Origin of the sequence: Thaumasiovibrio clandestinus (assembly GCF_047250365.1) — a bacterium.
Taxonomy (GTDB): Bacteria; Pseudomonadota; Gammaproteobacteria; order Enterobacterales; family Vibrionaceae; genus Thaumasiovibrio.
In genome coordinates this window covers 1-57,671 of record NZ_JBLBVL010000004.1, presented here as the reverse complement: position 1 = coordinate 57,671, position 57,671 = coordinate 1, and the positions used below count along the sequence as shown (strand labels likewise).

Annotated in this window: 35 protein-coding genes (1 of these 35 running past the window's edge); 6 read left to right on the top strand and 29 right to left on the bottom strand. The window is 44.0% G+C overall.

What is annotated here, in order from left to right; translation table 11 throughout:
* From ACKLNH_RS07835 to ACKLNH_RS07785, 11 genes are all read right to left on the bottom strand, one after another.
* Window positions 1-388: the beginning of a porin gene (locus ACKLNH_RS07835; protein WP_413111705.1), read on the bottom strand. The gene continues 617 nt to the left of window position 1, outside the view; the window shows 388 of its 1,005 coding nt (coding positions 1-388); its start codon is at window positions 386-388; the stop codon falls past the left edge of the window.
* 742 nt (window positions 389-1,130) lie between these two features.
* Window positions 1,131-1,379, bottom strand: coding sequence for a DUF3297 family protein (locus ACKLNH_RS07830; protein WP_413111704.1), 249 nt, complete (start codon window positions 1,377-1,379; stop codon window positions 1,131-1,133).
* 141 nt (window positions 1,380-1,520) lie between these two features.
* The gene (locus tag ACKLNH_RS07825) at window positions 1,521-3,167 is read right to left on the bottom strand and encodes a methyl-accepting chemotaxis protein (RefSeq protein WP_413111703.1); all 1,647 of its coding nucleotides are present in this window, start codon (window positions 3,165-3,167) and stop codon (window positions 1,521-1,523) included.
* 243 nt (window positions 3,168-3,410) lie between these two features.
* Window positions 3,411-3,770: a VOC family protein gene (locus ACKLNH_RS07820; protein ID WP_413111898.1), complete on the bottom strand. Its 360-nt coding sequence runs from the start codon at window positions 3,768-3,770 to the stop codon at window positions 3,411-3,413.
* Window positions 3,771-3,910: 140 nt separating this feature from the next.
* Window positions 3,911-4,201, bottom strand: a complete 291-nt coding sequence (locus ACKLNH_RS07815; protein WP_413111702.1) for a YkgJ family cysteine cluster protein — start codon at window positions 4,199-4,201, stop codon at window positions 3,911-3,913.
* Window positions 4,202-4,361: 160 nt separating this feature from the next.
* A complete protein-coding gene (locus ACKLNH_RS07810) occupies window positions 4,362-4,514 on the bottom strand; it encodes a hypothetical protein (protein WP_413111701.1) in 153 nt (50 codons plus the stop codon).
* Between the two features lie 53 nt (window positions 4,515-4,567).
* Window positions 4,568-5,359 carry a type IVB secretion system protein IcmH/DotU gene (gene icmH / locus ACKLNH_RS07805; protein WP_413111700.1) on the bottom strand — a complete coding sequence of 264 codons (792 nt, stop codon included), beginning with the start codon at window positions 5,357-5,359 and terminating at the stop codon, window positions 4,568-4,570.
* The gene (tssK, locus tag ACKLNH_RS07800) at window positions 5,356-6,681 is read right to left on the bottom strand and encodes a type VI secretion system baseplate subunit TssK (protein WP_413111699.1); all 1,326 of its coding nucleotides are present in this window, start codon (window positions 6,679-6,681) and stop codon (window positions 5,356-5,358) included. The genes icmH and tssK overlap by 4 nt, the downstream gene beginning before the upstream one ends.
* A 9-nt stretch (window positions 6,682-6,690) precedes the next feature.
* Window positions 6,691-7,194 (bottom strand): type VI secretion system lipoprotein TssJ, encoded by a 504-nt coding sequence (tssJ, locus tag ACKLNH_RS07795; protein ID WP_413111698.1) that lies wholly within the window; start codon window positions 7,192-7,194, stop codon window positions 6,691-6,693.
* Window positions 7,194-8,537 (bottom strand): type VI secretion system-associated FHA domain protein, encoded by a 1,344-nt coding sequence (locus tag ACKLNH_RS07790; protein WP_413111697.1) that lies wholly within the window; start codon window positions 8,535-8,537, stop codon window positions 7,194-7,196. The genes tssJ and ACKLNH_RS07790 overlap by 1 nt, the downstream gene beginning before the upstream one ends.
* Window positions 8,538-8,543: 6 nt before the next feature.
* Entirely contained in the window at window positions 8,544-9,146 is a 603-nt protein-coding gene (locus ACKLNH_RS07785; RefSeq protein WP_413111696.1) for an outer membrane beta-barrel protein, read from the bottom strand.
* A 265-nt stretch (window positions 9,147-9,411) separates the two neighbouring features.
* On the opposite strand from ACKLNH_RS07785, the gene ACKLNH_RS07780 reads away from it, so the two are divergent.
* The 3 genes from ACKLNH_RS07780 to ACKLNH_RS07770 all read left to right on the top strand — a co-directional run bounded on the left by ACKLNH_RS07780 (window position 9,412) and on the right by ACKLNH_RS07770 (window position 14,638).
* Window positions 9,412-10,689 carry a type VI secretion system ImpA family N-terminal domain-containing protein gene (locus tag ACKLNH_RS07780; protein WP_413111695.1) on the top strand — a complete coding sequence of 426 codons (1,278 nt, stop codon included), beginning with the start codon at window positions 9,412-9,414 and terminating at the stop codon, window positions 10,687-10,689.
* A 63-nt stretch (window positions 10,690-10,752) separates the two neighbouring features.
* A complete protein-coding gene (gene tssM, locus ACKLNH_RS07775; protein WP_413111694.1) occupies window positions 10,753-14,151 on the top strand; it encodes a type VI secretion system membrane subunit TssM in 3,399 nt (1,132 codons plus the stop codon).
* Window positions 14,152-14,179: 28 nt separating this feature from the next.
* Entirely contained in the window at window positions 14,180-14,638 is a 459-nt protein-coding gene (locus ACKLNH_RS07770; RefSeq protein WP_413111897.1) for an Lrp/AsnC family transcriptional regulator, read from the top strand.
* Window positions 14,639-14,675: 37 nt separating this feature from the next.
* Here the strand turns inward: ACKLNH_RS07770 and tssG are convergent, their stop codons facing one another.
* The 13 genes from tssG to ACKLNH_RS07705 form a co-directional block, all read right to left on the bottom strand.
* A complete protein-coding gene (gene tssG / locus ACKLNH_RS07765; protein ID WP_413111693.1) occupies window positions 14,676-15,674 on the bottom strand; it encodes a type VI secretion system baseplate subunit TssG in 999 nt (332 codons plus the stop codon).
* Window positions 15,671-17,410, bottom strand: coding sequence for a type VI secretion system baseplate subunit TssF (tssF, locus tag ACKLNH_RS07760; protein WP_413111692.1), 1,740 nt, complete (start codon window positions 17,408-17,410; stop codon window positions 15,671-15,673). Before tssF ends, tssG begins: the two co-directional genes overlap by 4 nt.
* Before the next feature lie 14 nt (window positions 17,411-17,424).
* Window positions 17,425-17,835 carry a type VI secretion system baseplate subunit TssE gene (gene tssE, locus ACKLNH_RS07755; protein WP_413111691.1) on the bottom strand — a complete coding sequence of 137 codons (411 nt, stop codon included), beginning with the start codon at window positions 17,833-17,835 and terminating at the stop codon, window positions 17,425-17,427.
* Window positions 17,836-17,875: 40 nt separating this feature from the next.
* Complete coding sequence (tssC, locus tag ACKLNH_RS07750; RefSeq protein WP_413111690.1) at window positions 17,876-19,354, bottom strand: type VI secretion system contractile sheath large subunit; 1,479 nt, start codon at window positions 19,352-19,354, stop codon at window positions 17,876-17,878.
* An 8-nt stretch (window positions 19,355-19,362) separates the two neighbouring features.
* A complete protein-coding gene (gene tssB, locus ACKLNH_RS07745; RefSeq protein WP_413111689.1) occupies window positions 19,363-19,869 on the bottom strand; it encodes a type VI secretion system contractile sheath small subunit in 507 nt (168 codons plus the stop codon).
* Between the two features lie 19 nt (window positions 19,870-19,888).
* A complete protein-coding gene (gene tssA / locus ACKLNH_RS07740) occupies window positions 19,889-21,445 on the bottom strand; it encodes a type VI secretion system protein TssA (RefSeq protein ID WP_413111688.1) in 1,557 nt (518 codons plus the stop codon).
* 5 nt (window positions 21,446-21,450) lie between these two features.
* Entirely contained in the window at window positions 21,451-23,439 is a 1,989-nt protein-coding gene (locus tag ACKLNH_RS07735) for a protein kinase domain-containing protein (protein ID WP_413111687.1), read from the bottom strand.
* A 164-nt stretch (window positions 23,440-23,603) separates the two neighbouring features.
* Complete coding sequence (locus tag ACKLNH_RS07730) at window positions 23,604-24,572, bottom strand: hypothetical protein (RefSeq protein WP_413111686.1); 969 nt, start codon at window positions 24,570-24,572, stop codon at window positions 23,604-23,606.
* 12 nt (window positions 24,573-24,584) lie between these two features.
* Complete coding sequence (locus tag ACKLNH_RS07725; RefSeq protein ID WP_413111685.1) at window positions 24,585-25,568, bottom strand: DUF2169 family type VI secretion system accessory protein; 984 nt, start codon at window positions 25,566-25,568, stop codon at window positions 24,585-24,587.
* Window positions 25,549-26,889, bottom strand: a complete 1,341-nt coding sequence (locus ACKLNH_RS07720; protein ID WP_413111684.1) for a hypothetical protein — start codon at window positions 26,887-26,889, stop codon at window positions 25,549-25,551. Before ACKLNH_RS07720 ends, ACKLNH_RS07725 begins: the two co-directional genes overlap by 20 nt.
* A gap of 7 nt (window positions 26,890-26,896) precedes the next feature.
* Entirely contained in the window at window positions 26,897-27,400 is a 504-nt protein-coding gene (locus ACKLNH_RS07715; RefSeq protein ID WP_413111683.1) for a hypothetical protein, read from the bottom strand.
* Window positions 27,400-29,481, bottom strand: coding sequence for a type VI secretion system tip protein TssI/VgrG (tssI, locus tag ACKLNH_RS07710; RefSeq protein WP_413111682.1), 2,082 nt, complete (start codon window positions 29,479-29,481; stop codon window positions 27,400-27,402). The genes ACKLNH_RS07715 and tssI overlap by 1 nt, the downstream gene beginning before the upstream one ends.
* Before the next feature lie 50 nt (window positions 29,482-29,531).
* The gene (locus ACKLNH_RS07705) at window positions 29,532-30,050 is read right to left on the bottom strand and encodes an Hcp family type VI secretion system effector (RefSeq protein WP_413111681.1); all 519 of its coding nucleotides are present in this window, start codon (window positions 30,048-30,050) and stop codon (window positions 29,532-29,534) included.
* A 479-nt stretch (window positions 30,051-30,529) separates the two neighbouring features.
* On the opposite strand from ACKLNH_RS07705, the gene tssH reads away from it, so the two are divergent.
* Both tssH and ACKLNH_RS07695 read left to right on the top strand, forming a co-directional pair.
* Complete coding sequence (gene tssH, locus ACKLNH_RS07700) at window positions 30,530-33,208, top strand: type VI secretion system ATPase TssH (protein ID WP_413111680.1); 2,679 nt, start codon at window positions 30,530-30,532, stop codon at window positions 33,206-33,208.
* The gene (locus ACKLNH_RS07695) at window positions 33,195-34,850 is read left to right on the top strand and encodes a sigma 54-interacting transcriptional regulator (RefSeq protein ID WP_413111679.1); all 1,656 of its coding nucleotides are present in this window, start codon (window positions 33,195-33,197) and stop codon (window positions 34,848-34,850) included. Before tssH ends, ACKLNH_RS07695 begins: the two co-directional genes overlap by 14 nt.
* A 138-nt stretch (window positions 34,851-34,988) precedes the next feature.
* Here ACKLNH_RS07695 and ACKLNH_RS07690 read toward each other — a convergent pair whose 3' ends face one another.
* The 5 genes from ACKLNH_RS07690 to ACKLNH_RS07670 all read right to left on the bottom strand — a co-directional run bounded on the left by ACKLNH_RS07690 (window position 34,989) and on the right by ACKLNH_RS07670 (window position 54,003).
* Complete coding sequence (locus tag ACKLNH_RS07690) at window positions 34,989-39,659, bottom strand: OmpA family protein (RefSeq protein WP_413111678.1); 4,671 nt, start codon at window positions 39,657-39,659, stop codon at window positions 34,989-34,991.
* The gene (locus ACKLNH_RS07685) at window positions 39,652-40,770 is read right to left on the bottom strand and encodes a TolB family protein (protein ID WP_413111677.1); all 1,119 of its coding nucleotides are present in this window, start codon (window positions 40,768-40,770) and stop codon (window positions 39,652-39,654) included. The genes ACKLNH_RS07690 and ACKLNH_RS07685 overlap by 8 nt, the downstream gene beginning before the upstream one ends.
* A 7-nt stretch (window positions 40,771-40,777) precedes the next feature.
* Entirely contained in the window at window positions 40,778-42,610 is a 1,833-nt protein-coding gene (locus ACKLNH_RS07680; protein ID WP_413111676.1) for a hypothetical protein, read from the bottom strand.
* A 363-nt stretch (window positions 42,611-42,973) separates the two neighbouring features.
* Complete coding sequence (locus ACKLNH_RS07675) at window positions 42,974-44,428, bottom strand: PAAR-like domain-containing protein (RefSeq protein WP_413111675.1); 1,455 nt, start codon at window positions 44,426-44,428, stop codon at window positions 42,974-42,976.
* 209 nt (window positions 44,429-44,637) lie between these two features.
* Entirely contained in the window at window positions 44,638-54,003 is a 9,366-nt protein-coding gene (locus ACKLNH_RS07670; protein ID WP_413111674.1) for a hypothetical protein, read from the bottom strand.
* A 476-nt stretch (window positions 54,004-54,479) separates the two neighbouring features.
* Here ACKLNH_RS07670 and ACKLNH_RS07665 point away from each other — a divergent pair.
* The coding region (locus ACKLNH_RS07665) for a toxin VasX (protein WP_413111673.1) at window positions 54,480-57,671 on the top strand (3,192 nt) is incomplete at its 3' end.

Below are 57,671 nucleotides of genomic sequence, written 5' to 3'. Positions count from 1 at the left end.
TCGCTCCACCGCCGTAAAAGTAAGACACATCAGCACTGCCAAAATCATCCGCTACCGTCCATTGGCGACCAAATGTTAGAGAACCAAAATCACCAACTACACCGGTGTAATGAAGGCGATTCTCTAGCTCTCCACCATTTCCAGAAAGCCCAAACTCCACATAACCAAGCGCGTCAATCGAATCTGTCAAACCGTATGTCGCACCAATAGAAACGCGAGAGGAACCAGCGTTTAGCTTAACATCGCTATCACCCACTTTTTGAAGCTGTGTACGTAGGTGTCCACCCAGTACAACAGCTCCCGCATCGCTACTATAAATTTCAGCAGCAAATACACTACCAGATGCCATTGCTGCAGTCATTGCCACTGCTAGAATTGTTTTTTTCATTTTTATTTCCCTAATATGAACATCAAATAAGTAATTCCATGTTTCACAATTAAATTATCAACAAGCAATAAATACCGCAATACAGCTTCTATTCAGGGAAATCGTGCTATGATAAAAAATAACTATATTGGCAAGATCTGATATTTGATGGCGAAATGATTGCTCCACAAAATTAAAAACAACATACGCTAGATTTCACAGATGATACAAACATTTACATGATATATTGTGGCAATTACCACACAGGCGTACAAATATTAAGCACTCATCTAGCACGGTAATTATTCTTAGATACAAATAACTAAATGATATATGTTATTCTTTCTTGTTATTAAAAACACAACCAAACCATTCAATTAACACCCAAAGCACATCGCAACATACTTCGTAACACCATGATTATAAAAGAAAACATATTTACAACGCATAACAAAAGCATTATTCATCAGGCCGCGTCTGACACAGTATGCATTCTCTTCACAATCCCCCCTTACTGAATAATAAGCCGGCATAATTAATAGCAACTAAATTATAACAAGCATATACTCGTCATATAATATACGGCACCAATTAGGCGCTTTTTTGTATCGCTTTATGGTTATGTTTATAGTAGAAAAATACGTCGAATTACGATGGCGGTGCGTATAGAGGATATAAATAGTTAAGGCGAGAAGAGGGTGAAAACCAACACATAGCACTCATATTACGCTATGTGTTGGGTATCAGTAATTGCTGTTACTAATTATTTATAAAAGGCTTCTACTTCGCCTTTCAATTTAATCAGCATTGGTTGTCCCCAGCGATCTTTGGCTTTAGGCGACGGAATTTTCACCCACCCTTCACTAATGCAATACTCTTCAACATCAGTGCGCTCTTTGCCATTTAACCGAATGCCAATATGGTGCTCAAAGCACTCTGCCACATGGTGTGGACTGCGCGGGTTACCTGCAAGATGGTCTGGTAACGCGGGTTTTGAGTTTGTATCGCTCATAGTTATAACCTGATATAGATAAGAAGTGCGCAATTGTAGTCAAAGCCAGAGCCATGCTCAAGTCTCTTGATGTCCGGCTCACAAAATAAGATGTTCGTGGCACCCGCCTCCCCATGAAGACGAGATATCGATAGTCTTCAACTAGAGCTTAAACTGAGAAACTAACTTGTCCAAGTCTCGACTTTGAATCGCTAAACTATCGCAAGCTTGTTGCGCCTGCTTAACATGGTCGAGTGTCGCGTTACAACTCATTACGATACTTTGAATGCTGTCGCTCAGTTCATCTGTCACTTGATTTTGCTGGTGAGAAGCCGTTGCCATATGCGCATTCATCTCATTGATCGTAATGATAGAGCCATTCATTGCCTCAAGTGCCTTGTGGGTGCTTTTTGAACGCTGAACAGTTTTCAGCCCAGATTGTGCGTTATTGGACATCGCGACAACCGATTGGCTGGCAGTTAACTGCAGTTTCTCAATCATTAATTGGATTTCTCCTGTGCTTGATTGAGTTTTGCTAGCAAGCGAACGTACTTCATCCGCTACGACGGCAAAACCTCTTCCCTGCTCGCCCGCCCTTGCCGCTTCAATCGCCGCATTAAGCGCGAGTAAATTTGTCTGCTCGGCGATGCCTCGGATAACATCCAGAATTGAAACAATGCCGCCAACATTTTTCTCAAGATCTTGAATTAACTCGCTAGAAGACTGAATGTCTACCGACAGTTGGCTAATCGATGCCGCTGAGTCATCCAAGCTATCTTGCACCGTATGCGACTGCTGACTAACATTTTGCGTTGCACTTGCCGCATCAAGAGCATGCTGGCTAACACTCTCGCTGGTGCTACTCAGTTCATCAATCGCGGTCGCAACTTGATCGCACTGAGTTTGTTGATCGTGACTAGCTTTAAGGATATTGGCTGAAAGCGTTGTTAGCTGATTCGCTTCTTCTTTAACTTGATGGGCAGCCATGACAACTTTATTTAGCGTAAATTGGATCTTATTAGCAAAGGTATTAAAAGCACTCGCCAACTGACCAATTTCGTCAGAACCGTTAACGTCAATACGAGTAGAGAGAGATCCATCCCCTTCTCCAGCCTCTTTCATTGCTTGCGTGAGAGCAATAATCGGTATTGCTACAAGGTGGTTGGTAATAAAAATCGCACCCGCAGCCAAAATGACAATAAATAATGAGCCGATTATCAACATACTATTTGTCTGTTCGGCATGAAAGAGAACGCCCTCTTCCATCACATGCTGTTCAGTGGTAATCGCGTCGCGAATGTCCTTTAATTGATTGCGTATTGATTCGAAATCCTCTTCAACAATGTTTTCATTCGCTCTGTAATAGTTAGCGGCTTGTTGTGGGCTGTTGATGATAGCGACATAGTGCTTTCTCCATTCACTATAGTTAGCAATAATCCGATTGATGCTCTCTCTATTGCTAATGGGCAAAAAACCAATATCAATAAGGCTATTAACAGAATTGAATCGTTCGATTATTTTTCCATCATTATCGTGAAAGTTATAAATATGAAAATCAAGTGAGCTTGTATTGTTTGGCTCTGCCAGCGCAACCCCCATACCAGCGTTCATAACTTGGTATAAATCAATATAGACTTTATCCAACTTACTAATAACGGGCTGAACATGTTGCCTTAACGTTACATTTGCATAATGTTGCTTGTTATATCCAGAGTAGACTTGAATAACAAGTAACGCAAAAGCAAAAACAACGATACCAATTGGCAATGCCAATTTATATCGCAAGCGTATATTATTAAGCCAAGACATAAGTCCCCTCACTTCTAAATTTAAATACTACATAGGCATGTTTTATGCGACGTTATTATTATTAACTTCACATCCATATTAATAATATCAAATTTAGGATGACCAAAGAGAACCAATAAGTAATTGGTCGAGTTATACCCCATTTTTACTTAACACCCATTGCCTTCGACTTGACTACCCATACATATCAGAGATCAGCGTTTGATATTAAGCGTCGTGCAGCTTGACTGTTAGCTTAAACGGTCATGCCCGTGTTTCTGACCAAACCGCAAATTCGTTACCACTCGGCTCAATAAAGTGGAAACGACAACCACCTGGAAACTCAAAAATTGGGCGAACGATCGAGCCACCACACGCTATAACTTTCTGCTCCGTTGCTACAATATCAGCACTGTAAAACACTAAAAGTGCACCACCATTGACTGTTTGGCTACAAACATCCGACTGGAAAAAGCCGCCATCTAAACCTTGGCCCGAAAACGCAGCATACTCAGGACCATAATCAACAAATTCCCAACCAAATGCAGCACTGAAAAATTGTTTCGTCCCGACCAGATCACGAGCGCCGAATTCAACATAATTTAGCTTTTCATGGGCATTCATCATTTTCTCCTTTAGTATTTGAAATCGGAATAACGTAGGGGGCTATTCACAACGCTCCTTCCTTAAGAAGTTACCGAGCAGCCCATCAAATCACAACGGTCAATCAAGCCACAACTGCCGAATATGGTTTAACCATTTCTCTATAGACACTTATCTCGCTCATCAATACATTCATACGAACCCATTTCGAACTCGCGACATATCCAAGGTCTGTTTTCATAGATGGTGCACATAAACGTTTCTCTGTCTAAAGCTGCGCACCATCCATCGCTTAATCGTCGCATCGTTTCGCCACCATATTGATCGCGCAAGATAAATTCTTCAGGTACGCCAGTGTCTGAGATAATCAGCACCTCGAGACGACAGCAACACGCTTTGCAGTTTGAACACAAGACTTGAGAAGAGGAAGCACTTTTAATCGGTATATTCATGAGTAATTACAATTTAGGCAATTGTGCATCATACCTTAATTTTTACGTCACTATCCGTAATTTCTAAGAGGCACTCACCTTATCGGCCATAACTATAGCTACGCTTGATCTCGGTAACTTCTACAACACATGATTGGTGCCACTTTTTCCTGCCCAATTTCTATGCAGCAGCATGCAGACTATCAGCGTAGCAATCACGCAAAATGCCCACTATTTCATTATATTGGGGATCTTGCTCTCCGATCCGCCCTTTAAATGTAAATAGAACTAACAGAGAACCGCTCATTACTGTTTTCGCGCTGTGCTTAGGCATTAAAAAAGCCACGCAAGGTGGCTTTTAGTTCCTGAGCATGCAATACATAAGTGCTAACCTAGCGTGGCCATTAGCTCATCGTACTTATACTCGACTAAAAAATAAGAGACAGTATACATGAGCCCAATCAATGCCGCTGATACCCCAACAATCAGCGATGGAGAAAGAATAAAGCGCAATGGTGTATATTTTGTTGCTGCTTTCGTATTCTTTAGATGTTCCTTTTTGCTCTCTGGCTCCTTCACCGCTTTTATAATCTGGTAAATTTCTTCAGCTATATCAGCAAGCTTGTCGTTTCCTCGTTCTTCCGCTCCATAGCGACCTTTAAATCCCAGCTGCAACAGCAAATACAGGAACTCGATTGAAGAATGATAACGACTTGTATCATATTTTAGTCTTTCCAGAATGGCATAAAATTTATCGCCGCCTGAGGTCTCATTATGAAATGTTGTTAATAAACTATTCTGGCTCCAACTACTTTTTTCTCCCCACTCCTGACGTAGTATGGCTTCGTCTAAGGCTAAACACATGCAGTAACGTAGCACTAATATCACTGCACGTTCCACTTCTAACTCATCAAGCTTTTTTTCACTTTTTGTCAGCTCTTTCTCTAAAGATTCTCGAATTGGTTCAATATCATCGACCCAAGGAATTGAATCTACACAAGATAAAAAATAAAACAGCTCAGAGAATGCGTCAACCAAGGGATTTATACCTAGTTTCTCAAGCTTTTTGTCTTCGAGTGTGATATTCGCAGCCAACTCTGACTTAGGCATCACCTCTAATGGCCCGCCCGATTCTGGCTGAAATAAGACAACTGTCACATCATCATCATAATGGCTCATGATTTAACAGCCCAAAGCTGCATAACTAAACCAGGAAAATCACCTGATACATGGATCGCAATACCTGCTGCATTGGATATTTCGGTGACGTCCTCTCCGGTAAGCTGCATCTCGAAATATGTATACCCAGCATGATAAGGCAACTGACGAGGAACCACGGGCATTGCTTTTAGGCCTATACCCGGTAACTGCAGGTTAATCAAATCACGTATAGAACTAACGCTACCAACCTTTGTTTGCATAACAAATTGCTTATGTAACATATCTACTGTGACATCCGCTTTTACCGCTAGAACAAGCACCGCGTCTTCCAGCACTGACTTCTCAGCAATATGTGCAAGCTTAATCCCATAACCCTGCTCTTTTAAGGCCAACGGCATCGCTCTACGTTCAGACATCATTCCCATGCTACACTTCACCGACGCTAAAACAGGAGAAAAGCTCGATGATAAATTAACATGACTGTAAACAACTGGCTTTTGTGCGCGTCTCTCCGTCGAACATAACGTCGCTAGCTCCCCTTCAACCTGAATTAACAAGCTAAATAAAGTTTCAGGGTGAACTCCCTGGGTAGCATTGATATGATTTAACAACGGCTCTAAACGATTTATCGTCTGTAGAAGCATAATATCTGCAACTGACGAAACTCCTTGCTGATCCACGACACCAAGACGTTTAATAATCGACTCGGCACGATGCTTCAACATAGAACAGAATTCATTAACAAATCGCGTTAATACCGATGAAGCATTAATGTCTATACATGTTGGTACAAACATTTCATCCAGAACCACCCGTCCGTCAGCACGTATTTCTGATACTTTTAAAATTGGTATTGACGTAAATGAACTCCGATCCTCACTTTCAAGCTTCAGGTAGAAATTCAACTTTCCTATCTTTACACTCGTCGAGTTGTGTTTTGCATAATCAAAATCTGATACCTCAAGCTCAGATGGGGAATAGCGGCTAACTGCTGCCCGTTCATCTATAACTTGTTCTCTTTCGGAGGGCAATGGGCTGCATAAATACACCACCGTATCAACAACAGCACTATCTACATCTATAATGCCAGGGATTTGAGACTCATCGGGCAGATTAAACGGAACTCTATCTTGAGTTATACCACTAACGCGCTTTAAGCCTATTTTTCCAATAGCAAGAAGCTCTGTATTAACCTCAAGGCTGTTAATTCCCCACCCCTGCGGGTTTAAATACTGCTGTTGCGTACTGGCGTGAAAACGGTGATAACGGTCCTGTTGTTGAAAGTGTTGGGCTTTCATGAACATACCGTCATACCAAACTACTGGGCTATATAAAGACATAATAATCCTTTAAAAGTAAATCTGCTCAACACCAACAGTGTTCTTAACATCAAGAATATTATCTTCTAATGTCACATCTAAGTAATAACTAGTTCGCGCATCGATATCATGAGAAACCCGCCAGACAGCGCTATTAACATTTCGAAACGCGACTGCAAATCCCACAGCTCGAGTACTCTCGTCAAGTATAAGCTTCTGCCTTAATTGCTCCTCTGGCTCTAATTGGAATTCATAGCGGCGAATGTACTCATCCCCCAACGCAGCCCTGTCATTTTCAAACAGAGAGAAGAAACCTAAACTTCGAAACAAGATAGGCGAAGATAGCTCATAAACGCGCAAAATAACTGGTGATGAACTTCCGTCTGGTCGCAAATTTAGAATATCTGCGGTGGATATATTAATTTCGACTTCTGCAGTAGCTGGAATTAAACCTACAGTGTCTTTAAACTGCCCCCAAATCGCACAACCATTTAACGCAAACAAAGTCGCCGATATTAGTAAAATTTTTCTCATCAACTCACATTCCCCGCGTACTGCTTTTTCATCGCCAAATCCCAATCGTGTTCTACACTATCTAATAATTTTCGATGTGTTTGCGCGTATCGATCCCAGCACGTCTTTTTTAAAAAGATCCGTTTCTCCTGCTTAATACTGTTAACAACCATGACTGGACTCAACTGGTTCAATAGCTCTTTCGCAACAGAAAAGCTCGAATCGAGCAACTTGTTCTGATGTCGTTCCACGTCTTCAACAACTTGATCAAGTAACTCATCCGGCAAAATACGATGCTCCTGATAGAGGCTAAGCATTGTATTCATAAGGTCGGTATCTTTAGGTGTCGTGCTAGGCTCAGAATCCATACTTCGTTCTGCGTCATTTAATTGTCTCGCTAAACTCGCCAAAGAGCACTTAATCCCTATCCCTAGTGATTCTAAAAACTCTTCGTTCAATGTTTGCTCAGACGCTGTGACGCCCATACCACGCATAAATGCTTGCAACAATCTTAACGAGTTATCATTCGCTCTAATAACAGTTTCAGATGCTGCATTCTCTAAAGTACTAGACGTTACACTGCGCTCACTTTCTTCTAATCGACAATTGGCCACTCCATACCTCGGCACGTCGACATCTGGTAACACCTCTTTCTCAACATCCACCCATTGGCTTTCTACTTCACTCTTTGATGGCTCAAATGACGAGCTGGATTGGTGCCAATTTTCTGGAATTAATGGCATCATCATCTCGGCATAAATATCATCACTATCATCAAGCGCTTGTTTGGTGATCGCTTCAGGTGCAGGCTCTATTACTACATCACCTTTTATGAGGAAGTCATCCGTTTTGCTCTGAACTAAATGGTCGAGAGGATCGTCACTCAGAATCTCATCGTCAGACGTCGTTTCTGTAAAAAAGTCACCTAGCGCCTTCACATCGCTAACTTCAGCACTGTCAATAATAGGATCGAACAGGGATAATGGATCACTTGGATCAATCGCAGGGAGTATATCTGCGGCGATATCCTGACGATTGAAGCTAACTTCAATAATAACTTCAAACTTATACCGCCCAATCAACAACGAATCCCCTGAACAGAGACACTGGGGTTGTTGCTTCGCAATTTTTACACCATTTACGAAAGTACCATTTGTACTCACATCATTAAGATAGAACTCATCGTTATACGAAGTAATTAGGCAGTGTGTCGATGATATATATTTATCACTATCTGGCAATGAGAAGGCCACTGCAGCACTGCGGCCAATACTGCCACCGTTATCGTCCATTTCTAGCTGACGTGTACCGTTGTATTCCTCGGGACAATCAACAACATTCAAAACCAAAGTTGTTTGTTTCATAAGCCCTCAAAACAGCACTGATACATTAAATTCAATACCACTCAACCCATCACCAACAGGCAGTAATACGAACATTTGAGGCACGATTTGAAGGTGCGCATTAGGATTACTTCCTAATTTAAATGCGGTGCCAACATTAAATGCCAAACTGAATTCAAACTGTTCATAGTCAGGCAGTTGATCGCCATATTTATATCCCTCATCATCGACTAACCAACGGTAACTAAATTGGCTATATCCTAATGTCACACCTGCACCAACAAAGGGAGTCATCCATGATGTGGCTGGGTATGCATATTGAGGTAAAAACCTGAGTTCTATGTTATCAACTTCTTGATAGACGCCTCCGGCTTTTGGAGCTGGCACATGGTCAGACAAATAATTAAGGCCAAGCCACCAACGCCACCTAGAATTATTTTTGTCTACCGGCCGTGTATGTACTAAACCAAAGCGGACTCCATTTTGCTCTCCAGTCATCCCTTCTTTTGCATAATCATCAAAACTAAACAAACTCGTTGACACACCATAGCGAGTACCTTTCACTTCAGCATGTACAGGTACTGAAAAAGCGATGAACACTAACAAAGTAATAATGGACAAATGCTTCATAAACAAAACCTAACTATAACAATGCGTGCAAGATAATATTAAAACATAGCCGAATCAATAGTTAGAAATGGACCACCATCTATTGAGTCAAAATAACATCAACAACAGACAGAATGACTAGATAAATAGTCATAAGCAAAGTACTCAAAAATCCATAACTGTGATATTAATTCAAATTACAAAAATAGCTGCCAGCTTTAAATGGCACGCATGTCAGATTTATATAACAATCCATGCGTTTAAACTCATATACAGATAATTGAAGATGCGAAATAGTCAGCTAGGAAAAAGACCTATTTGTGCGGAGAGTCCTGCCGGCTACTCTCCAACAGAGTTAGATATTTTCTCAGATTTAAAAAAACTTATTAACAAACTTAATACAAGCCAAAGCGAAAATGCATGGCTAGATATTGAAGACAAAGCCATTGAAATACTAAAAGAACATAGCAAAGACTTCCGTAGTGCTTGTTATTACTGTGTTTCATCGACTCATATAAATGGCATTAATGGCTTGCTGGACGGTATATCGATAATTTATGATATGTGCGTAATCTACTGGCATTCCGCCTATCCTGACGTAGGAAAAGGAAAAGCTAGGATTCAATCCTTTGACTGGATGACTGAAAAGCTAGACAGAATTTTAAAGAAAACGTCATACGACAATAAAGATAAAGCAATCATAGAAAAGTCTCTTTCTGTTGTTCTAGATTTAGAACAAGAGTTAAGAATACACTATGGAAATCATGCAACAAGCATGAGACCGGTGCGCGTACGCCTAAACGACATGCTTGACGATATACTTAAAAAAGAAAACAAAAAAAATAGCAAAATTATATCGGAGCGGAAAACAGAGCAAGAAGATATTAAAAATGTAACGACAGAAATCAAACCGCCCCCCCCTTCACTCCCATTAAAGGAAACCAGTTCAACACGATTACCTAAATGGATGAAGATAAGCGTTGTGATTTTCTCTATTCCGACAATCATTGTTATGGCTAATTACCTCCAATATGAATACCTCAAGTACAGAGTGGGAACAGCAGGAATAAAAGATCTTCCACACGTATTGAAAAAAGTTAAGAATCAAAACAGTTTCGTTGTAGACCGACTACAAGGTCACATACTGAACATAACGGAAGGAATGATATATGGATGGTCTAGTGATTATAGAAAACTACACAACTACCCTATATATAAAGAAGTCGTAGGACATTTAGATAACATATACCCAGACTCAATTAAAATAAAAGAGATAAGAAACCAAATTCATTTGGATGTCACACAGTTAGAACAAGACTTTATAACAGCGCAGCGGCAGTTTCGTTCCACTAGAACAGCAATTGCGAATATACAACAAGAATTCAACGGCCCTGACTATGATATTGCTTATCGATACAGCAACACCCTGATGCCGCTACTAGGGCGATTAGAGCATATAGCAAACAATCAAAATGATAACGAATCAGCGCTAAAGGCCCAGCAATTACTCAACAGCTATCAGTTTTATTTAGCAAGCGTGTTAGACAATAGCATAACGTACTAAACAATCAGCTTACATCGGTGCAACAAGTTGCATTAATATTTCACTAGCGATAATAGATTTAATATGAAGATTAAAAGATTACTTGGTAAGCCCGCCGTTTACTTGTTTGCACTGACTATAGGGTTGTTCGCTCTTCTCGAGCTGATTTATATTTACTTACTAGATATTCCATTCTACTCAACAGTAACGATGGCGACTGCAGCATGCCTATTCATTGTCTATCTCATCATGAATATATGGGGCATCAGAAAACGAAAGCGACAGCCGGAGCAAGACGCGATCGAAACTGAAGCAGAAGTACTTTCACATGCGCTGAGCAAACTACTTCACTCTCGTTCAAAAAAGCCGATATACCTCATGTTAGGAACCAAAAATTCCGGCAGAAGCGCTTTATTACGTAGTATTAATGCCATAAAACCTATTGATGAAAAAAACACCGTTCACACAGATTATTACTCTTGGTACCAGTCAGAAGAGGCATCCTTTCTAAAGCCAGCAGATCGCTTAATATTTCAGGAGCATTCAAGTGCTGACGCCTCGCTATGGCTAGCAATGCTCGACGCCTTAGTCAAAGTAAACCCTCGCAAGCCACTAGCAGGTGTATTGATATGTATTGATATTGAGTATCTTGTCTCTCAGACCGAAGAGCATAAGTGCTACTACCTAGACATCTTAAGTCAACGTCTGACCCAATACACACTAAAGACTAACAGCGCACTTCCAGCCTACTTGTTTGCTACTAAAATTGACAAGTTGCAAGGTTTCAGTGAGTTTGTACGCGCAAGTACACTAAAAAGCCAGGTTGAACATCTCTCAATCTCACTTCGTGATGCTAAACACAACATAAACGCGCAATTTAATCATAGCTTCGATACACTGATTAACAGCTTGGAAGCCAGTATTATTAACGCTGTTAACAATGAAAGAAATTGGCACGATAAACCAGCCATTATTAGCTTCCCAAAACAGATGGAGCTATGCCGCAGCGAAATTGAACGAATTGTTACAACCTTCAATATCATTCGCGATGGACTATTCACTATTGACTTGCGAGGCCTATATTTTACCTCAAGCTTGCAATCCGGACGAAAATACAACTTGCTCGCAAAAAACTGCAGCAATCGTTTTAATATTCCGGTTATCGCATCAGAGCAACGGCAATTAACAGAAGCCGCTTTTTTCACGCGTTTACTGTTTGATAGCCATGTTTTACCGGAGCTGCACTATGCAGGTGAAAATAAACGCCATTTAAAAAGGCTGCTTTTCAGAAGCCGCTTAACGTTTGCGGCCTGTTTTGTCGTAACGACAACCGTTGCGGTGGTACTTTATGAATCTCTGAATGCCAATATATCCATCATAAACGCATTACAGAAGGTAGCACACAACAGATCTACCATCAGCGATGATAAAGACATTCATGGCAGACTAATCAATGCAACTAACTATATCGAACCATTCTTTGAAACGTGGCAAAGTGCGGTAAGCACATCCAACGATTCATTTGTTCTGGTTGGCAACCAACGCTTAAACGACACCCAAAGCATTGCACTTCGCACCTTAGAAGCGGCAGTTGAAAGCCACTTGTTACCTATCGTCGTAGATACGTTCAGCAATGAGCTAACGAACTCACTCGGCAGTTATAACAGCTCGTTAAGCTTACTTAAAGCCTACTTAATGCTGTCAGAGTTAGATAAACGAGACAATCGCTACCTCGTTGCTGAAGCCACCCGACAGCTTAATAAACACGTAAGAAACGCGACAGCAGTCAACAAAGCACAACGCTACCTTGATAGTTATTTTGCGCACAACAACAACCCTGTCACCATCAATCATGATCTGGTTCGTTCTACCCGTCGCCAGTTGTTAACACAGTCAAAAATAGACATGGTTTATGAACAGTTACTTGCTCAAGCTTCACACTCAGATCTGGGTGAGCTCAATCTATCACGATTGATCGGCTTTCAGTTCACCAATGTCTTTGATCCTAGGATAAAAGAAGAAAACATTTCCATTCACCAGATGTATACAAGCACTGGTTTTAGCACGTTCTTCCGTCCTCGCGCTGAACTTATCTCTAAGCAGATCATCGCCGATGATTGGGTACTGGGTTTAACCAATAATCAAGTGCCAACCGAAGAAGAGCATCGCCAATTCAGAGACGACGTCATTAAAATGTACTCAGATGATTACATTACATATTGGCGGAATGCGATTAGCGAGCTTCGCCTAAAACGTTATAACGGAATCGTCGAACTGACGGATACACTTGACTTACTTTCTGGGCCTGCTTCACCATTATCAACAGTACTGGGGACATTGTATGCCAACACAAAGTTTAAGCCTGTCAATGAACTATCTGAAAGCATAATAGGACAAGAGGGTCTACTTGCCGATGCAACAAACGCTTTGTTAGAAAAAGCGCAGACAATCATTGAGCCTGACTATGCACTTCTCACTAGAATCGAAGACTCATTTCGTATTATTAATGGCTTAAGTGAATCACACACTCGTGGAGCCGCAACACCATGGGATGAAATCATTCTTGCGCTAAGTGATGTCCGAGCATATTTAAAAGGCATTACAGATGCTCCGAATGTACAACTCGCCGCTCTGAACGCCGCGAAATCCCGTATGCGCGAAACAGAAGCTGATCCACTGATCCGTTTACGCCAAGTTGCACAGAAAACGCCAGAACCCGTAAGAACTTGGCTTTTGGATATTGTCAGTCAAACATGGGGGATTTTACTTGTAGAGTCTCAGCAAGGTATCCAACAGCTTTGGCGCAGCGAAGTATGGAGTCGATTTGAAGCATTAGCCGTTGATAAATACCCATTTAATCTTCATTCCAGCAATGAGATATCCATTACTGACTTCGAAGAGTTCTTTGCTCGTTCTGGAACATTAGACACTTTTATTCAGTCTCACTTCGCTCCCTTCTACGACACCAACTTATGGACCGCTAAAGTTGTAGATGGAAAGTCATTGCACATTGACCAGTCGTTGTTAGTCCAGCTATCTAACTTCAACATAATTACCAACACACTATTTGCAACATCAACCAATCGTTTCTTAGTTCCGTTTCACTTAAAAATAATGGACTTAGACTCTAGTGCAATTCGTTCATCTATTACGATAGCGGACGATATAGTTCAGTACTACCACGGCCCAACTCGAATGCGCGAATTTCAGTGGCCCCCGATAAACGGAGAGCTTTCTGTCAACGTAATGATTCAAGACCTTGGTGATACCTCACGCCAGCATACTTTGCTATATGAGGGTCATTGGGCAATTTTCAAACTTCTAAATGAAGCAAAAATATCTCAATCTCCTGACGGAGGGTTTATTGCTCACATCGAGATTGCAGGCAGATCACTGCAATTGCATGTTGTGCCATCAGCACCCATTAACCCGTTCAGAATGAGAGAATTATTTAACTTCTCATTACCAGAGAACATCAGCTAGTACCTAATTAGTTTTTAGGAAGGTGTATATTATGACAATAACCCCATGTGAAAAATTAGATAAACTTGATAGAAGAATCGTATCAACTTTATTGGTAAACGGAAGAGAAACTATTGCCAACATGTCTCGTAATATTGGCTTATCCCGTACTGCGGTAGCCGAACGCATGGCGCGACTGGAGCGAATGGGCGTTATTACCGGCTACACTGCAAAGCTTGGGCAAAGTAATCAGGCGGCATCAACCGTCTGTTACTTACTCATAAAGTGTACCAAAGGACAAAAAAATGTCGTCTGCGAACATTTACAGCAAATCCCTGAAGTGAAGAACATTAGTATTGTAGGGGGGGCTTTTAATATCATAGCGACCGTGGAAACATCATCCCTACATGCACTTCATTTAATCAATGATGAGGTTGAAAGTATTAATGAGATAGAGAAGATAACTACCTCGGTTGTCATGCATCAGCCAACAAACCGAGATAGTTAATTTATACGCTTCTAACATATGGCGGTTTCGAGGATTATTAAATCTCCCCAGACATAATGATCTCCTCGTTACTGCCAGTTAGTTCGCCAAGCCAAAATGTTTGTCCTAAACTATTTCCTTCTCCTTCTCCTAAACTGTTTCTTGGTAGTTCCGCGGATGAAATGATTAACTTCAAATCCCAGGCCAACGGGTCAATTAATACAAATTTCATCAATTCCTTCAACTCGCGGTTACCTTCAGCTCCGTCTAAAAACAACTTATATTGCTGGTAATTAATTCCCTTAATCACCAAATTAAACTTCCCTGTAATATCCACCATGCGATTTCCAAGGTGAGATAGCTCGCCAAGCTGATGATTTATAACACCTAAGCGTGTTTGCTGTGACAAAGGTATGTCAATTTCTCGCCGCACCCACTCCTCAACGGCGACATCACTTAGATTAAAACAATGCTTTACAATTCCTCCAACCAAATCAGCGGATCGCGTTCTTGCCGAAAGCTGTCCGAGGTATGAAAGCAGCTTTGCCCAATCAAGATGTAAGTGATCTCGTACTTCACCTTCAGACGAAAGACCAACTAAATTATAGAGAATGGACGACATACGATCAGTCGCCCCACTTTCATAGGTCACCTGATAGCGATTTTTTCGCCATATACGATAAAACATCGACAAATAACGGTTATGAAAAAAATCTAAGAAGTCCCGAACCGGGTTATCATCCTCTCCCCTTCCAGCTAATTTTTCCGTATAACTGGTCGGTAATGGCGACCCAGTTCCATGTAAGCCTGAAAAGTTAACTTCAACCTCAGTGACGCGCTTTCCTTCCCGCTCAAACTCTCGGATATCCCGAATATCCGAGCGGGGAAAGCCAAGTTCAGGAGAGATTCGAAATAATATCCGCTCATCTTTCACATGATCAGACTCTCCCACCAAATCGAACTGCGAGCTAACATCAGATTTATACTGCTTTTCAAGCAAATGTACTGCTTGGAAAAAAGAAAATTCATGGCTGTTTTCGAACACATCATCCATCATAATACCGCTTGAATTCCCTGCTTATTGTCCCAACGGTAACTCTCTCCAGTCGCTTTATCCCTGACTTCAAACTCCACAGAGGAGTTAATACTCGAATAAAGCCTAAAAAACTCGCTCAACACGGTAGCAAATAAGAACATCTCACCTTCGCTCGGAAAGTACGACGAATTCATCGTCAACAAAACATGCAAGGCGCGTACTGGGTATCCTCTAAAAATTTTGTCTACGGGTTTCATAGAAATATCTTCAATCCCCGCTAAACGCTGTTGCGAACTGCGTAGTGCTTGTTGATCTACTTGGCTCTGGAAGTCATAGGCACTGAGTAAAGAGCGTAATACTGAAACATTTATCAACGAGGTATAGTTCAAGGACATATTAGAGATAAGCTGCCAATGTAAGCGGTTATCTACCCGAGGCGATACAGATGGTGTCGGCTTAGTAATATTCGTTAATTCAGCGACACTAGTCGAACGGTGGGTAGCAATATTGATATCATATATCGCCAAGCGTTCTGCCAAAGTACCATTGGAACAGGTTAACTTCAGTAATACACTCTCTGACGATAAACTCGCCTCATTTTTATGGCTATAAAATGAAATGTAATTCTCTAAACGCCGACCACAAATACTCTCTTCAACCCGTGTTTTATAGTACTTATTTTTATCGTTTATCGCATGATGTTCAAACGTTTCAAAGGGTATGTACGAACTCTTACTTCTGGATTGTGTATCCCAGCTTGTTACCTCATCAACCGAGTAAACTTCAAAATGCTCTTGATTTGAACTTTGCGGCCTTACACGATACTCCGTGCGCTTTTTATCAAAGCGAATGGGATCACCGTCCATCTCAAACAAGTTTACGGCTGGAGAACAATGTAGTTTAAAGTGCTTATCCTTAACTTTTACTTCAGCAGGAAAAGGGCGGCTAAATTTAAAGGTAATTTTAAAGGTTTTATTTTGAGGGTACTCTCTGATCCAACCGAGATTATGAATATCAAAGAACAAGAACTTCTCGGGTAGGGAAAAGTACTCTTGCAGTAAGCGGTAGCCTGAAAAGCAATTGGCACTATACGGCAACAATCCATCATTGCTTTTTAGCCCTACGGGTTGTATTGCAGTTATATCTAAGGTTTTTACCGTATCGCCGACAGTTACCTCGATAGCCTCAAGGTAACGAAACAGCCAAAAGTAGATTTGGCGGGTAATATGTCTTTCACCATTAATAAATAACCGCAGCGTTTCTAAGTTAATCGCAGAGAGTTCGACATTCTTGTCACATCCGAACAGTAACTCTAATGTTGCGCTATTTCTGGAGTTATGTTGTGCAACACTATTTAACGTAAGCGGGTGTAGGTCTACGTCATAACATGTTTCAAAAACACAATGAGTATCTTCAACAAGCGCACTTTGCACTTGGCATCCCGATTCTACTGTCGTTTTCTCAGTAATGCTTCCAGTATTGGGGGTCATCTCAACAATACACATTGATGGAACGGATCGCAGATAATGGGGCCACAATAAATTCATCAACGTTTCTGTCACTTGCGGTAAGTCATTGTCTATCGTTTGCCGCAACCGCCCAGTAAGAAATGCAAAGCCTTCTAATAAACGTTCAACATCAGGATCACGGCTACTTTCAGACAGAAAATGACTTAGCTGCGGGTGATGCTTAGCAAACTCTTCACCTGACTCATGTAAGTATGATAATTCATCTTGGAAGTATTTGTTTGATTTCATTAAATTAGCTCCCGCTACACTTCAAATTGTCCATCGACATCTACCGCAACATTAATGTTCAATGAAAGCTCTTCGTTGTTATGTCTCACCACTCCAGACACAGCAAACCTCAGCAGCAATATGTCATCCGGATTTTCCGTATATGTAACACTGACATTACTAAGCCTGGGCTCATAACGCTCTACACAACGTTTTATTGATATTCGTACCTCATGTACCAAGTTTGATTTCTCTGAGAGAACATCGTTAAAATCCGGGAGCCCATACTCTTCTGCGATCATTGCGTTACCAGCATGGGTGTTTAGGAGATCTCTTAAATGACTATGTATCGATTCAATAAGGAGGTCGTGGGAAATCACTTTGTCATAACTGGATTTTGGTTCACCACGCTCTATACGCTCTAATAACCTATAACCTTTATCCATATAAATATAGGGTGATAGTTTTACCCATCACCCTCAACTCTTAATTTTGATCTAGTTTTCCAACCAATGACAGGTCGAAGCTTGCGCCCATATATTTGAAGTGAGGACGAACAGAAAGGGCTACACGATACCAGCCCGGATCTCCCTCTACATCAGTCACCTCAAGTTTTGCTGCGCGCAACGGGCGACGTCCGCGTACTTCAGCTGGCGGATTTTCCTGATCAGAGACATATTGGCGAATCCATTTATTCAACTCGGCTTCTAAATCACCACGCTCTTTCCAAGAACCAATTTGCTCTCGCTGTAATACCTTAATGTAGTGTGCGAGGCGATTAATAATGAACATATAAGGCAACTGAATACCCAACTTATAGTTCATTTCAGCATTTTTCCCTTCTGGGGTGTTCGGGAATACTTTTGCCTTCTGCACCGAGTTTGCAGAGAAAAAGGCAGCGTTGTCTGAGCCTTTGCGCATTGTTAGTGCAATAAAGCCCTCTTCCGCCAGTTCAAATTCACGGCGATCAGAAATGAGCACTTCGGTCGAAATTTTAGTCTCAATCTGTCCCATTGACTCAAAATTGTGAACAGGCAAATCATGAACCGCTCCACCACTTTGCGGACCAATGATATTTGGGCACCAACGATACTTTGCAAATGACTCCGTTATACGAGACGCTAACGCGTATGCAGAGTTCCCCCACAAGTAATCGTTATGATTACCTGAAACATTTTCATTGTAATCAAAGGCTTTAATTGGATTATCGTCAACAGAATACGGGCTACGTAACATAAAGCGACTGGTGGTCAAACCTAGGTAGCGTGCATCTTCATGCTCACGGAATCCACGCCATTTTGTATATTGCGGGCCTTCAAAAATCGCTTTTAAATCTTTAAGGTTCGGCAGCTCTTCATAACTTGATACGCCAAAGAATTTGGGTCCAACTGAGCTAATGACAGGCGCATGAGACATCGCACCTACGTTTGACATATACTCCATCAACTTTACATCCGGCGATGCTGGCGTAAATTGATAATCGCAGATAATTGCACCAACTGGCTTACCACCAAATTGGCCATATTCACGGGTATAGATCTGCTTATATAGACCAGACTTAACCACTTCTGGCGCATCTTCAAAGTCGTCCAGTAATTCACTTTGCTTTACTGATATCATTTCGATTTGAATATTTTCACGAAAATCGGTGTGATCCACCAAATACTTCAAACCACGCCAAGAAGATTCCAGATCTTGCAGTTCTTTAACATGCAGTATTTCATCTACTTGTTTCGACATTTTCTGATCAATTTCAGAAATCATCATATCAATGATCGATTGATCAACTTTTTCGGTCGTATTTGTACTTAACAGTTCACCAATAAACGCTTCTACACCTCGCTTTGCTACATCAAACCCCTCATCGGTGGGTTGCATACGAGTTTCGCTTAAAATGCTATCCAGAAGCGAAGCATTATCCGTCGCCTGTGCTTCTACAGCAGCTTCCATTACTTCAGCAGTCATGGGAATCCTTACTCAGCTTTATCTTCAGATTTATTGTTAACGTTTAATTCAGCCAACAACTTATTGCGTGCGTCTTCGTCTTTCAGCACTTCGGCAATACGTTTTCGGAACGCTGGAACATTGCCCAGAGGGCCTTTTAATGCCACTAAGGCTTCACGCAGCTCCAATAAGCCATTTAACTCAGGCACTTTTTGGGCGATGGATTCAGGTGAGAAATCTTTAATATTCTCGAAATCCAGTTCAACTTTAAGTTGAGCTCCTTCCTCATCCGACAAGCGGTTTGGTACCTGTGCAACCACACGTGGAGCATGCGATTTAAGCACTTCATTAAAATTGTCTTTATCAATGTTAATTGGGTCACGATCTTCCACTGGCGTTTCATCATCACGCCCAGTAAAGTCACCAAGTACCATCATATTTAGTGGTAGTTCTACATCTTCATTCACATCACCAGTTGCAGGCACATAACGAATATTTATTCGTTCCTTTGGTGCAACAGAGCCATCTCTGGACATAATAAATCCTTAATTTTAATTAATTTGATAACCAGCGTTGGTATTTTTCGGGAGCAAGTGAGCGTTCACCAAAAGTCGCCTTTACAACTGAAGCAACCAACAAATCATGTTGGCTCGCTAATTGTGGCTCCCATGCTTCTAGGTTTACCTCCTCTCGTATCGGCCATATTAGTTCTAAATATGGCCAACAGAGGTGAGATAAATTTGCTTGGTGAAGTAACTGAGCAAGGTTCAAGTTCACCATGAACCGATCGCGCTCAGATGTTGCATCATTCAGCATTGACGCGGCCTGGTACATCACTTCACCCAAATTATCTTGAGTCACTTCCTCAATCTGAAAGCAGTTCATATCAAGGGTCGAGGCCGATAACGCACCTCCAATATCCTGTGTGCGCTCAAGCCAAATTTTTGTCATCTCGTCCGCAAAAGGACGTCCATCTGCAAACGTTAACTCTACTAATCCGGGGAATGCTTTAACAAACTCTCGAGTCTGAGACGCCACCATTTGCGCTGCTACGTCGTAGCCCAATTGCTGCAAGAATTCATATTGCATCTTTTGCCCTGTCAGCCAAAACGGCGCGTTTACCAGGCTCTTTTCAAGGCGTTGACAAACTGAAACATCCTGAGATTGTTGAAACGAAGATTCAATGTCACTCACGCTGTCAGCCGATATAGCTAAATAGAGTGGCGTCTTGCCTTTTTCATCACAAGAAGGCAGTTCATCGATATCAGCCCAAGACACATAACGATTAATTAAATACGCAAGAGGGTGACCCGCCGATTGGGAAAATACATAATGAGCAACGCGCTCTAATGTTCCTTTCGCTAGATTAGGGCGAGAAAAGTCAGTATCAATCTCTACGGGTAACGTCGGTTGCGCCATCGTTGAGACCACCGCAGGACACTCCTCTATTTCATGCGAGATTTCGCTGCTGCCCTTTTCCTTAACCACATTCTCTTTTACATCCGCCGGTAGCGCAGAAGAAACGGGCTCAGGTTTAGCTAAAGACGATGCTCTCTCATCATCGTGTATTTGATCTGACATCGCTCGGGTCGATAAACGATAAAATGGCTCGATTAACCCCAGTAATGAAATTTCAGCGTTCGGAAATGCATCATCATAAATAAACGAGACGCTACGGCACAGACTACAAATCTCATCTATAACGGCGACATCCAGTGTTACCAGATTAACGTCTTCAGTAATGCCTTCTAAGTGCCTAATCAGCCACTCTAGCGCCCCCTCGCGCGCACGCTTTCGACGCGGAAATACACTATCGCCAAATTCTGACAATACGAGCGACATTAACTCCAGACCATTTTTTACCCCCGCAAGACCAAAGGATTCATACCACGCCCGGGTTAAGTAGCTCACCGCTTTTAGATCTTTACTGTGATTTTGTAGAACATCTATCGCGTTTTCTGAAACAGTACTCCAATCAACAGTTTCGCCAAAAAGCGAGCCAAACTTGCGTGTTTCAGCTTCCATTATTTCAAAACACAACTCATATTTAGCGTCATAACCACTAGGCTCGCTGTCTGATATGGGTTTAACTAAGTCTTCTATTAATATCATCGTATTTAGCTTTCTTTTTGTGACGAATCATCGCCGAACCACTGTGTGAGCGTATTACTCAAACTTTCGAGATATAAATTGGATACATCCTTTGCCGCGACGCCATGCTCTTTTAACAGCTCTGCACGCACTCGCTCATAGTTATTCGATGGCAACTGATGCAGCATCTCTGAAAATGCATCCATCTCTTCACTCGGGTCAATTGGGCTACCCACAAAGGTGTGAATATAATGCAACCCAACGTCTATGAGCAGAGATTCAAAAATGGTTAATACCGATGTTGAATCAGGAAATAAGGTATACACCTTTTGTGCATAATCTAATGCTTCCTTTTGCCCTGCATCTGACTTTCGTCTTTCCACCTCACTGACCAATTTTTGTGCAATGTGGTTGCGCTGTTTCACGCCATAGAAATAACTCATCGCCTGATGCTTTTCCCATCCATTGACCAAGTACTTCTCAATGGTATGAACTCTATCGGATGTAATCGCGGCCTCAATATGCTCATCCGTCGGCACTGAAACAAACGCTCGGCGATTATCGTTGACCACTCTTGTTGTGGTCGCAATTAAGTCAGCCAATATCGCATTTATCAGCCTCTCGTCCTCTGGCTGAGTCTCATCAACCCAATCGCGAATCGCTTTGGTCAAATCATGAATCTCACGTAACGCATTATTGGTCTCTTTAGCCACAGAGGCTTGAAGCTCAACCCAGCTTTGGTGTTGTTGATACAACCCAGCTTCAATTTGCTCTTTTTCTCGGGCGATAGCCTGATAAGCTTTAATCGATTCCTGTGGGATGTAGCTTTCCCAGCGCAACAGCTCACGGTTCATTTCCCAAGGTGGCGTATGGGCAATACGTAAAACATCTCGTCCAAAGCCGGGTCGAGAGCTCACCAAAGATAGAGCGTGTTCATGGCGCGCTATCACCTTTGTTTGTTCTAAATACCGCTGCCCAGTTAAGAACAGCGACGCCAGCAAAACCAATACCACTGCCGCTTCCAATACATACCAACGTCTGGCGCCAGCATTCATACTCCCAAAAGATGTCAGCACCAAATCCGCATTACGTAACTGAGAAAACAGCGGTGCTCCACTCAATGTTTTACGGGTATCAATACAGCCCAACTGCTTCGCAAACATAATGGGAGTTAGCCCATGGTTACGCGGGTTCAATACAACCCGACGTAGCAAGCGCCAAGTATTCGGCGCGATATTTTCAGGCGATTTCCGTCGCTTGAAAAATGGCTGAACCTCCTCTCCTTTAATCGGAGATGGGTGTAGCAATAAAGCTGCTAGCACGGCTAAAGAGTAGACATCGTCCTGAGGTTTCCCTAGCTGCGAATCAAGCAAGGCAGGCGAAGCATATTTTATGCTCGCCTCAAAAAAATCATTTGGTTGTCCAAAATATTGCGCTGAGCCAAAATCAATTAACTTTACTGTGTCATTTTCACCTATGACCACATTGGCTGGCTTTACATCAAGGTGACAAATACCTTGCGAATGAACATATTCCAACGCGCCTGCCAATTGATATATCAGCCAAGCGACGTGATCTTGTCGAAACCCCATTAAGCCCTGATGGCGTTTCATCTTATCTGCTAAGTTCTCTCCAACAACCCACTCACAAAATAAGTAAGGTGACTGCAACTCAGTCCCAACTTTTATAAACTTGCCAACATTCGGATGTTGACACCGCTCTAACTTGCTCGCTTCTTTTAATAAAGCATCTCGATGCAGTTCATTACAAAAGTCAGCGGGTGCTTTACAACAAACATGTTCATTTGGGTTATCTTTCTTTGACAAATGATACAGTTTTGTGTAACGGCCTGGAGTTTCGACCACTTCCAATATATTGAAGCTAGATGCCAGAGCTTGTTCTAGAGACGGCTTATTGGCCAGAGCTAATTCTTCTTCTTTTTTTCTCTTTTTAGTTACAATTCTAGAGATAAGTGAATTAACTATCTGTCCTTCACTTCTGGCATGTTCAGACAAAAGGTGTCCCCTCAATATATGAAATCACCGCCATTAAAAAAGAAAGTCGAGCGATATTCAATACCACAAATTTAAAGAGGGAATTAGCTTATAAGAAACGTTATATTCACTATAATAAATGTCTTTTTGTCACCCTAATTTGCTCAGGATATTTCTAATATTCCCTATTGCGGAGACAATATTGAAATAGCTCGACCACCATCTGAATCAAATTGTAATGTCATCGCTCGTTGGCTTGGCTGGGTCTTCACTTCGCCATAAACCATTGATGCATTTTTCTTGCTTAATTGTGTCGCTAACGAAAGTGAGGCTAATGCAGACGCTTGCCCAAGATCTCCCCAATACTCTTGAGTCATAAAATGCTGACACGACCTGGCAGAAATGGCTGAGCTATACGTAAACGCCATACCCATCTCTTCGTTCTCCGGTCGAGATAACGGCCGATCCGTTATGGCCACTTTTACCGCTTGTGGCTGTGCATCAACATAGCGTAACAGTTTTCTTAGCGGTGCTCCCTCTTTCGCGGATGCATATCCAAACCAATCCAGCTTATGCGAAGCAGATACTTTCAAGTTCTCTAGGGTATTCGGTTTTGCAAGAACAACACCTGCTGCCCCTTCACCGCAAATCACCCCCCAAGGGGTATCGCGAGAGTGAAGCAAGGTTGGACGATATTCTTCAATTCTCATCAATGGGCTATCAACCGCCAACGCCAACAAAGCATCTCGACTTTTAATGTTCTGCAATGTTTCAGAAAGAAAAGCCGAACTGCTGCGCTGCAACACCGCCAGCAATGTCACTTCAGACTCTTTGCCGCTGCCATTAAGCCAATCCACGGCGTGTTGGCGCTGAACACCTGCGGGTAGGTTTAGCATCAGGGGAATTGGTTTTAACAATTTTGGGATCTGCGAAAGCAAATTGCCCAATGTAATATCAAGAAGGTCAAATAAACGTTGTGTTCCTTCGCTATTAATATAGCTCGCCGGACAAGTCACCACGCTTGTCCGGCAACCATCCATGGTTCGCGACTGATAACCACTTATTCCTGCTTCTGCAAGCGCCGCACTCAATGCACAAAACGGGGCCAGGCCCGTTGCGACATCACTCGCAAGAATATACACATCACTTTTCAATCGTTACTTCCTCTATACTTGCCGCATTGTCACGATAGTTTTTTCCAACAAATGATCTTTCCCACAACATTCAAACGCTACACACCAAGAAGCGTGAACCTGCTCTTGCTCGGCAACAATGTAGATGCTGTGCAAGTCCATGAATGCTGTCTGCGGCGACTTATCAATATATGCTGTCGCTTGATAAGCTTGTTTAGGTAGTTCAAACTCGAGGATACCTTCATGCGAAAAGCCAGATACAGCGATGCGCTCGCCCCCCTGTAGAAAACCATTACACTGCTGATCGTTGGGAGCTGACTGATAAAAGGCAGGATTAAAATCTTCTGGCAATAATGGCCGTCGCCAATCTTGCCATGCTTGGTCAAATGTTCCGGCAAAACGACTTCTGGCATCAAAGAATATCGGTAGAACGCCAAAACCGGCAACTCGTACCTGACTCGTATCACTGCTCCAGTCTTCTCCAGGATAAAATACCGACGGTACACGTTGCTCTAGTTGCAACCGGAGGGAGTCTGCAACACCACAACCTAAGCGATTTCTGCCATCTTCGCCGCCAATGGCCTCACTATAGCTGATGTCACGCTCAACAAACATTGCAGCGCTATTCACTTGTGCACTGCGTGCATGTTGGAACCAGCCTCTCTCTCCAACAACACGCAATGTTTTATCTATATGCCCATCAACCAATAACTGGCACTGCATCTCTGCCACAGGGCGCTTTGCATGACTACGCGCTCGACCTAAAACAAGAATGTCAGTGTTTTTTTTCTGTGGGACTATATCCGTATCAAAACTGATAGCAGAGAACCCTTTTTCGCCCATATATTGCTCATGGCTATAAATCGCTGGAGATTGCTCCATTTCACGCCAGCCACCTTCATACTTTTCCCACCCTTTTTTAAGCACCACTATCCATAACGTTTTACCGTCATGATCCTTTTTTAGTGCACCATTCACTTGATAAGGCAATGGTGTTTCAATATCCCACAGCTGCATCTCGTATCCTAAGGTCAAATCGCTCTTGCAATACTGCACTCGCAGACAAGCGTTGAATCACGGTTCTTTGTATCGCTGGAGCCTCAAAACAACTAAAGTGAGCATAGCTCCTGCCACCGATACCAATCTGTCGCCATACCCATTCACGATAGCGAGCGGGAATGTGCTCACCACCTAACAGCATCAGTGACGACGAAAAACTCAGGTGCTGCCCCATACGAAGCCGACAAGGCAGGTGGGCATTTTCTTTCTCCCACCACGCCTCAATTAGCCTCGGTATCTGCTCTCGATAAGCAGAGTGTTCTGCCTGAGTGCGATCAATTGGTAACCTTTCTCCACATATCGCCACCAAACAATCAAACCAACGGCTAAACTCGTCATCACCAACATCATCACATAAATACTCAATAATGCGCGGAATGTGTTGTTTTTCACCACTTAGAACGACATCAATATCTCGCCCTTGTTGCGCATAACAAATCGCAGTTGTTTCTTCATCTCCAACAACAAGGTAGCGGTAACAGCGATGTTCTACCTCCGTCATGACGGCTTTTAGCCCATCACTATTATCTAACCACCAGCGCCTAACGTGCGGATAGGTATATAAAAAAGCAGGGTAACACTGCAGTTCTAGCCCATCTTCTTGCAGCTTATCTCGAAGACTATAATCGCCCTGCAACGCGTAGTATTGGTGAATATTCACCCTGACATCAGACGGCAACAATCGATCTTGACAATATTGTCGCAACTGCGAGCTGTCACAGCTTCGGCGCCGAATCAACGCTGCCAAGCTAGACTGCCGGAGTGTTTGGTGTTCATGAAAAAGGCCAGCAACCAACATTGAATCAATGTCACTTCTTACTCCAAACCCAACTTCATGACACCAATTATCTGGCACAACTTGCGGCTGGAGCACTAAGCAATACAGTGGGGTTATAGCAAACTCATGCAGGTTTAAACACAACCATAACAGTACTTGCGGATAGCTCTCTTCCAACTCCCCCAAATAGGCAGGCGAGATCGTATTGAGCTGCTTAAATACTGCTAATAGCGTTGCTAATTTAGCATCGACTAATTGCCAATAAGAAGAACTTGACGAGGGCAACCCAGCACCCAATAACTGCTGTCGTTGTCTTAGGTAATACCTTGCCGACTCAGCTGCCTCGATACTTTTTTCATGATAGTAATCATAAAGAAGTGTATTCGTTTCGTGCACCTGTTTAATCGCGTGCTCTAGAATATCCCGCTCCAGCGAGATCTGCTCAAGTAGCTCTCGAGGATGAGTGCCAGTGTTTGGCTTTAGTGATGAGTGAATAGTCATTATAGGTCTAATTTAGTGAAATACTGGCCCCTCGAATTTGATTGGCCTTTTCAGCCTGAGAGGTAATATATTTTGCCTCCGTCGTGATGCGTTGGTCTCGGCCACTGTAGCGTGTTGTCACGCCTTGTGATCCTAACGTTAACTCTTGTTCCGCTTCAATTTGAATCTTTTTCGCCTTTAACACTAACGTGTCACGATTATCAATCAGAGAAAAAAATATGTCGGTCACCAAAGGTAAATTGATATCTCCGTCAATAAACTCGATGCGGCAAGTGAGTTTATTTTGGAGTGCTAATGTCAGCTCCTCTAAAGAAAAGCCTCGCCCTAGTCGTGCCAACGCACTTATGGGGGCTGGGCTGGCATCGTACATCACCTTTACACAACCTTGTTCTACAATGATCTCTTCAATCGTACCAAACCGGGGCAACTCGCGCGCACCAACCTCATGTGACGCCGTAACACAAAGAGCCCCACTGGCCTCTTTCTGAGTTGAGAAATAGGACTGAGTCATTAATTAATCGCTACCTTACCGCCCGTTACAATCACCTTATCGCTACCATCAATAGTAATTGCTGTTCCGCTAATTCGAATAGCACCACTCTTATTCATCGAAATCTGGGCGTTTCCGGCTTTCAATACAATATTGTCTGCACTGATAATCTCGGTCGAAGCACTGGACTGGATAGAGGTCGCCCCCTGCACCTGCAGACGATATGTTTCACCCACTTGGTAGCTGCTGTGACCATCGATAACTGCAGTATGGTTTTCCGTAATATTGGTATTTCGATGTCCTTCTACTGCAAGGGTATCACTGCCCCCAACCCGCACGTGCCGATCCTTACCTATATCAGCCTTAGCATCTTCAGCAATGGTCACCGTCTCGTTACTTTTATAACTGACCGTGACATCGCCATGCACCGTCTCGTCAAAGGTTTCAAGTACCTCTGCAGTCTTAGCACCATGAACCTTGCTATATTGATTCTCTTGAATCTCATTAATTTGATGGCGCCCCACTTTCAAGTGCTGGTCATGCCCTATATCAGTATGCTGATCATTAAGAACATCCGTCACCATGTTTCTCTGAGCACGCATATAGAGCTGCTCACGCCCGTTTTCATCCTCAAAACTCAATTCGTTATACCCTTCACCTTTGTGGGTTTGAGTTCGAATAGTGGTTCGAGTTTTATTATCCGGTAACGAATACGGCAGAGGCTGAGCACCGTTATACACCGCCCCTGTTACCAACGGCCGATCTGGATTACCTTCCATAAACGTGACTACGACTTCATGGCCAACTCGTGGTAGATAAACGGCTCCCCAGTTAGGGGCTGCCATCGACTGGCTTACTCGGATCCAACAGGTACTGTTATCATCAAATTCACCATAACGGTCCCAATGAAATTGCACCTTAATTCGGCCCATTTCATCGGTATAGATTTCTTCATCTTGTGGCCCCACCACCACAGCCGTTTGTGGCCCTTCAATCACCGGAGCAGGACAAGCTGGCACTTTAAATTCTTCACTCAACGTCACCGCAGCGAACTGATTAGAATAAGAGGTGGGCGCACCACTGCTCTCCTCCTCATGAACCTGAGGGTCACTGCCATAATGCTGAATCCCAACCAGCAAATACTCCGTATTAACCGCAGCGCGAGGATGCTGAGCAAGTGCAAAACTATAACCTGGTGTCATGCGCATTACGCACCCTTGCCCGTGAGCCATAACACTGTTGACATGATGCGCAGCAACTAGGAAACGCGCATGATTGTGCCCATCTGATGCCGCACGATAGCGCCCAGGGTAATCAAAAAACGCTAAGTCATTATCTATTTCCTGCTCGTCCCCCATCATTAAAGGCAAGTTGGGTTGGCGATAGTCGTAGTCAGACAGCGTAACTGCGCTCGTTTTTACCTGCCGACCAACATCTAAACCAAACACATGCTCTCGGTCTGGTAGTCCTCCCCCTGGAGGTATAAAGCGAATTGTATCGCCCGGAGCGGCACTGTTCTCCTCGCTACTATACAGCGGCGCGATCACATCATTGCTGTCTACAATAACCATTGTATGACCCGCATCATGGTGCTCGAAGAAATACCACATCCCATGCTGAGACATAATACGATGAATGAAGTCTAAATCGCTCTCGCGGTATTGCAGAATGTACTCTTGTGCAGCGTAATCGCCCGTCACATCCCAACGGTAATCAGTTATCTTAGCGTCCGCTAAGACTTCATCTACAATATCACGCACCGATTTTGTCTGAAAAATCCGACAATCCTGACGCTGAGACAAGAACCAAATCGCTGGTACCAGACTAATTTGATAACGACTAAAACGACGCCCCGCCCCTAAAAAACGGACTTCATTAATCACACCATGAAACACGCGTGATACATCGGTGCCCTGTCCGAACAAAGACAGGACACCCGCTTGACGTAGCAGTGTTTCAAACTCGATATCAGCATCTTCCGAGATAACATTCAGCGAGATTTGAAATGGCTGAAACAGGTACTCCTGCACCTGAAATCCTTCAACACGGAACAGGTGCTCACACTCAGGTACAACAAATTCAAAACGCGTATCGCCGCTCATATCGTTACCTACACTTATTGATATCAAAAAACACTAACTAGCCGTCAAAATTATGCTTCGCGAGGAGCACGCCAGTCATCATTACCAGCAGTGCCACATACTTCATGGGTTACTTCAATTGCACGGTAAGTAAACTTAAGTACTTCTTCGATGTTGCGTGTCGCAGTTGCTTCATCTTGGCAATGCGCCATACGAGTTTCGATATCAACCAATAGTGCATCAATCAATTTCACGGTGTAGTAATGCTCTTGCTTACCTTGTACAGAAGTACGGTAGAAACGCAATTCACACTCAGGCAGCTTCTCACCGCCAACCAATGCGTTGAACAATAGTGGCGAACAACGGTCTTGTGACTTAGTAACAATCAATGGGCGATGCACGCGCTGGCCTGTTGGCTGACCGCTTTGAGGATCGCGTGGAACAGTTAGTGCGTGGTCAAGTTGTTGCACTAGAAACTCATCAATGTGAGCTTCTTGCCAGCTGTTACCAACAGAGTCCGCGCTGTAAGTACCGGCAGTGATATGACCTTGAGTTTCGCCATTAATAGACATATAAGCTGGGCTAGGCATAATAAATTCCTTTCTTAAAATTCGATTAAATTAGAGAATCGCTAATCACCGCGATTATGCTTTACAGTACAATATGCATGCCAACTTTTAAAAGCCTTTAAAATCAAGGATTTAGAAATATCGCGCGCTTTTCTTTCTCTTAGGCTGTCCAATAAATCAGATGACCCATCTAATAAATCGTCAATCAGAAACAAAAAATTAAACATCCCGAGAGGAAATAGCAACAGCCGAAAAGTTCACCCTAAAAACTAAAATAGATCCCCGGCGCAAGTTACGACAAAAAGCTATTTCACCAATACAATAAGTGAGAATAAATATAAATTAATGCAATTCGCCTTTTTTTCGCTATTGATAACCAACGGAGTAAAAATTTAAACAGTTAAAGCAACCAAATCAACGCGTTAAAAAGTAGCAATGAAAAACAAGCAATCTGCATTTGCTTTATACTCTGCCCATCTTTTTTATTCGAATCTACTATTATGATTAATGTAAATCTTTCCTCATTAATAGAGCGTTTGCACCCATTAGCAAAAACAGCATTAGAAGATGCCGCCGCATTAGCTGTTGCGGAACGCTCCGCTGAAATTCAAATTGAGCACTTATTACTTAGCTTATTAGAGCGACCAAATTCAGATATTGACCTATTACTCGAACATTTTGACTGTTCACCCCATCTACTTCGTCAAGCACTGCATAGCACACTCGAGCAGGGGCAAAAAGCCAATGGTGGACGCCCAGTTTTTTCCGCGCTGCTGATTGAATGGCTACAAGAAACATGGCTGACTACCTCGATCGATCTTGGACTAACACAGGTAAGAACAGGAACACTGCTTCTTTCATTAATTAACAACCCTCTACGCTATGGGCAGCACAGTTACGCACAACACTTTGAAAAGATAAATGTTGATAACCTAAAGCGTAATTTCGGCGAACTCACTACCAACTCTATCGAATCACAAGTGGCTACCACTGCTGAGCAACCCCGAGACGAAGGCTCAGCGCTCAGCAAATTTACGACGGATTTTACCGGCAAAGCGCGTAACGGTGGTATCGACCCTGTTTTCTGTCGTGACCGCGAGATTCGACAAATTATTGATATTCTTGCCCGCCGTCGTAAAAATAACCCTATTGCAGTAGGCGAACCTGGTGTAGGTAAAACAGCGGTAGTGGAAGGCTTAGCACTGAAAATCGTTGAAGGCGATGTTCCAGACATTCTAAAAGGCGTTGAGCTGTATGGGTTAGACATGGGCTTGCTTCAAGCTGGTGCCAGCGTTAAAGGTGAATTTGAAAAACGCCTGAATGCAGTATTAGAAGAAGTAAAGAATTCGCCAACGCCGATAATACTGTTCATTGATGAGGCCCACACCTTAGTTGGTGGTGGTAATGCTGCTGGCGGTAGCGACGCCGCTAACCTTTTAAAACCGGCGTTGGCTCGTGGCGAAGTAAAGACCATCGCAGCAACGACTTGGTCTGAATACAAAAAGTATTTCGAGAAAGACCCCGCGCTAGCACGACGTTTCCAACTCGTAAAACTTGATGAACCATCGCCACGCGAAGCGGCCTTAATCATCCGTGGCCTGCGCCCAGCGTATGAAAAGTCGCACAATGTTTACGTTCGAGACGACGCGATTATTGCCGCGGCTGAATTATCATCTCGTTATATTTCGGGTCGTCAACTTCCAGATAAAGCAATTGATGTACTCGATACCGCCTGTGCTCGTGTCAATATCAGCCTAAACGCCACACCAGCCAGTATCGAAAGCCTGCAACAACAGATCGCAGCCAATCAGCGCGAACTGGATGCACTGCGCCGCGATGAAGCGCAACAAACTGGCGACCCTCTTGCATTAGCGACAATCCCGACGCTTGAAGAAGAAAATCAACAACTTGATGAAGATAAAGCGAGTTTACAGGCTCAGTGGGAACAAGAAAAGACACATATTGAAGAGATCATCAGCCTGCGTGAAAAGCTACATTTGTTAACTCACCCACACGCTGTCAATCATGCGGACGAAAATACCGAGGAAGCAGCGCAAACGCCAATGGACGACGCACAAGCAGCCGAACAGCGTAGCAGCTACCTATCCGCTATTAACCTGTGCCGCGCAGCGCTCGATAAGATACGAGGCAACCATCCACTGGTGCATTTTGAAGTTGGACCGGAAGAGGTTGGCCAAGTAATTGCCGACTGGACGGGCATTCCACTTGGCAAAATGCAACAAAATGAGTCAGCAACCATGCTGGCTCTAGAGCAGAGCCTAAATAACAGCATTAAAGGGCAGCACTTCGCCACTAACGCATTGGCGGAAGGGTTAAAGGCAGCTAAAGCTGGGCTGTCTAACCCAGATGCACCAACCGGTGTTTTCCTGCTCGTGGGCCCTAGTGGAGTAGGTAAAACCGAAACAGCCATTGCCATTGCAGATCAACTCTTTGGTGGTGAGCGCTTCATGACCACCATCAACATGTCGGAATTTCAAGAGAAGCACACGGTCTCACGCCTGATCGGCTCGCCACCGGGCTATGTCGGCTATGGTGAAGGCGGAATGCTGACAGAAGCGGTACGCCAACGGCCTTACTCTGTCGTGTTACTGGATGAAGTTGAAAAAGCCGATCCCGAAGTCATGAATCTGTTTTATCAAGTCTTTGATAAAGGCACCTTAAATGATGGCGAAGGTAGAGCCATCGACTTTAAAAACACCCTAATTATCATGACAAGTAATCTTGCCTCAGCAGAAATAGAAGCACTAAGCCAACAGGAGAGTGACGTCGACGCACTAAGCATCGCTGAAGGGATCCGCCCGGTATTAAGTCGCCACTTTAAACCTGCTTTGTTGGCACGTATGAATGTGGTTCCTTACCTACCATTAAGCGATCAAGCGATGACCGATATTATCCAGCATAAACTAACCAAACTGGCACAGCGTTTGGCTAACTATCACCACCTCAGCTTGAGCTACGAGCAAGATTTGGTGACCTTTATTTTGAACAATTGCCGCTTGAGCGACACAGGAGCACGCAATATTGATGCTGTAATCAACCGTCAGCTGTTGCCGCAACTATCAAACCAGCTACTTAGCCATATTGAAGACAACACGACTCATCGCTGTTTAACCATTTCAGTCACTGAGCAAGGAAACATTGAGTATGCCTTCAGCTAAAGCTGACGAACTCAATAATGCCCTCATTGCGATCAGCCAGTCGATGGCTGATCGCAGCCAATTGGCGTCAACCATGAACGCCATCTTGGCTGCTGCCCGCCAACTAACCCAGGCAACGCACGGTATTATTTATGTTCTTAATCAAACTGGCGATCAGCTGGTTCCTCTTGCGGTGCATCAGAATAATGCACCGCAATCCAACCACCCATGGTCTGCCCTTGCATACGAAGATTTAGCGGAGAATGACCCATTCAGTTTCGCGCTTCAATCAGGGGAAGTGGTTCTCATCAACGAGCTGTACAAATACAATGGCTACGACTGTGAACAGATCTATGAAACAGAGCGCGCGATAGGAATAAAAAGCAATAACCTTGTCGCGTGGCCACTTAGAGATCAACAGGGCATCACTGTCGGCCTGCTGGTTCTGTTTGATTTATACATCATCGATGACGAACAGAGCCTCAGTGTATTTACCCAACTCGCCTCGACCAGCATTCGCCAAGCCATCTTATTAGAGACCTTTGGTCATGATCTTCGTCAGCTCGAATCAGACAATCGTGCGCTAAGTGCAGAAAACCGACAGCTAAAAGCCCGCCAACATGTTAACTACGACGGCCCAATCGCACATAGCAGTGCTATGAATACCGTTATGGACCGGCTGCAGCGTATACTCCGCTTACCTGTTGACGTATTACTGCGTGGTGAAACGGGGTCAGGCAAAGAGGTGATTGCCAAATATATTCACACGAACTCAGATCGTGCCACGCAACCCTTTATTGCGCAAAACTGTGCAGCCATCCCCGAGCAACTGCTCGAGTCTGAGCTGTTTGGTCATAAAAAAGGCGCGTTCACTGGCGCAGATAAAGACAAAATTGGACTGTTTGAAGCGGCCAATGGCGGCACCCTGTTTTTAGATGAAATTGGCGACATGCCATTACTACTGCAAGCAAAACTGCTGCGTGTATTACAAGAGCGTAAAGTACGCCGTATCGGTGCCACAAAAGAGATAGACATTGATGTGCGCGTTATCGCAGCCACCCACTGCAATATAATGGCGCAAATTAAGAAAGGCGACTTTAGAGCCGATCTGTTTTATCGTCTCAATGTTTTTCCAGTCACATTACCACCACTGCGTGAGCGCCAAGACGATATTATCCCGCTGGCTGAGCTTTTTATTCGTGAAGCCGCCACAAAGCTACACCTCAAGATGGCTCCAACAATCACCCGACATGCCAAAGAGCTCCTCTGTCGCCATCACTTTCCTGGCAATGTCCGCGAGCTACGCAACATAATAGAACGCTCTATCCTGCTGTCAGATTTAGAAAAAATTGACAATATCGAGTTCGGAGAGGAGGCAGATACCAGCGACCTGACTAGCACTAGCAACCTGCCGCTTGGGCATGAGTTAAACACCTTTGCCACTGATAACCAGTATCACAACATTAACGGTTTACAAGATGTGACGACACCCAACCAAAATCGATCTCTAAAAGAAGCCGTTAGCCAATACGAGCGGGACTTACTGTCTAATTATCTATGCAAATTCAATTGGCAAACCAGCCGGGTCGCAAAAGAGCTCGAAGTCCCCGTTAGTACACTTCACCATAAAATTAAAAAGCACAACATAAACCAAAATGCCTAAACTCGTGCTTCTCAACAGTAAGGGGGCTACATGCCCCTCGCTGAAGTTACCCACCCAAAGAGTGATACCATCACACCAAACTAAAGCCTATCTGCTCGGTTGATGGTTCATTCTTACTCTACTTCGCCAGTCTCGCCATCAAATCTCCCCCTCAGGAATGCGATACTGCCAACTATTATTTTCCTTCACCCACTCTTTAACGATTTTTTCATGCTCTGTCGGTTTTCTCTGCCACCTCTCATACAGCCCGCTATTACCGTATTTAGGTTGCTGCGTCCACGGTGCCGAAAGCCAATCTTCTGGGGCATCGACTGTAAAAGTATAGTTATCACGCTCTTCAAATGTATGTGAACGCGCTCTTGGATCGTCCGCATATGGATTATCTTTAAACTGAGGTTTAACGCCCTTACGCCTATTCTTAATGACGGTTGATGCGCCATCACTGCTATTTAACTTAAACGCTCCAAACTCAAACTCTAACGGTGCTGTCGCCTGGTTAATATCAACCCCTAGCGGTCGTAAGCCTTTGACACGTTTCCCCGTCGGCGCCTCATACTGACACTCAAAACACCCTACATAAAGCTGCCTTTTAGCGCCAAAATACATGCCTCGTTGCATCAGGGCTCCTTTCATGCCAATCAACGCAAGCTCTTCATCATTCAGCTGCTCCAAGTAGGTAATAAGCTGCATTTCTTGAGTGCTTAGCGAATCATTTACAGGACAAAACTGCATAGAGCGCCTATTTGGGTCACTATGTTTCAGTTCGCCAACCAGCTTAGTTTCTACATGTATCGGTAAGCCCTTACCATTCTTGCCAAGCAACTCACAATTGATCTCAATACCCTCTAAACTCAACTGCATTTTTCCAAAATCGGGTACTAAGCGCTCATTGTAGTGATCATTTCCAATGGTTAGCACAAAATAGAATCGCACAGATTGATCCCACACGCCCGAGCGACTGTCCAGTTTATAGCCGAAAGCATCTTGCAACTCGCCATCACCCACCTGCGTAAAAATTGCCAACTTGGTTTGCCCAGAGCGATGCAGATGATTCTGATTTTTAGTAAACAAATCAGGATACTGACTATTTGTTGTCGATCTTAAATAGAATTGCGGCACTAAAAGGTCCCGCTGATAAAACATCTTCCCCTGCCTCTCTATTCCCAAATTAGGCCGTTCATCTGTCGCCAACTCAGAGGTGTTTATGGCAAAATTGATACAGTTTTTCTTATAATTGAACTGGCCACCCTGTGTCGAAACTTTAAGCCGATACGTCATTTTCTCTTCAAGCCCGCGACCTATCCATCCTGTATCGTTGCCTGCCAGTGGTTTCAGCCCCCAAAAATGGGTCACACCAAAGTGATAAAATGGCTGAAACGCCACACAGAGCTGAGTGTCGTTATCGTTATCGAACAGCGCTTTAACCTTGCTGTTTTCTGCAACCACTTTCGGCAAGTCCAGCCTTCTCTGCTGAGTCATCGTCGCCGGAAAAACGGGCCCTTTAACATCTTTAACAAAGTAGACGTAACGATCATAACCAATATCAAGATGAGCCCAGGCTCGCTTACTCTCTTTAGGCTCCTTAACGATCAACACAAACATCACCTTATCGAACGGTGTCAGTGTATGGCGTTTCGTATCGTACTCCTGCCAGTTTTCTTTGCCCGTTTTCGCTTCATCCACATAAGACGAAAAATAGATGCCAATATAATCAAAATCTCTGGCTGTAAAATCCGTTTTATCTACTTGAATCAAGCTACTCAGCCCTGACAACGCCCGTTGATTTCTGGTGTATTGGCTAAGAACAGGAAAAGTCGAACGAAAACCTTCCATTCGAAATGAGCGACGATCCCGTTGACTCAATTGATTATTAATGTAGTCATCAAGCGTATCGCCCGACGCAAGTAATTCCGCAGCAATGATTCGCTGAGTGGGGGTATTATAGGTGACTCGGGAGTCTTGCGAATTCTTCACGTATTGGTAAAGCGCACTAGAGCTTCTCACCTCTGCTTCATAATGGCCATCTAACCATACGCCAAACAGCGAGTAGCCATCGTAACAATCTAACCACTGATCATCACACAAGTAGTGATTAATATACCCCTGTATAATGTCATCACGTTTATCGAACAAGCTTTCATCACGTTGATTTTTCAGTTCAAAATAGTCAATCAAACGCATCAAACCACTCAATGCGATAGCACGGCTATAATACTGACGAACAATAAATTCACAGTACTCATTACGAAACTCGATACTCTCTGGGTCTGAGATAACCTGCCCAAGATCGGCTCCCTTCAACAAGAATGCTTTCAGTTCAGCTTCACTCGCAAACTTTTTCCTGCCCCAGTCGTTACGATAGCCGCTGAAGTTTTCAGTAAATTCTTGAATCAGTTTACGTTCAAGCTCATACACATTAGCAAAATGCTCTGTTTTCTTTTCGCGCTGCGCAGCGATTGCGTAGCGGCTATTAAGAAAACACTCATCAATAATGCTGCCAACCCCGGTCACCAGTCCGCTCGCCTCTTTAAGCAATGCGCGTCCCGCCACATAAGGCGCTATAGCAGGAATGAAGCCCGCAGTACTCACTAAAACCTCAAAGGCTTGCATACGCAGTTGCTTTTGCTGCACATCTAACGCCTCGGTTCCGAGTTGACATGCATAACGGTGTCGCTCCAACAACTGGAACAATCCGCGACTTTGTGCGACTTCCACCCCGTACTCTCCAGAGTAAAGTGTCACTGTCACCACCCTTCGTTGCGCTTCAGGCACATAAACGCCCCGACAGCCAATAAAGTCGAGTTTCACTCGCGGATCTTCTCCAGAACGCCCTAATCGTGTGGCAATGTGGCTAGCTCTGTCTAGTGCCAGTGCGTCGTTATGCTCTCGGGTATTGATTGGCGTTGCATGACTGACAATATAAACTCGTGAACGCGGATACGCAGTCATATACGCTTTTATCGCAGCAAGTTTATCAGTACCTTCCGATGTGGTTGTCGCGTTCTTCTCAAAAGAAAACTCAAAGCAAGCCACCATCTCATTGCCACGCAGCTCTATATTACCGCCAAAATCATCCAGCCCGGCAGAACGTTCGGTTGGTAAAATGCAGTAGCGAACATAGCTCGACACCGCTTTTTCCAGTGCCTTTTTGCTGTCATCTAACTGCGCCTCGGTTTGATTAACAATCGAGATATCTTTACGCAGTTTATCCACCGCTAACGCGGTATTAGCAATGGTTAATGCCCGAGATGCCATAGTCGCGCGAAAATAGGCTTTCTCCGAAGTTAGCGACGGAGCCAAATGACGGCGTGAAACCTTAAACTGGTATAAATGGTCACTTGAAGGCAATGGCCCCAAATGACGCTCAAATACCCGACGACTAAAATCAGCAACCGAAATCGTTTTGCCACGGTTTTCAAGCGCCGCCATAAACTTGCCATATTTGTCTGCACTGTCGTGCAACGCAAACACGCTCTGAATGATCTTTTTCATCTCACTCGGAATCGCCTGACCGTCACTACCTGCCTCTATCGCATCAAGCAGGTTTTTACCTAAATCGATGCCAGCGCCGCGAAAGTCGGTTTTGCTATGTTGACCATCTGCTTGAAAATAACCATCGACCTTGACATGGCCATTAACATTAATAAAACCATTCGCGTAACTCATGGCGCCGCGTGCCAATTTGCGTGTATTCGCCAATGGATCGGTAATAGACTTGATAGCAGGAGGTGTATTGGTACCACTGTACGCCTCATGCAGATAGGCCAGCTCCTCTGGGTATTTACTGATCAGCATCTCTTCTAAACTGACCGGATCGCCACTGACCACCGCGATGGGCCCAAACGAGGTATGCAGATCAAAGCTGAGCACTTCAGAAAATTCGTAATAATACTGCCCAGATTCGCTTAGTTTGAGTTGCTCAGGATCTATATACGGTATCAATTCGACATTTCGACGAGCCTCAAATATCACCCGAAAACGGTAGCGCCCCGTTGGCGCTGGCTCATGCAAGAAGAAACACGCAAAAGCACTGTTGTTATTTGCACCTGAGTCAGTAATTTCAAATCGCTGGGTAGGACGAATCCCTGCATCATCAATCAACTCGATATTCTGTCTAAAAAAGTCACCGGAATTAAACTGCACATAGATCACTGCCGCTTTCGAAACCGCAAAACCGTTTAATGGTAAATTAGAGACATGCTGTTGATGCCACTCTTGGTAACTGGCTGCCGCCTTGGCAGAGCTCGCTAAGTCTGGCGCTTGCAGTTGCTCAGGCCAAACCGGCTGTAGGTGATAAACTTGAAAGTTCGCTTCTTGTTCGGTTTTTGCAACAAACGCTTCGAGCCAAGCTTCTGGCAACGAATCGTTGTCAAAGTCAAGACTGCCAATATAGGCGGCCAAATGGCTCAGTTGTGGCAATAGCAACTCCACCTGGCGTGCTTGCGTCGCCGCACCCGTGATATCTAAGGGCACTTCAATAAGTGATCTGGGTACATAGCTGTCTAGGCTGAGCATCTGCTCGTCCAGCTCACCGCCGACTCTCTTTAGTGGTAACAAATGATGAACTATGCCCTCTTCACAGCTGCCCCACAAGGCCAACGGCTCATCGTCGACCCTGGCTATTATCGGCGTGTTACACAGCGGCAAGATATCGCTCTCGCTGGCAATGCCGTTCTCTGCAAGGTTTTTAAAGCTAATTTGGCGATTACCATCAAGCTCAACCGCATTGACATGAAACAGATATAGCTTATCTCTTAAGGTTAAAATTTCACTGTCACTGTGCTCTGGATGGGGCTGAAAATTACTCATTGCTGCCCCCAAGATTATAAAAAGAAATTCCCCAAGGAAGAGCTGATAACTCAGTGATCAACAAATTGGAGTGGCGCTGGCATGTGCGGGTGTCGATATATTGCAATCCACCATAAGCAAACTCGCCACCCGGACCAAGTTGATTATTCCCTATATCGCAAGAGCGCTTTTCAACCTCTTGAGTTTCAAGATTAACGTAAATATTTTCCTGCGCATTATTGCTGGCAAACAGCCACTGCCCCAAAGGGTCAATACTTGAGAATGAAGGATTTATTCGTGAGCGCTGCACCGTGTGCTCGTCGGCTGTCAGTTTCAATCCTTCATCAGCCAAAACACCACTGCTGCCTTGATAAATTTCATACCCTAATGCGTGCAACACAATTCGTTTATCACCGACATAACGGTGCTTAATGCCATGCACGTACTCATCGGATGTAAACTCGGCGATCTCCCCGGTGGCTGGCTCATAACGCTTATACACCCAGCCATCACCAAAAAACACATAGCGACTGTCTGCGGTCCAGTTCAATTGAGTCCGCCCGCTCTCACTGCCCACCAACACCTCTTCCCCGCTGTCTAAATCGACAATATACTTGTTGTTTGAGGCCATGTAACCGAGGTAGCGTCCATCGGGCGACATTTGTGCTTCAGTTCTAATCGTTCCTTTACCTTGCGGAATATGCACTAAACGCAAATCACTGTAATCGACCTTCATACTCCAAATTTTACGTTGCGTCTCTTCGTCTGCGCCTTCCTTCAAGTTATTCCAAATGAACAGCATTCGCGGCTCGCTGTAGCTATCGACATCCGTGCGGTCTTCACGCGGCCACTCACTCGCCACTTGCACATCATAAGCGCGATAGCCATTGGGGTAGTAGATTATGCTGTTGTGCTCGCTGATCACCTCGCGGGAAGTTGGAATTAGTTCCTCACCATAGCGCTTTTTATATTCTTCCGCTTCTCCGTTTAACAATGGCGTCCAGCTCTTCCACTCTGGCTCTTTAGGCTGCGCCTCTACCACAGGTTCAGTGGCTTGTTTATTATCATTACAGCCAGTGAGCAACAAAGCCGCGGCAACACACGTTGAAATAAGTAAAGGTTTAAACATCATTTTTCTCTTAATCTGTCTCGCTAGAGCGAGTTAATAGGGTTTGTACTGCCACGTTGCTGATTACGGGGATTGATATGGGCGTGAACGCATTCCCACGCACGAGATTCACTCGCTCTACCTCTGGCGGTATGGGACCGAACCGTAATAATCGCCACGCGTCGTCTGTTTGGTTTCGAATGGTGGATTTGCTGCCTACCCGCTCGCCTAAGGGGCGTCGCTGCGACCAGCCTTTAGGGTCATCGGCATCTTGCAATTGGTAAAAATCTTGTGGGCAATCCACTTTGTCATCAAATTGATATTGAATGTATAGCTCGCGTGGTGGAGGAGCCATTGCCCAGTGGGCAATATTCTCAGCACGGTTTTCTGCCAGCACACCACTATCGGCACAGAGCAATCTGGCATTATCGAGACGAATGGCCTCACCTGGCTTGCGCAGATAGTCTGCATTACACTCTCCACACTGGAACAAGTGCTGACTTTCTGACTCAAAGTTCTGCTGTGTTGAATAGAGCTCCAACTCGTCAAGCGAATAGCAATTAACCGGTAACTCTTCTGGGCTATTCACTACCAACTCCAAATCGCCTTCATTGAGTTGCTCGGCACTAAATACCAATCTAATCTTTTGCTGCTCGCCGTTAATTTTGTATGGCACCCAAACGTGCGGCATCGGCTTTCCTTGTGCTTCACGCTTGACTGACACATATCCAGATTGGCTCGCCTCAAGGGTTTCAAAGCTGCGCACAAAGGTGTATCGAACGCCGTCTGCCATCGAGCTTGTGAAAGTCACGTCAATCGATTCGTCGTCTAAACCAGTTATCCACACTGTAGCATTACTGCCAACCTCACCTTGATAAACGCGGCCATTCGCACTGGTAAATTCATACTGTGCGTAAGGCTCGGCAATACCTAACTCGTCATAAGCCATCAACTCCACGTAGCGATTCGCTTGCTCGCTTGTACGATTGCCAGCATGACCACGGTAATACGTCAAATCGACTTCGCGCAAAGCGCCGTTCGAGGTGATTTGTAACTCTCGCCACACTGCGTCTTGCCATATTAAATAGAGGTATCCGCCCCGTAACATGCCAGCTTTCTCTGGTGAGGCACTATCATCAAGAAACGACAACAACTGGAGTGGAATAAATACATTTTCCCATTCATCCATCTCGGTTGCTTTTTCAACAGGTGTCAGCCCTTCTGCGACCAACAGTTGTAGTGGTGTCGTTTGGCCATCCATCGGTATGGATATATAGAGATTACGGGGTTCGGCACTTAAGCCACTAAATTGAGCCAAGCTACGATGAGGGTATTGATTATCTTGTTTGGGTTTCGTGCTCTTTGCCGCTTGTTGCTCGGTTTTACTCAAGGTGAAATAGCATTTATTCGCTGGCCACTGGCCCGCAAGCTCGACCACAATTTTCCTCTCCGCCTGAGGGGATGTGTGATTGAGTGTCGACAGCGCAGGTAGCACGACATCACTTTGCACTGCTTTGTAATTTGATTTGACTGGGGTGTGATTAACATGTTCAAGCCCCGAGATAAGGGCGCGGAGTGCTGGATAAGCATTGAGCCTTTGCCCTGTTATCGGTTGTTGGCGTGGAACCGTTGCCAAGGCAACCCACTGTGCAGACCCAAGCGTAAAGCGCAAAAGTTCAAGGACACGCATACTGTTTTGTAAATCGCCCAAACTGGCCGACAACATCTTAGGGAGTTGCGCTAACGTTGCGCGCATATTTGGGGTATGACGAAGTGCCTGAATGAGTTCATCAGGCGATAAAACATACACCAGATCGGCATTAGTCAGCGCTGATCCGGGGATAAAACGGTATTGTGTGTACATGGTATCTCCACAGCCAAATAATGCAAAAGTTAGCCGCGGTGATTAGTGAGTTGATTAGACTCAAATAAGCGATTCTCTGACGGTAATATTACCGCTCGAGTGACTAGGTTTCAACGCTCCCGTGTACAGTAATTAACACCAAAACAAAAGCGGAACGAGTGTCACGCTTTTTCATTTTGAGGGGTATTAATAGCCGAGGCATCTATTAATTGGGGTGATGCATTATTCATGCACTTCCCCCTTACTCATGAAATTACATTAAGAAATGCTACGATCAAAAGTTATTTTAAGCTCGCTCAATCCCAAATAGATTTGCCAACTCTTTTTTCTTCCAGATAACGTCATTTTGTTGTGTAAACACAGCTACTCTGAATAGCTATTTTTAAAACAATATAATGGACCCTTTAAGCTCTCCGCACTGTTCGTTTCAACGACGACACTAATGTCGCCAATTGATGAATTAAATACCGCGTGAGAAACATTGGTATGCAGCTCTGGTGGTGCAGAAAGTACTATATTGCTAATTTGTTCTCCGAGTGAGACTAATAAGCGCTCCATTAACTCTGGCAATATTTGCTCGACTGCTTTCATCTCTTTTTCATAGTGCTCTATGATCTCGATGACAGCGCCATAGTTACAATAGCGAGCATGAGTTTTAATATAGGACAGACGATAACAAAGGCTTTCTGTTAACTCACTTAAAAATTGAACTATCTGTTGCCCATATTGAGACCAATCTAGCTCCGTTAACCCATGCTGCGCGTTTCCAGTGCCTAAATTCCGAGCTGCCAATAGTAAAGTAGAATGGAGTGTTTCCTCGTTAACGTGCGTTAGTTGCTGAAGTGAACGGCCCTCCTTTATACACAAAGGAAACAGGCTATGGGCGAACGATTTGTAAACCTGTTCATTATCTCGCTCAGTTTGCAGCTCATCCAACGCTGAGACAAATTGTGCCGTGAAATGACGATACTCCGTGGCTGAGGCTAGCATTGGGCTGAGCTTGCTTGCCGAGCGGTGCACCATATCCGCAAAATCTCTATCCGCAAAGCGTTTTGACCTTAACAATCCCCAGCGCTGCGGTGTGCCAATTCTATCTTCCCAGAACAGGCATTTTTGCCCAGACGCGGCACTAAAATAGCTCGAATGCTCTTCTATAGATTGCTCGAACTGTTCTGATAGATACTGATTAAATATGTAAGGTGTATCGGTATCCATAAAGCGTAACGAAAACTGCATTTCGGCTAAGCCAGAAACTATCGCTTGTCCGCTGTCATCCAACGTCCCTGATGCTGCAACATCACCACTCTCGTCGACTATTTCAAACTGCGCGTTCTTTAAAGGAGTTCCATTGGGGTAGTGGCAATGCAAAGAAACAGTGAATGTGCCCACATCATCTGCAGAAACAGAGACCGAGGGGTTTTGTACACCACTTAAGCACATGGTGTTTGCTTCATTCATGCTCATTTGATCAGAGAGACGGCATACCCCTTTGCCCTCAATTTTTACTGTTGCAGATTGGGTGGTAAACTCTGCTTCGCCCTTGATTGTACCTGACTTTATTCCTTTTTTGTCTCCTGCTTCATCGCCAGTGCTTTTACTAAATGTACTTCCCTGAATAGCAATACTACTACCCCCATCAGCCGTGACGGTTGTAGATCCACCAGCAAGATCCGAAGACTCGGCCGTATTTTGATATGGCAAATCTTTAATTGGTTTCCCTACCTTGGTCATACAAACATCGGGGATATCAGCATTGGCAACACCACCAGATCCCTGATGTACCACACTCAATCCGTTTGCATTTACAGTTACACCCATAACAATACTTCTTTGATTAAAATAACAACTATTTTAAATCATGACATGGGTTGCTTTCTGACTTTATTAATAGGCATATTCACTGTTCTTTAGTAAATTGTGAAATATGGGATTTAACGCAGAGAAGCAGTGTCTCCATAAAAATAAAAAGGCCAAGTAAATAACTTGGCCTTAGAGCATGTCGGTACAGAAAATTACTGTATCACTAATTAATTAACGTCATATTGAAGCTCAACTTGTTCTGCTAGATTGCCATATTCATCAGTAAGATTGACTGTGATGGACAATGTGCCGCTAAAAAAGGAACTATGGCTGAGCAAGTACTGCCAATCACCTGCCTCATCGGTAATGTCAATCAGCATCTCATCGGAACTTGAACCCATCAAATGAGAGTAAAGCCACTGTAAATGGACTTGCTCATCAAGCGCATAGCGGCTAATCCCTGCCACTTTAACCCCATCACTTAGCTGCTTCTTGGTCATTCCTGACGTTGTATTAATTTCGTTCCCTTCACTATCAAACAGTGAAAATGCCACTTCCGGTATGGTGCTTTTTAACGACAGTGGGCGGTCAAATTCGGCTGAGCCACTATTTGCGAACACATCAATATAACTGACTGCTAGATCTAAATTGCCATCGCTCAAACTGCTAAGATCGAGTGTGGTGTTCCACTGCTGATTTTGATAAGTAAAGCTATCTGCTGAAACTGTCCGACTGTTTTCATCTGTGACAGTAACCCTCAATGACTGCGGACGATTTTCAATTGTTCCACCTATAGTCACCTCACCGACCATATTCGCATTGATCTTGTTTTCATTATCTATATCAAATATCGATAAGGGTTGCGCATCTACCTGTAAATGGAAGGTTCGCTCTGCACTATTCTTATTGCCGATTGTGTCGATAATTGTCGCGAGAGCACGCACTTCACCATCAGCTAGATCTGTTTGAGAAACCAAGTTAGTGTCAGCTGTTTTCCAATTGGATTTATCATCTCGCACATTTAAAGCAAACTCTTTATCCCCCTGCTGCAATACGACGGTAACCGCGTAGTCCCTCTTGTCTCTCGTGCCAAAAATAACAAACTTGTTTGCCGCATCACTGTTAATGATGCCATTTTCACCAATTTCATTAATAGAAATTGACGGCAGCGTCGCCTGTAAATCAAAACTGCTATGTGCCAAAACGTGATTGCCGTAGCGATCGATAACTTCAACGCTGAAAGGGATCGTACCGTCATCAAGGCCGTCCGATAGCAAATTATACGGCTGTGTTTGCCAGCGACTACCTGTTTGCGATTCAAGAGGTAGTGGGTTGTTATTGTTCGCGCCAACAATAATAACCTCGATAATGTCATCATTCGCCGAAGAACTGCCAGATATCACTAACTGGCTCGCTGCGTCTGCATTCACTAAACCGCCACCCATTACAGGCTCAATCGTCACTGACGGAGGTACTAACCCAACATTCATTAAGGTATTAACAGAAACAGTATTTCCTCTACTATCTGTCACTGTGGCGACTAAATCTATCTCTCCTACATAGCCCTGTTCAGAAAAGTCATCCAAGGTCGCTTCCCAAGTATTATTATTTGTATTAACTGAAGCTGTACCAGTGATCCACTCGACCTGTGTACTCGATAGCCACACCTTATTATCAAGAACATCTTGGTGTCGACTCACGGTTCCTCTCACTTGCAACTGTTTCGCCATATCAATATTGACGTCAGGAACATCGTCGACAGTTATCTCAACCCCCTGCTTCACTAAGGTAACAACGACCTCATCGCTCAGTGTCAACCCATCCTCAACATCAACAGTAACTCGAATAGTCAAATTGGCATTGTTATTGAAGCCCTGCAGTGAACCCGGCAATATTTGCCATTGACCATTAGTAATCGTTGCTTGTGCTGAAATATTATTGCTGCCCTGACCAGAAATGAGCATGTTCACCAGCCTATTGTCTAAGTGGCTAGCGGTGCCACTAAACACCGGAGCAGCAGCTTCTTGCGCATTAATCGTATTGCCACTACTGTGGCTGGTCAGCTTAATCTGCGGCTCTACATATGTGAATGTTTCACTCCACACCGAGCAAATACCACTTAAATCACCCTTTAAGCATGCCAACAGCGACACGGTATATTCAGCGTTTGATAGTGCATTAAAATCCGGACTGAGGGTATCTGAAATCGTTCCGCCATTCCCGTTGTTGATATCCCCGAGCAGCGCTTCTTTAACGATCACACCTTGAGCGTTTTTCACTTCATACCCTAGTGAAAAAGCGGTGTTAGCTGTACTGCTATAGCGTAATAAATTACTCCAACTCAACAGCGGGTTAGGCTTTACGTTGGTAATGTCTAATGTTGGTACACCAAACACTTCTACATCTACTGTTTCCGTACTCTTATGTCCAACCTTGTCTGTTGCTGTGAGCGTTGCAATGTACTGTCCTACTGGGACATTAAAGCTTTTTGCGTCGGTCGACGGCAAATTAAATGACATTGTCGCTGCCGATGCCCCTTCATTACGGGTTAAAAGCTTGGGATTTAAATCAATCGTGACATCTCGTAGATTGGCATCATATACGGATGCACGAACAACCACATTATAGAGATCTCCAGACTGTTCGCCTGTCTGCTCAAAATGTATGTCTGTGATTACCGGATCCTGCCAATCAAGAATAATATCGATACCATCAGCATCGAAATTGGTATTCGCGTAAACGAAATCGGTAATATCACGACCAATATTGTCAAATACTGTCACTTTTAACTTATATTCACCCTGGTTTGCATCCGTGAAATGCAATTGACGCGTGACCGAACCATTACCGATAGGTCCTGTCACGGTGCTTGGAGCCTGCTCTGGCTCGCCATTGCGCGGAACAAAAGCAAGTTCATAACTGGCAGCAGTCACCATCGCACCTTCAGCCGTCGGAGCGTCGATGGTAAAGCTATACGGGCCACTCTCACTCGTAAACTCAATAATACCATTACGATACTCAACCCCAGAGACATCAAAACTAACGTCTGGTTTATCAATACCAAAGATGGTCCGCTCTTCAACATCAATAGACTCATTTCCTGCACGGTCTATTGCCATCACCGTTAACGTTAACTCATTGCCTCGGATCTGATTTAACACACTGTATGGAATATCAAACACGGTCAGATTCGCGTCATTTTCGTCAACGCGTTTCGTTTGTGAGTGGTTACTCCCAATGAGATTGTAGGCGACCTCATAAAGACCACTTTGTGCGTCACTAATATCAAACTGAAAGCCGCCCGCCGGCACAGGCTCACCACCACCCGGTGGTTGATATTCAGAAATCATTGCACCACTCACTTCACCAATTACCGGTGGTGTATCATCGAAAATCAACCTAACAGATGAGCTCGCTTGTTTATTCCAAAAATCCAAGACTTCAACCCCGACATACAAATTCCCTTGTGTGCCGCCTAAGTCAGCTTTAAAGCGATAGCACACATCTAAAGTTGAGCAATTTTCAGAGTCTAAACGAGTAAACATCTCAATGTGGTCAATAAAGGTATACGTATCCTTAGAACCATCGTAATAGGTAATATCCACTTTTAAATCATATAGCAATGAGTCAAGGCCGAGTTCGTACTCAAAAACAAACTCCAATGTCTTACTACTAATGTAGTCACCATTAGCGTGGTCGACATGACGAATAGTCGGGGCGCTCGTTGGAGGTAGCAACTTAATCGTATTTTGAGTAAGTTGCTGATTTCCAACAGCGTCTTCGATACCACTTAAACGAACACTCTGTTCACTCGTACGAGCGTTGATTATCTCATCATATGTTCCTTTGAAAGTCAGGTGACGGTTGCTAGTACTTCCTGTGGCGTTATCTAACGCTATTCTCTCTTGAGCATGGTTAATCAGCACAATATTATTAACCACCTCATCAGGAATGCCTGCCATATCATCCTTAACTTCAAAGAAAAGGTAGATCATTTTCTCATTGCCAGTTGTAACCACTGAGTGGGTGTTATTTAAAGCATAACCCTCACGATCGATAATCTCTGGAGGCGTAATATCAATGCCTCGAAAAGACATTCCCTGTACAACCTCTGCACCATTACCACCAACTGTACGGGTAATAAGCACAGGTTCATTGTAATCTTGAGTAAAGCTAGCGAATAAACACTGCGGGTTACCCTGCGGGCTGCTGACATAGTCATACGGGGATAATGTATTTCCAGGTGGGTTATTGCCATCCCATTCACTTCGCTCTCGAATCCAACATTCGATACTGCGTGGATTTCCAGTAACGTTGGTATCTTCGTATCCGAACTCTACCGCCATTTCACGTCCAGAAATATGGCTACTAAAATTCTCCGGCTTGGTAATTAGTACTTGATAACCACCACGCATAACACCAAGAGACCAAGCATCCGTCTGCTTCATCGCATCATCACCCGGATTAACCAAGGTTCGGTTCGTTGCCTCAACGTTTATCTGGTAGTCACCGTCGGTTTGCACAAAACTGCTTAGCTCGGCTTCCCAGCGCCCCTCTCCAACTCTTTCAAAATTGAGCGCTTGTCCTTGCTGGCCCGCGTAAGCAATCGTTCCCAATACTCGATTAATACCACTTTGATCATCGCTTGCGTTGACCACTGCAACAACACGTTCACTCACGTGTTCTATTAGCGTTTCTCCTCGCTCTAACGGCCGCCCTCCCACCAAGAGGCTTAATTCGACAGTTGGATAGATATCATCGACTTGTATAGTAAAGTTACTGGTTGTTGCATTGCCCCGAATATCTTCTGCCGCAATTTCTAGCGAAAATGTCTCGCCGCGGTTAATTTTAATGATGCGATCTTCATTAACATTCAGCCAATTGCCTGGGACGCCCCCAACAGGGAAATCTCGATACTTTAATGAATCCGCTTGTACCGAGTGCTCATCTAAATCGGTTACGGTCAGGTTAAACGCATATTCACGTGCGTACCAATTTTCTTCATCGAACCCCATTAGTCCTATAACTGGCGGTTGATTATCAAATATGATGCGGAAATTTTGGTTACTTGAAAAACCATGTTCATCTTCTGCTTCAACAGATAAAGTTACCCAACCATCAGCATCTTCTTTTATTTGATTTGTGGCATCCTCATCTAAGAACAACTTAAGGTTAACCAGAGATTCAGGTGTATGAGGGGGCAGCAACGGTAACTCTTGTCCTTGTTGCCAGACACTAACCGACGTCACGCGTGATGCATCGGTGATTTCTGCGATATTGACATAGAAGCGTTTTCCTACAATATTATTGGTGCCCAAATGGTCAACATAATCTGTCACCCAAGGGGTACCTAAACTTACTTTCGGTGCTTCGCTATCAACAGTAAAAGTAAACTCCCCTGTATTAAGATTTGGGAAAGGTTTCGCAGTATCTTCTGCTGTGATTTCGAAAATGTACTCCTGCCCATTTTCTAATCTGTCTGCAACGAGCCTCACCTCTGTGTTTGCGTTATGACCAATAAGGTACGCTGTTACATCATTGCAGTCATCACTCTCACAATGTGTTAAAGGATGCGCTGGCAAATTATGACCACGCATTGTTATCGAAATTGGCCCCGGGTCACTAAAGTCCCCAACGCCATAATCAATAACATTGGCTACTCGCCAGCGTTGATTGCCACCTAGAATATACGTTCCTACCGGGTCGATAACCGGAGCATTGGAGTCAACCTTTAGGGTGAAGGCATCTCTGGTTGCATCTAATAAATCCGTTTTATTACCAAGATAATCTTCTCCTAATACCAATATATCCCAGGTGCCATTACCGATCTCATGAGCATATTCATCAATACAATCACCCGCTTTGCACAATACAAGGCGAGAGCCTTGCATATCATCAGTGCCGAACTCCAATTCGGTACGCCCCTGTTTAATAATGACGGTGCGTTCGCTAAAGTTCTCACCTACCGTATCTTGAGCGCTAAAATCTAAGAATCGTGAAGAGGCAAAACTAATATAATCTTGCTGCGGATCATCAACACCTGGTGGTGGAAAATACTCATACTTTGGCGGATCATTATCAATAATAAATGGAACATGATACGTATCCGTTGAAAAACCATAATTATTGTCATAAATATCAGAAGCACTAACATCTAACTCTAACCGTGCGATATTCGGATAACTTGGCGATAAAGTATCAAAACCAAACTGATACGCATGATAATAGGTTCCTGTCTGCTCGGCATCTGGATGAATGTTAGCATTTTGCGGCTCAGCATCAGTATTGACCCAAACAAGGTCAAAAGCGGGAGCCTCGCCATCAGAGTCTTTTATTCCTGAAGGATCTTCAAGTTCAATCAGTACCCGGTCAATAAGGCCTCGCAGGTACCAATATCCTCCTTGATAAAGCGCCGCAGAATTTGCTGACAGCGCATCTACTGAAATAGTCACTGACGGCGGGTCTTGATCAATCGGGCCGCCTGCTGAATCAAATAACTCGTTCCCATCGAGTACTGGGTTAATGCTCGCCATCCGATTAGCAAAAAAGTAGATGTCTTGACTTAATATTGAATCGCCATAGTTTCTCGTTAAGAATTTAATATAATGCTCGGCCAATTTTGAACGATACCAATCAGAAGTTATATCTTCCCTCCCGTATGATAAGCGACGATTATTCCAACCTCTTCCATTTGGTTTACCGTCACTACTAAAATCTTCAAAAAACAGTTTTGCAAGATCGACACTGTTGCTCGTAGGGTACTCCGCCATCTCTCCTAGCGCTTCAACAATGAAGCGATGCTGAAACTCTTCAGTTATATCAACATACTCATCGAGATCTTCATTGGTCGCATAGCGGGTGCGTGTCGGGTTAAAGCCAAAAAAATCAGTTTCTGATTGGAAAATTCTATCTACCGCGTCCAACGTCACCCGCGGATCACTTTTGTCTTTATTCCATAAGTATGCAAAAAAACCAGCCTGATAAACAGTCAGTTCTGTCATGTAGATCTGTTTACCGTACTCATCAACAAATACATAAGCAGAAAAGGCATGGTCCTCATTAAGATTTGCAGGATCTAGTTTTGCATTCGCCCTACTATCTTTACTCCATTGATAGTAATGTGCTTGGTTATTGTTACTATCCAAGGTAATTTTAATTACTTGGTTAGTGTGTTGACTAAAAATTCCACAACGAGCAAGATCCCTCGCATCACCTCCCGATGAAACCAACGGCACTTGCTTGGTGATACACTGATTAATATCCGCTGTCGTTCCATTTTCCGTAAAACGATAGAAATTGACTTTGGCGTTAATAAATGGCGTATTAACTTCAATGTAAGGTAGATTAAATGTGGTTCTAAACGTCGTTGTGAATAACTGAGATTCATTACCAGACTCATCTGTCACCATTAAGGTGAGACGCTGCTGATGTTCAGGTCCAACGTTTTTAAAACTAGGACCAAAAATATCGCTGGTAAATGGGACAAAGTACGTCATTGACGGGATGTGGCCATTTCCGTCAGGCTGCGGCATCTTTTCATGCGGTATCGCTCGCGATCCGTCAACAGTATCTCGGCTGGTTATCGTTCGAGAATAAACAGGAGCGTCCAAATTAGGGCCTGACTCCCATCGTACGGTTAACAACAAATTTTCCGCCGATGAGCCAACGCTACCACCACCTCCCAGCGGGTCTCGCACCTCTACTCGTAAGTAAGGGATATATTCCGCCTCAAGCTCTTCTCGCGTCATATCTTCAAAGTCAATATTAGGCAACATAGTTCTTAGGCCGTGGGTCGCGTACCCGTGCTTAATTGACAAATAGATCGCTCTGCTCATATCACTGAACGTATCAGCCGTATACATCTGGGTTACAGGATCGATATTGTCATTCAAGATAAACTGCATCTCATTTATCGGGAAGTGGATCACCCTTTCTGGTGGGGTTACATCTGAATAAACGAAATGGCGTACTTCATCTTGGTTACCATTGCTGTCTGTGGCTCGAAGAGTAAATGTTGTTAAGCCTTCAAAATGAGAGCGATGAATATACTGATTAAAAGAGTATACATTTGGTGTCATTGTTGGACGATACTCAAGATTTTCAAATTCACCATTATTTATCGAATAGACTAATGACGTAAGCGGTGACTTTGTTTCTGTGACCGTACCTGCCAATACATAGTCATCAACATTCGGATTATGCGGATTGTATGAGGGCGGTGATAATAACTCATCGATATTAATGACTGGATGGTTATTATCCCATTCAAACGGTATATACACTTTATCAGTAATATTACCTAACACATCTTCAGCAATGACCACCGCTCGAGCAGAAAGCACATTCTCAGCTTCTTCATCAAGTTTAAGTGTGTTGATATCTAAACGGTAATCGAGGTATCTGATACCTTGTTCAAAATTCGCATCTAACGCGCGGCAATCACTATTTAATAGACTACAAGTTGCCACCACGGTTTGCCAATTGCCCGTGTAGTCGACTTCACGCTCAATGCTCACCGTAACGCCGTGCACACCAATAAAGTCGCTAACTTCAAGTGTTAATCGCCCGGTTCCTGATAAAATCTCATTTCCTTTACGGGAGACATACGGCGGCGTTTCATTAATTGGCTTATCAGTATCTCTTATTGGGAAAATCCCACCACTGGCTGCGTTTATACGCTCCGCCATATGATAGTAATCAGCAGGATCTGTTCCTGTTCTATTGATCGTCGAGTCATTTACGACACGTAGCATATGTTGCGCGATGTGATTGGTATAAAGATCTGCGTTAACCACAACTAAGCCATAGGAGATAGGTCTAAGTACTGGTGGGTTACCCAGTACTTCTAATCCGTCCATAATGCCATTTGAACGAATATCGCGATATTGGATATCGGCTAAATTGTAGGATGTATATACTTGACTTCCATCTGTATACCCTTCCGTTTCACCAGAAGCTATATTATCAAAAGCAAACGATGAATAGGCCGTTAAAATAGCACCATAGCGATGTTCATCTAACGTAACGCTACTTACACCATCATGTTTTAAATCAAACGGTTCCGTCGCTAAAATATCTAACCCATAGGCTTGGTTAAATTCTGAATACCCTTCTGCAATCGCAACTGCTGCGGTAAGTCGGCCAGAGGGCCCACTATGGTACTCGACATATCCTGCTACAGCATTAGTCAGCGGCGTTATCATTGCGTGGGTGTCTTGCCCTTCAACGAAGTTAATGTAAGTTCGTAATCTTAACTGTCCATTTGGTCCTTTATATACTTCTTCATTGGTATATGGGTCAAGATATACCCCCCCTGTCGATTCTATATAGAGCGGCATATTTCCCGATGTTATTGGAATCGAATATTCACCTTTCGGGTTCGTGTAATCGCTACCTAGTAATGTACCAACTCGGCCATTTTGATATTCATATACCTTAACGATCGCCTGAGATACTGCCGCATCATAAACGACCCCAGAAATAATCGCCGAATCACGGCCCGGAGGACGGTGAGGTGGTTCATCAGAAGTCGAAGAGTTACATGCAGCGATCAGTAGGATAAAAACTAACTGAAAAATTCGTTTGAATAACATAGCCCAGCAAATCAAAGTAGTATTTTGAGCGTGATTATATTTCTCATATAAAAAATAACAATCTGACTAATCCACTATATAAATTGACATTTTTAAGGCTAATGAAGGCATTTTGGCGGCAGCATGAAAGCTTCAGCAAGCAAACTGAAAACATTACTAATCAAAATAACTTTAATTGCTACAATCTAAACATGAAATTAAGTGTAACTAAGCTTAAATAATGTGGAAATAACGCCTTATTGGCGCTAAAACGCCTCCTTCCTGTTAAGGTGGTTCCACTATCAGCACCTTTGTCCATAACTGTACTGATGGGGTGCTGTAACACAAATCTGCCCCAGAATCCGACCATCATCCTCCAAGCCGCCAATGTCACTATCAATTTAGTCATTTTACCTATATAAATCAGGAAATATGTCGTTGAATTAAATGATAAAGTTTAAGGTTGTTTAGTCTGGTGAGATTCAAAAGAGGATCAGATGTCGAGTGAAGAGAAATCCTATCCATTTCCTCCTGAGCATTCTATGTACTGGGAGCAACCTGAGCGTGAGATGAGCTACGCGCAAGCGGTGGAAGCCTTTGAAGCGCAAACCCCACAAGAAAAGAAGATGAGGCAAAATCCGGTAACAACCAAAAAGCCAGTTGTTGCGCAGATGCCTGCTCCCACTTTTGAATATCCTGCAGATGAGCCAATGCGTGCCATTGTTCCGGTGCGTTATGCCTTTGACTCTCTTGGTGTGTCACCGTTTCCAGATCCCGACCTCGATATCGGCTTTAAGAAAGGTCAGCGATACTTAAAAACCATTGAGCCGATGCGTGAGCTGCTCAATGGCTGGATTTATCCAAGCAGTCATGCCTTAAACATACCAACAAACAAGTCAGAAGAAAGTGCAGAGAATTGCTCAAGCAATCTAAAATGGCCGCATATTTTACGCCAACTGCGTGACGGCTACGTGTATGTGTATGAAGAGCGCTGTGGTGTTCTAGATGAATATCAGTTAGAAGGACACCACTTTACTCACACTGAAACTGAGCAGAGTGCCAGTTGCCTGCATTATCCGGTCTCTGCACCTTTGTTTATCATGTTTTCACCTGTCCAGTTAACAGAGCGCCTGAAGCACGAGTTGCGTTTCATGCCCAAAAGCCGCAATCGCTGGATGCAACGCTTATCTGTGAGCAGTATTCATAACACTGGAGGGCTTGAAACCCTCGATACCTTAGTGGCAGACATGCAGCCCGATTTACCGCATGACTTTACTCACAGCTCTACCCCTTTGGTTGAGGTAGACGTTACTACCGACGCGCCAATTGAAGGGATAAATTATGTTGAAGTTGCATGCAAAGCAGCGACTTCGCCATCGGATTGGACAGCCGATATTGCTGATGACCAACCTGCCGTCGTGGTTGCATTGGAAGATCCATTGGCTGATCTGCAAGACGCCGCAATGGCAATGCTTAGCGCATTGGTAGAGCAATGCGCGCTGACTGACGACGAAGAGACGGCCAGAAAACTCTCGATGGCGCGCTTAACTCGTGACATTGCGTTCGTCACGATAGATAAACAAGACTGGCCGTACAGTACAGTTACCAAGCAAAACTACTACCAATTTGAAAAAGATGTGAACGCCTATCTTGACGCGCACTACCTGTATAACCGAGAAGCGGCTGCAATTCTCCTATTGGGTGCCATGGAAGCGGGTGCGACTGAGTACAGCCTAACCAAACAGCGTATGGAGCAACGCGAAGCCCATCTCGGTGAGGTGTGGCAGTTTTACCCCGCGAAAAGACAAACGAAGAAGAATTACTATTTCGAATACCGAAATAAGATCAAACTGAAGCAGCAGGTCGATTCTCGTGGCTTACGTGAGTTTTGCGATACGATTGAGCCTGATCTCAATAAAGCGGAGTTTAAAGGTGAAGCGTGGGCTGATATGTTGCTTAACATGTTTCAAGGACTCGGCGACGACATGGGCCGTTTGGGCTTTGACGTGCAAAGCCGAGAGGGGCAGATCAGCTTCTTAATCCTGATCTGTCAAACCGCGCCAACATTAGTTCACCTAGCGCAAGATGAAGGTCAACAGCAGCGGCTTCATAACCTGCTTAATGGCGACGACAACCTGCTTGGGCTTGCCCCTTTCGGCGGTAGTAAAGCATTAAAAATGGCGCTAGATAGCGCGACAGTCAGTAATGCAGTGTTCAAAGATGTAAGCGATTACGGCAATTTGATCAGCCGCATTGGGGAAACGCAAAGCTTCTTCCACCACGATGAGATAAAAAATCACCCATGGATTAAAGGTTTAAGCCAAAGCTCTCATGCTGTGCTGTCTGGGCTAAGGCAGGGAATAGAGGCGGTGGGCACTGGCGTATGGGATAGCGTAGTCAGCGCCATTGTGCCAGTTCAAGTTTCTCAAAATGGCAAATTTCAGGGTGTGTATGAGTTTCGCGCTTTGTTTATGGAAAATGCCCTCCATAACACCATAGGGTTAAGCGCAGACTACTCAGACAAAATACAGGATTTTAAGTCACGGTTACAGACAGCGGAAGATACGCTCAACAGTGCCAAAAATAAGTTAAACGTTTATGAAACGAGCAACCCTGATCTCAACAATTCGCAGCCACAATCACGCGCCAACAGTCGTGCAAGCGCTGCGGAAAGACAGAGAGTTGAAAACCAGAAGAAACGAGGCGGCATTAAAACTCGGTTGCAACGAACGGTTCAAGAGGCAGAAGATGCGGTCGATAATATTTTGGGTGAAAAGCCAGCTCTGGTCATCTACAAAAACCAAGCGCTGCAATACCAAATGGAGTCCGCCTTTAAAGCGGTGCCAAGAAACTTAGCCTCTCAGACGAGTCGCGGCGCTTCAGCAGCCTATGCCGAGTTCACCAATATGGGTGGGGTTGGCTCTGTGGCCATGCTGCTCAACCTGATCAATCTCGGCTCAGTGTCGGATAAACTCACTGCCATGCCCGTTGATAGCTCAGAGCGCAGAGAAGTGATGTTTGAGTTAGGTTACTCTCTGAGTTGGACGCTCTCTTCAATGGCCGATGTGATGCGAGGTCATGTGCAAAATCATCTTGTCAATACTGGAGGTGATACGCTGATAAAGGCGACTTTTGAACAAATCAATGACAAAACAAGATTCGCTACATCCAGAAGAAATGTGCATTACTTTCGAGGCTTGGTCGCCGCGGCGTCAGCAGCAGGCTTTGTAGCGGCAGGGCTTGAGACTTGGCGGGTTGTTTTGAAAATAAATAGTGCAGATACCAACATTGAAAAGCTACTACTGAGTGCTCAAGCTGCTGCTCTATCTGCCCAAGGTATTGCCTATGGTGGTCAGTTTCTCAGAGTGCTCCGCGGCACCACTACAATCAAAACTGTCGCCGCGGCTTGGATGACCACCACGTTGTTTGTTGCGGGTCTTGTTATATTGGGTACCGCACTGCTGCTCAACTGGCTGAAAAAGTCACCATTTGAAAAATGGTTGCGTGATTCCATATGGGGACGTAATGGACCGCAATGGGCGCGCGATGAAGAGTTGCTGCGCTATGACCAGGTGGTCAACACCCCCGCTGTTAGTATTGATATTAAGACACAAACGAGCTCATTGACCGCAATGAGCTACAACAGTGCGCCACGTGTGATTAAAACGGTCACCATAATGTTCCCAGAA

What these genes read in the sequence shown, in the direction of transcription:
- tssB (WP_413111689.1), bottom strand. Translation starts at nt 19,869, where the DNA reads ATGTCCAGAGATGGCTCTGTTGCACCAAAGGAACGAATAAATATTCGT.
- ACKLNH_RS07670 (WP_413111674.1), bottom strand. Translation starts at nt 54,003, where the DNA reads ATGTTATTCAAACGAATTTTTCAGTTAGTTTTTATCCTACTGATCGCT.
- ACKLNH_RS07815 (WP_413111702.1), bottom strand. Translation starts at nt 4,201, where the DNA reads ATGAATATACCGATTAAAAGTGCTTCCTCTTCTCAAGTCTTGTGTTCA.
- ACKLNH_RS07820 (WP_413111898.1), bottom strand. Translation starts at nt 3,770, where the DNA reads ATGAATGCCCATGAAAAGCTAAATTATGTTGAATTCGGCGCTCGTGAT.
- ACKLNH_RS07680 (WP_413111676.1), bottom strand. Translation starts at nt 42,610, where the DNA reads ATGTACACACAATACCGTTTTATCCCCGGATCAGCGCTGACTAATGCC.
- tssJ (WP_413111698.1), bottom strand. Translation starts at nt 7,194, where the DNA reads ATGAGAAAAATTTTACTAATATCGGCGACTTTGTTTGCGTTAAATGGT.
- ACKLNH_RS07705 (WP_413111681.1), bottom strand. Translation starts at nt 30,050, where the DNA reads ATGCCTAGCCCAGCTTATATGTCTATTAATGGCGAAACTCAAGGTCAT.
- ACKLNH_RS07690 (WP_413111678.1), bottom strand. Translation starts at nt 39,659, where the DNA reads ATGAGTAATTTTCAGCCCCATCCAGAGCACAGTGACAGTGAAATTTTA.
- ACKLNH_RS07790 (WP_413111697.1), bottom strand. Translation starts at nt 8,537, where the DNA reads ATGAAACAAACAACTTTGGTTTTGAATGTTGTTGATTGTCCCGAGGAA.
- tssH (WP_413111680.1), top strand. Translation starts at nt 30,530, where the DNA reads ATGATTAATGTAAATCTTTCCTCATTAATAGAGCGTTTGCACCCATTA.
- tssC (WP_413111690.1), bottom strand. Translation starts at nt 19,354, where the DNA reads ATGACTGCTGAAGTAATGGAAGCTGCTGTAGAAGCACAGGCGACGGAT.
- tssG (WP_413111693.1), bottom strand. Translation starts at nt 15,674, where the DNA reads ATGATGGATGATGTGTTCGAAAACAGCCATGAATTTTCTTTTTTCCAA.
- ACKLNH_RS07715 (WP_413111683.1), bottom strand. Translation starts at nt 27,400, where the DNA reads ATGACTCAGTCCTATTTCTCAACTCAGAAAGAGGCCAGTGGGGCTCTT.
- tssF (WP_413111692.1), bottom strand. Translation starts at nt 17,410, where the DNA reads ATGAAATCAAACAAATACTTCCAAGATGAATTATCATACTTACATGAG.
- tssM (WP_413111694.1), top strand. Translation starts at nt 10,753, where the DNA reads ATGAAGATTAAAAGATTACTTGGTAAGCCCGCCGTTTACTTGTTTGCA.
- tssE (WP_413111691.1), bottom strand. Translation starts at nt 17,835, where the DNA reads ATGGATAAAGGTTATAGGTTATTAGAGCGTATAGAGCGTGGTGAACCA.
- ACKLNH_RS07785 (WP_413111696.1), bottom strand. Translation starts at nt 9,146, where the DNA reads ATGAAGCATTTGTCCATTATTACTTTGTTAGTGTTCATCGCTTTTTCA.
- ACKLNH_RS07675 (WP_413111675.1), bottom strand. Translation starts at nt 44,428, where the DNA reads ATGGGTGTAACTGTAAATGCAAACGGATTGAGTGTGGTACATCAGGGA.
- ACKLNH_RS07720 (WP_413111684.1), bottom strand. Translation starts at nt 26,889, where the DNA reads ATGACTATTCACTCATCACTAAAGCCAAACACTGGCACTCATCCTCGA.
- tssA (WP_413111688.1), bottom strand. Translation starts at nt 21,445, where the DNA reads ATGATATTAATAGAAGACTTAGTTAAACCCATATCAGACAGCGAGCCT.
- ACKLNH_RS07685 (WP_413111677.1), bottom strand. Translation starts at nt 40,770, where the DNA reads ATGATGTTTAAACCTTTACTTATTTCAACGTGTGTTGCCGCGGCTTTG.
- ACKLNH_RS07695 (WP_413111679.1), top strand. Translation starts at nt 33,195, where the DNA reads ATGCCTTCAGCTAAAGCTGACGAACTCAATAATGCCCTCATTGCGATC.
- ACKLNH_RS07825 (WP_413111703.1), bottom strand. Translation starts at nt 3,167, where the DNA reads ATGTCTTGGCTTAATAATATACGCTTGCGATATAAATTGGCATTGCCA.
- ACKLNH_RS07725 (WP_413111685.1), bottom strand. Translation starts at nt 25,568, where the DNA reads ATGCAGCTGTGGGATATTGAAACACCATTGCCTTATCAAGTGAATGGT.
- ACKLNH_RS07780 (WP_413111695.1), top strand. Translation starts at nt 9,412, where the DNA reads ATGCGAAATAGTCAGCTAGGAAAAAGACCTATTTGTGCGGAGAGTCCT.
- tssI (WP_413111682.1), bottom strand. Translation starts at nt 29,481, where the DNA reads ATGAGCGGCGATACGCGTTTTGAATTTGTTGTACCTGAGTGTGAGCAC.
- ACKLNH_RS07830 (WP_413111704.1), bottom strand. Translation starts at nt 1,379, where the DNA reads ATGAGCGATACAAACTCAAAACCCGCGTTACCAGACCATCTTGCAGGT.
- tssK (WP_413111699.1), bottom strand. Translation starts at nt 6,681, where the DNA reads ATGTCTTTATATAGCCCAGTAGTTTGGTATGACGGTATGTTCATGAAA.
- ACKLNH_RS07810 (WP_413111701.1), bottom strand. Translation starts at nt 4,514, where the DNA reads ATGCCTAAGCACAGCGCGAAAACAGTAATGAGCGGTTCTCTGTTAGTT.
- icmH (WP_413111700.1), bottom strand. Translation starts at nt 5,359, where the DNA reads ATGAGCCATTATGATGATGATGTGACAGTTGTCTTATTTCAGCCAGAA.